Annotated in this window: 57 protein-coding genes, 1 tRNA gene and 1 pseudogene (2 of these 59 cut by a window edge); 28 read left to right on the top strand and 31 right to left on the bottom strand. The window is 70.6% G+C overall.

Features of this window, described 5'->3' with window-relative positions; translation table 11 throughout:
- The 3 genes in view from ACFYVR_RS12720 to ACFYVR_RS12710 are tightly spaced (at most 43 nt apart) and all read right to left on the bottom strand, a layout consistent with a single transcriptional unit that may run on beyond the window.
- Window positions 1-1,188, bottom strand: partial view of an arginine deiminase gene (locus tag ACFYVR_RS12720; RefSeq protein WP_387473362.1) — the 5' portion only. Its footprint begins 24 nt before the window's first position; 1,188 of the gene's 1,212 nt are visible here — the first part of the coding sequence; it begins with the start codon at window positions 1,186-1,188; its stop codon lies off the left edge, out of view.
- Between the two features lie 43 nt (window positions 1,189-1,231).
- Window positions 1,232-1,864 carry a response regulator gene (locus ACFYVR_RS12715; RefSeq protein ID WP_387473684.1) on the bottom strand — a complete coding sequence of 211 codons (633 nt, stop codon included), beginning with the start codon at window positions 1,862-1,864 and terminating at the stop codon, window positions 1,232-1,234.
- Between the two features lie 2 nt (window positions 1,865-1,866).
- Window positions 1,867-3,021, bottom strand: a complete 1,155-nt coding sequence (locus ACFYVR_RS12710) for a sensor histidine kinase (RefSeq protein WP_387473682.1) — start codon at window positions 3,019-3,021, stop codon at window positions 1,867-1,869.
- A gap of 204 nt (window positions 3,022-3,225) precedes the next feature.
- Here ACFYVR_RS12710 and ACFYVR_RS12705 point away from each other — a divergent pair, with 204 nt between their 5' ends.
- Window positions 3,226-4,323 (top strand): ABC transporter permease, encoded by a 1,098-nt coding sequence (locus ACFYVR_RS12705; protein WP_387473680.1) that lies wholly within the window; start codon window positions 3,226-3,228, stop codon window positions 4,321-4,323.
- Between the two features lie 42 nt (window positions 4,324-4,365).
- Window positions 4,366-5,103, top strand: coding sequence for an ABC transporter ATP-binding protein (locus ACFYVR_RS12700; RefSeq protein ID WP_387473360.1), 738 nt, complete (start codon window positions 4,366-4,368; stop codon window positions 5,101-5,103).
- Here ACFYVR_RS12700 and ACFYVR_RS12695 read toward each other — a convergent pair.
- Window positions 5,100-5,255 carry a hypothetical protein gene (locus ACFYVR_RS12695; RefSeq protein WP_387473358.1) on the bottom strand — a complete coding sequence of 52 codons (156 nt, stop codon included), beginning with the start codon at window positions 5,253-5,255 and terminating at the stop codon, window positions 5,100-5,102. The genes ACFYVR_RS12700 and ACFYVR_RS12695 overlap by 4 nt on opposite strands.
- Before the next feature lie 134 nt (window positions 5,256-5,389).
- Between ACFYVR_RS12695 and ACFYVR_RS12690 the strand changes: the two genes are divergently transcribed.
- Window positions 5,390-5,833 (top strand): hypothetical protein, encoded by a 444-nt coding sequence (locus tag ACFYVR_RS12690; RefSeq protein WP_387473356.1) that lies wholly within the window; start codon window positions 5,390-5,392, stop codon window positions 5,831-5,833.
- A gap of 72 nt (window positions 5,834-5,905) precedes the next feature.
- Here ACFYVR_RS12690 and ACFYVR_RS12685 read toward each other — a convergent pair whose 3' ends face one another.
- Window positions 5,906-6,742, bottom strand: coding sequence for an SDR family oxidoreductase (locus tag ACFYVR_RS12685; protein ID WP_387473354.1), 837 nt, complete (start codon window positions 6,740-6,742; stop codon window positions 5,906-5,908).
- Window positions 6,743-6,853: 111 nt separating this feature from the next.
- Window positions 6,854-7,009, bottom strand: a complete 156-nt coding sequence (locus ACFYVR_RS12680) for a hypothetical protein (protein ID WP_387473352.1) — start codon at window positions 7,007-7,009, stop codon at window positions 6,854-6,856.
- A 107-nt stretch (window positions 7,010-7,116) separates the two neighbouring features.
- On the opposite strand from ACFYVR_RS12680, the gene ACFYVR_RS12675 reads away from it, so the two are divergent.
- On the top strand, window positions 7,117-8,880 hold the full coding sequence (locus ACFYVR_RS12675) for an AMP-dependent synthetase/ligase (RefSeq protein ID WP_387473350.1): 1,764 nt from the start codon (window positions 7,117-7,119) through the stop codon (window positions 8,878-8,880).
- Between the two features lie 9 nt (window positions 8,881-8,889).
- Here ACFYVR_RS12675 and ACFYVR_RS12670 read toward each other — a convergent pair whose 3' ends face one another.
- The 7 genes from ACFYVR_RS12670 to ACFYVR_RS12640 all read right to left on the bottom strand — a co-directional run bounded on the left by ACFYVR_RS12670 (window position 8,890) and on the right by ACFYVR_RS12640 (window position 14,605).
- Window positions 8,890-9,957 (bottom strand): Ig-like domain-containing protein, encoded by a 1,068-nt coding sequence (locus ACFYVR_RS12670; RefSeq protein ID WP_387473348.1) that lies wholly within the window; start codon window positions 9,955-9,957, stop codon window positions 8,890-8,892.
- The gene (locus tag ACFYVR_RS12665; protein WP_387473346.1) at window positions 9,954-10,304 is read right to left on the bottom strand and encodes a hypothetical protein; all 351 of its coding nucleotides are present in this window, start codon (window positions 10,302-10,304) and stop codon (window positions 9,954-9,956) included. The genes ACFYVR_RS12670 and ACFYVR_RS12665 overlap by 4 nt, the downstream gene beginning before the upstream one ends.
- A 256-nt stretch (window positions 10,305-10,560) precedes the next feature.
- Window positions 10,561-10,636 (bottom strand) — tRNA-Ala (locus tag ACFYVR_RS12660).
- A gap of 90 nt (window positions 10,637-10,726) precedes the next feature.
- Window positions 10,727-11,539 (bottom strand): gephyrin-like molybdotransferase receptor GlpR, encoded by an 813-nt coding sequence (gene glpR / locus ACFYVR_RS12655; RefSeq protein WP_387473344.1) that lies wholly within the window; start codon window positions 11,537-11,539, stop codon window positions 10,727-10,729.
- 201 nt (window positions 11,540-11,740) lie between these two features.
- Window positions 11,741-12,397, bottom strand: a complete 657-nt coding sequence (locus ACFYVR_RS12650; protein ID WP_387473341.1) for a GNAT family N-acetyltransferase — start codon at window positions 12,395-12,397, stop codon at window positions 11,741-11,743.
- 4 nt (window positions 12,398-12,401) lie between these two features.
- A complete protein-coding gene (glp, locus tag ACFYVR_RS12645) occupies window positions 12,402-13,661 on the bottom strand; it encodes a gephyrin-like molybdotransferase Glp (protein WP_387473339.1) in 1,260 nt (419 codons plus the stop codon).
- Window positions 13,662-13,684: 23 nt separating this feature from the next.
- A complete protein-coding gene (locus tag ACFYVR_RS12640) occupies window positions 13,685-14,605 on the bottom strand; it encodes a UTP--glucose-1-phosphate uridylyltransferase (RefSeq protein ID WP_387473337.1) in 921 nt (306 codons plus the stop codon).
- A gap of 53 nt (window positions 14,606-14,658) precedes the next feature.
- Between ACFYVR_RS12640 and ACFYVR_RS12635 the strand changes: the two genes are divergently transcribed.
- The 4 genes from ACFYVR_RS12635 (at window position 14,659) to mscL (ending at window position 16,945) form a co-directional block, all read left to right on the top strand.
- Window positions 14,659-15,285: a 5-formyltetrahydrofolate cyclo-ligase gene (locus ACFYVR_RS12635; protein ID WP_387473335.1), complete on the top strand. Its 627-nt coding sequence runs from the start codon at window positions 14,659-14,661 to the stop codon at window positions 15,283-15,285.
- Between the two features lie 109 nt (window positions 15,286-15,394).
- Window positions 15,395-15,679, top strand: a complete 285-nt coding sequence (locus ACFYVR_RS12630; RefSeq protein ID WP_387473333.1) for an FmdB family zinc ribbon protein — start codon at window positions 15,395-15,397, stop codon at window positions 15,677-15,679.
- An 87-nt stretch (window positions 15,680-15,766) separates the two neighbouring features.
- On the top strand, window positions 15,767-16,435 hold the full coding sequence (locus ACFYVR_RS12625) for an SAF domain-containing protein (RefSeq protein ID WP_387473331.1): 669 nt from the start codon (window positions 15,767-15,769) through the stop codon (window positions 16,433-16,435).
- A gap of 120 nt (window positions 16,436-16,555) precedes the next feature.
- Window positions 16,556-16,945 carry a large conductance mechanosensitive channel protein MscL gene (gene mscL, locus ACFYVR_RS12620; protein ID WP_387473329.1) on the top strand — a complete coding sequence of 130 codons (390 nt, stop codon included), beginning with the start codon at window positions 16,556-16,558 and terminating at the stop codon, window positions 16,943-16,945.
- Window positions 16,946-17,199: 254 nt separating this feature from the next.
- On the opposite strand, the gene ACFYVR_RS12615 is transcribed toward mscL, so the two are convergent.
- From ACFYVR_RS12615 to ACFYVR_RS12590, 6 genes and pseudogenes are all read right to left on the bottom strand, one after another.
- Window positions 17,200-17,697 (bottom strand): molybdenum cofactor biosynthesis protein B, encoded by a 498-nt coding sequence (locus tag ACFYVR_RS12615; RefSeq protein ID WP_387473327.1) that lies wholly within the window; start codon window positions 17,695-17,697, stop codon window positions 17,200-17,202.
- A 92-nt stretch (window positions 17,698-17,789) separates the two neighbouring features.
- Window positions 17,790-19,355 carry a trypsin-like peptidase domain-containing protein gene (locus tag ACFYVR_RS12610; protein WP_387473324.1) on the bottom strand — a complete coding sequence of 522 codons (1,566 nt, stop codon included), beginning with the start codon at window positions 19,353-19,355 and terminating at the stop codon, window positions 17,790-17,792.
- Between the two features lie 109 nt (window positions 19,356-19,464).
- Window positions 19,465-20,934, bottom strand: a complete 1,470-nt coding sequence (locus ACFYVR_RS12605; protein ID WP_387473678.1) for an ATP-binding protein — start codon at window positions 20,932-20,934, stop codon at window positions 19,465-19,467.
- Window positions 20,934-21,620, bottom strand: coding sequence for a response regulator transcription factor (locus tag ACFYVR_RS12600; protein WP_387473322.1), 687 nt, complete (start codon window positions 21,618-21,620; stop codon window positions 20,934-20,936). The genes ACFYVR_RS12605 and ACFYVR_RS12600 overlap by 1 nt, the downstream gene beginning before the upstream one ends.
- Window positions 21,621-21,693: 73 nt before the next feature.
- Complete coding sequence (locus ACFYVR_RS12595) at window positions 21,694-22,305, bottom strand: trimeric intracellular cation channel family protein (RefSeq protein WP_387473320.1); 612 nt, start codon at window positions 22,303-22,305, stop codon at window positions 21,694-21,696.
- Between the two features lie 124 nt (window positions 22,306-22,429).
- Window positions 22,430-22,873, bottom strand: a pseudogene (locus tag ACFYVR_RS12590) (GTP-binding protein); the annotation flags it as partial.
- Window positions 22,874-22,978: 105 nt separating this feature from the next.
- On the opposite strand from ACFYVR_RS12590, the gene rpmB reads away from it, so the two are divergent.
- The 4 genes from rpmB to rpsR are packed head-to-tail and all read left to right on the top strand — an operon-like array spanning window position 22,979 to window position 23,963.
- A complete protein-coding gene (rpmB, locus tag ACFYVR_RS12585; RefSeq protein WP_387473318.1) occupies window positions 22,979-23,215 on the top strand; it encodes a 50S ribosomal protein L28 in 237 nt (78 codons plus the stop codon).
- Window positions 23,212-23,382 (top strand): 50S ribosomal protein L33, encoded by a 171-nt coding sequence (rpmG, locus tag ACFYVR_RS12580; RefSeq protein WP_387473675.1) that lies wholly within the window; start codon window positions 23,212-23,214, stop codon window positions 23,380-23,382. The genes rpmB and rpmG overlap by 4 nt, the downstream gene beginning before the upstream one ends.
- Complete coding sequence (rpsN, locus tag ACFYVR_RS12575; RefSeq protein ID WP_387473315.1) at window positions 23,383-23,688, top strand: 30S ribosomal protein S14; 306 nt, start codon at window positions 23,383-23,385, stop codon at window positions 23,686-23,688.
- Between the two features lie 17 nt (window positions 23,689-23,705).
- On the top strand, window positions 23,706-23,963 hold the full coding sequence (gene rpsR / locus ACFYVR_RS12570) for a 30S ribosomal protein S18 (protein ID WP_387473312.1): 258 nt from the start codon (window positions 23,706-23,708) through the stop codon (window positions 23,961-23,963).
- A gap of 139 nt (window positions 23,964-24,102) precedes the next feature.
- Here rpsR and ACFYVR_RS12565 read toward each other — a convergent pair whose 3' ends face one another.
- Entirely contained in the window at window positions 24,103-24,912 is an 810-nt protein-coding gene (locus ACFYVR_RS12565) for an RsiV family protein (protein WP_387473309.1), read from the bottom strand.
- A 183-nt stretch (window positions 24,913-25,095) separates the two neighbouring features.
- Between ACFYVR_RS12565 and ACFYVR_RS12560 the strand changes: the two genes are divergently transcribed.
- From ACFYVR_RS12560 to ACFYVR_RS12520, 9 genes are all read left to right on the top strand, one after another.
- Complete coding sequence (locus tag ACFYVR_RS12560) at window positions 25,096-25,824, top strand: IclR family transcriptional regulator (protein ID WP_387473307.1); 729 nt, start codon at window positions 25,096-25,098, stop codon at window positions 25,822-25,824.
- Between the two features lie 108 nt (window positions 25,825-25,932).
- Window positions 25,933-26,871: a TauD/TfdA dioxygenase family protein gene (locus tag ACFYVR_RS12555; RefSeq protein WP_387473305.1), complete on the top strand. Its 939-nt coding sequence runs from the start codon at window positions 25,933-25,935 to the stop codon at window positions 26,869-26,871.
- A 1-nt stretch (window position 26,872) separates the two neighbouring features.
- Complete coding sequence (locus tag ACFYVR_RS12550) at window positions 26,873-27,805, top strand: TauD/TfdA dioxygenase family protein (protein WP_387473302.1); 933 nt, start codon at window positions 26,873-26,875, stop codon at window positions 27,803-27,805.
- A 12-nt stretch (window positions 27,806-27,817) separates the two neighbouring features.
- Window positions 27,818-28,903 carry an ABC transporter substrate-binding protein gene (locus ACFYVR_RS12545; protein ID WP_387473673.1) on the top strand — a complete coding sequence of 362 codons (1,086 nt, stop codon included), beginning with the start codon at window positions 27,818-27,820 and terminating at the stop codon, window positions 28,901-28,903.
- A 281-nt stretch (window positions 28,904-29,184) separates the two neighbouring features.
- Window positions 29,185-29,985 carry a DUF5602 domain-containing protein gene (locus ACFYVR_RS12540; RefSeq protein ID WP_387473299.1) on the top strand — a complete coding sequence of 267 codons (801 nt, stop codon included), beginning with the start codon at window positions 29,185-29,187 and terminating at the stop codon, window positions 29,983-29,985.
- 73 nt (window positions 29,986-30,058) lie between these two features.
- On the top strand, window positions 30,059-30,331 hold the full coding sequence (locus tag ACFYVR_RS12535) for an SRPBCC family protein (RefSeq protein WP_387473297.1): 273 nt from the start codon (window positions 30,059-30,061) through the stop codon (window positions 30,329-30,331).
- Entirely contained in the window at window positions 30,328-32,079 is a 1,752-nt protein-coding gene (locus tag ACFYVR_RS12530) for a thiamine pyrophosphate-binding protein (protein ID WP_387473295.1), read from the top strand. Before ACFYVR_RS12535 ends, ACFYVR_RS12530 begins: the two co-directional genes overlap by 4 nt.
- On the top strand, window positions 32,051-32,707 hold the full coding sequence (locus ACFYVR_RS12525) for an SRPBCC family protein (RefSeq protein ID WP_387473292.1): 657 nt from the start codon (window positions 32,051-32,053) through the stop codon (window positions 32,705-32,707). The genes ACFYVR_RS12530 and ACFYVR_RS12525 overlap by 29 nt, the downstream gene beginning before the upstream one ends.
- A gap of 9 nt (window positions 32,708-32,716) precedes the next feature.
- Window positions 32,717-33,772 carry a 3-oxoacyl-ACP synthase III family protein gene (locus ACFYVR_RS12520; protein WP_387473290.1) on the top strand — a complete coding sequence of 352 codons (1,056 nt, stop codon included), beginning with the start codon at window positions 32,717-32,719 and terminating at the stop codon, window positions 33,770-33,772.
- 52 nt (window positions 33,773-33,824) lie between these two features.
- On the opposite strand, the gene ACFYVR_RS12515 is transcribed toward ACFYVR_RS12520, so the two are convergent.
- On the bottom strand, window positions 33,825-34,928 hold the full coding sequence (locus ACFYVR_RS12515; RefSeq protein ID WP_387473288.1) for a glycosyltransferase: 1,104 nt from the start codon (window positions 34,926-34,928) through the stop codon (window positions 33,825-33,827).
- Between the two features lie 100 nt (window positions 34,929-35,028).
- A complete protein-coding gene (locus ACFYVR_RS12510) occupies window positions 35,029-36,174 on the bottom strand; it encodes a helix-turn-helix transcriptional regulator (RefSeq protein ID WP_387473286.1) in 1,146 nt (381 codons plus the stop codon).
- A gap of 238 nt (window positions 36,175-36,412) precedes the next feature.
- Here ACFYVR_RS12510 and ACFYVR_RS12505 point away from each other — a divergent pair, with 238 nt between their 5' ends.
- A complete protein-coding gene (locus tag ACFYVR_RS12505; protein ID WP_387473284.1) occupies window positions 36,413-37,339 on the top strand; it encodes an AEC family transporter in 927 nt (308 codons plus the stop codon).
- A 24-nt stretch (window positions 37,340-37,363) separates the two neighbouring features.
- Window positions 37,364-37,816: a hypothetical protein gene (locus ACFYVR_RS12500; RefSeq protein WP_387473281.1), complete on the top strand. Its 453-nt coding sequence runs from the start codon at window positions 37,364-37,366 to the stop codon at window positions 37,814-37,816.
- Window positions 37,817-37,837: 21 nt separating this feature from the next.
- Here ACFYVR_RS12500 and ACFYVR_RS12495 read toward each other — a convergent pair whose 3' ends face one another.
- Together ACFYVR_RS12495 and ACFYVR_RS12490 are read right to left on the bottom strand one after the other, a co-directional pair.
- Entirely contained in the window at window positions 37,838-39,787 is a 1,950-nt protein-coding gene (locus ACFYVR_RS12495) for a VWA domain-containing protein (RefSeq protein ID WP_387473278.1), read from the bottom strand.
- Window positions 39,787-41,196 (bottom strand): sigma 54-interacting transcriptional regulator, encoded by a 1,410-nt coding sequence (locus ACFYVR_RS12490; protein ID WP_387473276.1) that lies wholly within the window; start codon window positions 41,194-41,196, stop codon window positions 39,787-39,789. The genes ACFYVR_RS12495 and ACFYVR_RS12490 overlap by 1 nt, the downstream gene beginning before the upstream one ends.
- Window positions 41,197-41,332: 136 nt before the next feature.
- Here ACFYVR_RS12490 and ACFYVR_RS12485 point away from each other — a divergent pair, with 136 nt between their 5' ends.
- The 5 genes from ACFYVR_RS12485 to ACFYVR_RS12465 all read left to right on the top strand — a co-directional run bounded on the left by ACFYVR_RS12485 (window position 41,333) and on the right by ACFYVR_RS12465 (window position 45,649).
- Window positions 41,333-41,635, top strand: a complete 303-nt coding sequence (locus tag ACFYVR_RS12485; RefSeq protein WP_387473274.1) for a DUF3311 domain-containing protein — start codon at window positions 41,333-41,335, stop codon at window positions 41,633-41,635.
- Window positions 41,632-43,278: a monocarboxylate uptake permease MctP gene (mctP, locus tag ACFYVR_RS12480; RefSeq protein ID WP_387473271.1), complete on the top strand. Its 1,647-nt coding sequence runs from the start codon at window positions 41,632-41,634 to the stop codon at window positions 43,276-43,278. Before ACFYVR_RS12485 ends, mctP begins: the two co-directional genes overlap by 4 nt.
- A gap of 34 nt (window positions 43,279-43,312) precedes the next feature.
- Window positions 43,313-44,287 (top strand): alpha/beta hydrolase, encoded by a 975-nt coding sequence (locus ACFYVR_RS12475; protein ID WP_387473268.1) that lies wholly within the window; start codon window positions 43,313-43,315, stop codon window positions 44,285-44,287.
- 171 nt (window positions 44,288-44,458) lie between these two features.
- A complete protein-coding gene (locus tag ACFYVR_RS12470; protein ID WP_387473265.1) occupies window positions 44,459-44,866 on the top strand; it encodes a hypothetical protein in 408 nt (135 codons plus the stop codon).
- A gap of 591 nt (window positions 44,867-45,457) precedes the next feature.
- Window positions 45,458-45,649, top strand: a complete 192-nt coding sequence (locus ACFYVR_RS12465; protein WP_387473263.1) for a hypothetical protein — start codon at window positions 45,458-45,460, stop codon at window positions 45,647-45,649.
- A 94-nt stretch (window positions 45,650-45,743) separates the two neighbouring features.
- On the opposite strand, the gene purH is transcribed toward ACFYVR_RS12465, so the two are convergent.
- The 7 genes from purH to ACFYVR_RS12430 form a co-directional block, all read right to left on the bottom strand.
- The gene (purH, locus tag ACFYVR_RS12460; RefSeq protein ID WP_387473260.1) at window positions 45,744-47,297 is read right to left on the bottom strand and encodes a bifunctional phosphoribosylaminoimidazolecarboxamide formyltransferase/IMP cyclohydrolase; all 1,554 of its coding nucleotides are present in this window, start codon (window positions 47,295-47,297) and stop codon (window positions 45,744-45,746) included.
- The gene (purN, locus tag ACFYVR_RS12455; protein ID WP_387473258.1) at window positions 47,294-47,917 is read right to left on the bottom strand and encodes a phosphoribosylglycinamide formyltransferase; all 624 of its coding nucleotides are present in this window, start codon (window positions 47,915-47,917) and stop codon (window positions 47,294-47,296) included. The genes purH and purN overlap by 4 nt, the downstream gene beginning before the upstream one ends.
- 114 nt (window positions 47,918-48,031) lie before the next feature.
- The gene (locus tag ACFYVR_RS12450; protein ID WP_387473256.1) at window positions 48,032-49,612 is read right to left on the bottom strand and encodes a DUF6350 family protein; all 1,581 of its coding nucleotides are present in this window, start codon (window positions 49,610-49,612) and stop codon (window positions 48,032-48,034) included.
- A gap of 21 nt (window positions 49,613-49,633) precedes the next feature.
- Window positions 49,634-50,560: a DUF5336 domain-containing protein gene (locus ACFYVR_RS12445; protein WP_387473253.1), complete on the bottom strand. Its 927-nt coding sequence runs from the start codon at window positions 50,558-50,560 to the stop codon at window positions 49,634-49,636.
- Window positions 50,561-50,782: 222 nt separating this feature from the next.
- Window positions 50,783-51,697, bottom strand: a complete 915-nt coding sequence (gene sucD / locus ACFYVR_RS12440) for a succinate--CoA ligase subunit alpha (protein WP_387473251.1) — start codon at window positions 51,695-51,697, stop codon at window positions 50,783-50,785.
- A gap of 13 nt (window positions 51,698-51,710) precedes the next feature.
- A complete protein-coding gene (gene sucC, locus ACFYVR_RS12435) occupies window positions 51,711-52,880 on the bottom strand; it encodes an ADP-forming succinate--CoA ligase subunit beta (protein WP_387473248.1) in 1,170 nt (389 codons plus the stop codon).
- 145 nt (window positions 52,881-53,025) lie between these two features.
- On the bottom strand, window positions 53,026-54,868 hold the 3' portion of the coding sequence (locus tag ACFYVR_RS12430; RefSeq protein ID WP_387473246.1) for a hypothetical protein. 5 nt of this gene lie beyond the right edge of the window; 1,843 of the gene's 1,848 nt are visible here — the last part of the coding sequence; the start codon falls outside the window, past its right edge — the gene reads right to left on this strand; it ends in the stop codon at window positions 53,026-53,028.

The following is a 54,868-nucleotide window of genomic DNA, read 5'->3' as shown; positions in this document are numbered from 1 at the left end:
CATGCACCGAGGACCGCCGCGACCGGAGCCGAGTTCGGAGCCGGCGATGCGGAGTACCTCGATGCCGGAGTCCTCGAGCCTGGCGTTGGTCTCGACGTTGCGTTCGTAGGCGACGACGACTCCGGGTGCCAGCGCCAGGGTGTTGTTGCCGTCGTCCCACTGCTCGCGTTCGGCGGTGACGTGGTCGAGCCCGGTGTCGATCACGCGCAGCTTCTCGATTCCCATCGCCGCGGCGGCCGCGTCGAGGAACGGCTCGGCGCCGCGGATCGTGACGTGTCCGTCCACCCGGCGCAGGGTGAACGCGGTCAGGGTGTGCGCGATCGCCGGGTACATCACGACCGCGTCCACGTCGACCATCGTGCACACCGTGTCCAGATGCATCGACGCGCGCCGCTGCTCGATCGGGACCGCCAACACGGTGTGTGCCAGGCCGTCGTCGAACACGCTGCGCGCCAGTGCTTCCGCCCCTGCGGGCGTGGTGCGTTCGCCGACCCCGACCGCGACGACACCGGGTGCGAGCAGCAGCACGTCGCCTCCCTCGATCGGCGCGGTGTGCGACTCGTACGCACGCCGGACCCCGCGGAAGCGGGGGTGATGCGCATAGATCAGGTCCGTCAGTGAGGCCTCCCTGACCCGCGCGGGCAGTGCCAGCGACGTGATGGCGACCCGGTTCCCGATCCAGAACGACGAGTCCCGGGTGAACAGCAGGTTCGGGAGCGGTTCGATGACGAAGTCGCCACCGTGGTGCATGCGCCGCACCAACGACGGCCCACCCGGCCCGATGGGCAGTTCGTCGAACGTCATCCCCGACGTGAGAACCGTGGTGAGCGTCGCCGGGTCCACCGTCCGCAGGTGAGCCGAGAGTTCCTGGGCGAGTGCGTGTCCGAGCCTGCGCGGGTCGACGGCCGCGGCGATGCCCTGGATCCGGGCGGCGCCGCTGTCGGTGAGCGCCTCGGTCAGGACGTCGGCGAGCAGCAGCACCTCCACGTCCCGCGAACGCAGCAGGTCAGCGAAGGCATCGTGCTCCTCCTGGGCCCGCCCGACCCACGGCAGCCCGTCGAACAGCAGCTGGTCGTTGTTGCGTGGCGTGAGCCGCTTGAGTTCGTCCCCCGGACGGTGCAGCAGCACGGTGCGCAGGCGCCCCACCTCGGAATCGACCCCCAGCCCGGTGTCGTGCTCGCTCGTCATGAGTAGACGGTAGTGCTCACGGCTCCGGGCCGCGAGCGCACCGTCACCGGCGGTCGCCGCGGTCGATCACCCCGCGCTCGCGGGCAACGGCCACCGCGGCGGTCCGGCTGTCCACTCCGAGCTTCGAGAACACGTGCACGAGGTGCGATTTCACGGTGGCCTCGGTGACGAACAACTCCTTCGCGATCGCACGGTTGGACAGGCCCTTCGCGACGAGCCCGACGATCTCCGTCTCGCGGGCGCTCAACTCCGCACGGGGCGCGCGCATTCGGCGGTACAACCTCTGCGCCACATCGGGGTCGAGCACCGTCTCGCCTCGGGCCGCGGCCCACACCGCGTCCACCAGTACCTGTGGATCGCTGTCCTTGAGCAGGTAACCGGACGCACCGGCCTCCACCGCCCGCAGGATGTCGGTGTCGGTGTCGTAGGTGGTCAGCACCACGACCCGCGGCGGGTCCGGATGTCCGGCGATCGCCGCGGTCGCGTGCACGCCGTCCATCCCCTCCCCGAGCCGCAGATCCATCAGGACGACGTCGGGACGCAGCGCGGCGACCACGTCCACGGCCTCGGCTCCCGACGACGCCTCGCCGATCACCTCGACTCCCTCGTGCGACGACAGCAGGGCACGCATCCCCGCCCGCACCACGGGGTGGTCGTCGACGAGCACCACTCGCAATGTCACGACGGCACCGGAAGCGTTGCAGCCAGGGCAGTTCCGTCACCGGGCGCCGACTCCACGACAAGCGTCCCCCCGAGCGAGTGCAACCGATCCCGCATCGCCTGCAGCCCGAACGACGGCGGCGAGTCGACCGGATCGAAACCGACCCCGTCGTCGACGACGTCGAGGCGGACCTCCTCGGGCGTGTACGTCAGCGTCAGCCGGCAGTGACCGGCGTCCGCATGCAGGCGCACGTTCGCCAGTGCGCTCTGGGCGACCCGCAACAGGGTCACGTCGTACTCCATCGGCAGCGCCCCCGTGTCCCCGTCGACGACGAGTTCGCCGGAGATGCCGGTGTGCTCACGCAGCTGCGTCACCAGCCGGCCGAGCGCCGAGGCCAGTGACGCGTCCTCCAACGCGGACGGGGTGAGCGCCCCCACGACCCGCCGGGCCTCGGCGAGGTTGTCCTGCGCGGTCTCCGCGATCTGTGCGAGGACCCCGGACGGATCCGGCGCGCGCTGTCCGGCGCGGGCCAGCAGCACGATCGACGAGAAGCCCTGGGCGAGGGTGTCGTGAATGTCGCGGGCCAGCCGCGCCCGCTCCGTGACGGCACCTGCCTCACGCTGCAGCGCCGCCAGTTCGTCCTGCGCGCTGAGCAATTCGTGGTGCGAGCGGGTCAGCTCGTCGTACAGCCGGCGACGCTGGCGTGCGTCGCGTACCAACTGCTGGTAGACCACCGACATCCCGGCGGCGGCTCCCGCACCGAAGATCGGTCCCAGGATCGAGGCGACCGTGTTCGTGCCCCCGTGCCAGAGGGTGGCGGCGATCGCGACCGCGGTGACGGCGACCGTCGACGCCAGCGCCGCCGCAATCGGCAACAGGTGGAAACACAGGAAGAACAGCGGAAACGCCATCCACACGAAGTTCGCACTGAGGACCGACAGCCCGAGCCAGCCGAGCACGAGAACCCCCAGCCACAGCACGCCCCAACCGGGCCGCCCAGTGGCGGCGGATCGCCGGGCGAACCAGATCCCGGCCAGGTACCAGCCGAGCACGAGGGCCGCGAGCGTCACTGCCGGAACGGGATTCGAGTCGCCGACGAGGACGCGGGCGACCCCGACGGCCAGCATGAGCACGAACAGTGCGTGTGCGCCGAGCGCCATGACGCGCAGCATCGAGGCGGGGCCGCGCTCGTGTTCCACCGAGTCGGGGCCGCGCTCGTGGGGTGCCGAGGCGGCATCTCGGTCACCGGGCACTGGGTGTCGCATTTCGTCCACGCTAACACCGGCCGCGACGACGCCGAATCCAACTTTCGATGGACCACCCACCCCAACCGTTGCGCGATGCCGCCACCCGCATCCCTCGGCGACGCTGGACGCATGTTCCTCGGTGTTCGTGACCTCCGATTCGCCAAGGGCCGCTTCGCACTGACGATCGCGGTCGTGTTCCTCCTCTCCCTGATGGTGGTGATGCTGTCGGGGCTGACCGCGGGGCTGGGCAACCGGTCCGTCGCGGCGGTCCAGGGCATGGGCGCGGACCGCTTCGCGTTCGCCCCGCCCCCGGACGGGCAGTCACTGTCGTTCTCCGATTCGCGGGTGACCGCGGCGCACCGCGACGCGGTGGCCGCGCAGCCCGGCGTGGCCCAGGCCGCGATCGTCGGGATCGCCCCGACCCGGCTGACTGTGGTGGGAGCGGAGCCCACGGAGGGACGGACGTCCCGCCGCGAGGTCGGTGCCAGTGCGTTCGGCGTCGACGGTTCCTCCTTCGCCGCGCCGGTCCCGCTGCGCGCGGGCACGATCGCCGTCGAACGGACGCTCGCCGAGTCCAACGGCTTGACCGTGGGGCAGCGCGTCGAGGCGGGCGGGCGCACCTTCACCGTGACCGCGCTGGTCGACGACTCCTTCCACAGTCACCAGCCCGTCGTCTGGTTCGACCGCGGCGACTGGTCGGCCCTGCCCGCGTCCGGTGACAGCGACGGCACCGTTCTCGCGCTGCGCACCTCGACCGGGTTCGACGCCGCCGCGACCGCCGCGGCCACCGGAACCGTGATCACCGACGTCTCCGGCGCATTCGACGCGATCGGCGGGTACCGTTCCGAGCGCGGATCACTGCTGCTCGTGCAGGCCCTGCTGCTGATCGTCAGCGCCCTCGTGGTCGGCACCTTCTTCACGGTCTGGACCGTCCAGCGCGCCCGGGACGTCGCGGTGCTCAAGGCCGTCGGCGCCTCGACCGGCTACCTGCTCCGCGACGCGCTGGGGCAGGTCCTGGTGGTCCTCGTCCTCGGCGCCGGACTCGGTACCCTCACGGCCGTAGCGCTGGGAACCGTTGCTGCCCAGGCTGTCCCGTTCACCCTGACGGTCACCGGTACCCTGCTTCCGTTCCTCGCGGTCATCGCGCTGGGCCTGCTCGGCACCGCCGCGGCGCTGGTTCGCGTCGTCTCCGTCGCCCCCCTCACCGCGCTCGGCGCGACCCACTGACACAGTCGGACCCACCGACACCTTCGAAGGAAGGAGCATTCGATGATCTCGCTTCAGGACACCGTGCTGACCTACCCCGACGGGCCGACCCGACTGCGCGCACTCGACGACGTGACCGTGACCGTCGATCGCAACGAGTTCGTCGCGGTGACGGGGCCGTCGGGGTCCGGCAAGTCCAGTCTGCTCGCGGTCGCCGGTCTGCTGATCGCCCCCGACTCCGGCACCGTCACCGTCGGCGGCGTCGACGTCGGGGAGCTCAGCCGGTCCGAACGGACGGCCGTGCGCCGGGAGCACGTCGGTTTCGTGTTCCAGCAGTCCAACCTGCTCGCCTCGCTCACCGCCACCGAGCAGCTGCTGATGGTGGCGCATCTGGGCGGCAGGCGGATTCGTCGCGAGCGTGACCGGGCCCGGGAACTCCTGGCCGACCTCGGGCTCGGCGCCCACCTCGACCGACGACCCCACCAGTTGTCGGGCGGGCAGCGGCAACGGGTGGCGATCGCCCGGAGTCTGATGAACTCACCGTCGGTGCTGCTGGTCGACGAACCGACGTCCGCGTTGGACCAGGCTCGCAGCCGGGAGATCGTCACGCTGCTGACGTCGCTGTCCCGGGAGCGCGACGTCGCCGTCGTCATGGTCACCCACGACCTCGGTCAGCTCGATCTGGTCGACGAGGTGTACGAGATGCGCAGCGGCACCCTGTCCCGAGCGGCTCCGCCGCAGTGGTGCACTTTCGGACGCCCGGGCGTCCGTAAGTGCACCACTGCGCGAAGCGCATCCTAGGACCCGAAGATGCTCGTCAGGTCCACACTGCCGGCACCGCCGGGTACCGGCTCGTCGGTGACGGTGACCGTCGTCGCGGTCTCGGAACCGAGGCAGCCGGGGGCGCCGCTGTAGACGGCGCGGACGTCGAAGGTGCCGCCGGCGGTGAACATGGTAGCTCTGCGTGGCCGCGCCGTCCTTGACGTTCACGGGGTTGCCGAGGGGTTCCGATCCGCTGACCGCGGTGGCCTTCGGGGACAGGCTCGACCGCAGGAAGACGTACTGCCCCTTCTGCGCCTGAGCCGGGATGTCGAGGGTCAACGTGGTCGCGACGTCGGTGGCGCCGGGCTCGCCGACCGTCGCGGTACCGAGTTCGGTGGCACCGTTCCTGAAGGTGACGGTGCCGGCACCCGGGTACGGGGAGGCCTGCGCCTCGAGCACCACGTCGGTGGCGACCAGCGCGGTGGCCGGGATCGACAGGGTGGTCTGCATGTCCGTCCACGTCACCGTGGCGGGAGCGGCTGCGGCGAGCGGCGCTCCCGTCGCCGCCGCGACACCCGCGGTGACGGCGAGGGCGCTCGCCGTCGCGATCAGGCGCCTCGTGGATCTCACCGACAGCCCAGACATCCCCGACATGGTCGTTCCTTCCAGCCCGACCGCGCCGACGATCGGTCGGCGGGCGCACGTGACGGTTGTGGTCGCGACGCCGGTCCGGCCGTGGGCGTCGTGCTGCGAAAAGCGCGAGCAGTAGATCACGGCCCGGTCACCGGCGGGGCTGGATTCGGCAAAGAGATGGACGCTCGACCGAGTCGGAAATCCGGTCCTAGCGGAGGAATTTGGCGAACCGGTTGTTGGCGAGCCGCATCACGAACTCGTAGGGTGGCGCGAACTTGCGCGCCCACCAGTAGCCGAAGCGGACGTCGCCGGAGGTGTAGACGAGGAACCGCTTCCTCTTCACCCCGCGGACGATGCACTCGGCGACCTTCTCCGGGGACACCGCCCGCTTCTCGAACCGGTGCACGAACTTCTGCACACGCGGATCGTCACGATCGACACCGGCGATCTGCACGGTCCCGACGAGCGGCGTCTTCACGGCACCCGGCACCACCAGGGACACGCCGATGTCGTGGCGCGCCAGATCGAATCGCAGCACCTCCGACACCCCGCGCAACCCGAATTTGCTTGCGCTGTACGCGGCGTGCCACGGCAGGGCGAGCAGACCCGCCGCCGAGGACACGTTCACGAGATGACCGCCGCGACCCGCCCGCACCATCGGCGGCAGAAAGTTCTCGATGACGTGAATCGGGCCCATCAGATTGACGTCCACCATGGACCGCCAGTGCCGATGCTCGAGGTTCTCGACGGTGCCCCACGCCGAGATCCCCGCCACGTTCATCACCACGTCGAGCGCGCCGAACCGCGCGTCGACGTCCTTCGCCCACGCGGTGACGGCGTCGTAGTCGGAGATGTCGAGCGCCCGGGAGTCCGTCACGACCCCGCCGGCGTGACCGACCAGGGCCACGGTCTCGGCGAGGCCGGTCTCGTTGACGTCGGTCAGGAACAGTTCGGCGCCCTCCGCCGCGCAAGCCAGTGCCGTCGCCCGGCCGATTCCGCTGCCCGCGCCGGTGATCAGGCACTTCCTGCCGCGTAGATCCTTCACCCTGCCCCCTGCCGTCCGCCCGAACCGAGTCAGGCGGAGTCTACGCGCGAGGGCGGCACAATCATCCCCACGTTCGGCGGTGTCGCGGCCGAACGTGCAGGTCAGCGACCACTACAGACGGGTCGCCATCTCATCCTGGTACGCGCGGATGGTTCGCTCGATGTCCTCGGCGGCACTCTCGTCGTGGCGGCCGTGGGCAGCGTCGGCGCGTTCCCGCAACGTCCGGATCGCCTTGCGCAACTCGTTGTCCGACATCCTGTGATCCATGCCACTCAGTGTGCCTCGTTCGACCTCCGCCGCCAACCACCGGTGCCGTCGCTTCCGGGGCGCTATCCTGAATATGACGTGGGTCACTCCTACCCGGAGGAAGCACGATGAGTACCACTCTGTGCGCAGCGTTCCAGGACACCGTCGCCCGGTACCCGGCCAAGGTGGCACTGCGCACCCACGACGACTCGGTGGTGATCACCTGGCGTCAGTACGGCGAACGGGTCCGCCGCATCGCCGCCGGGCTCGCGAAACTCGGTGTCCACCACGGCGACACGGTCGGACTGATGCTCACCAACCGACCGGAGTTCCACCTGACCGACACCGCGGCACTGCACGCCGGCGCCACCCCGTTCTCGGTGTACAGCACCCTCGCCGCCGAGCAGCTGCACTACGTCCTGACCAACGCGGGGAACCGGATCATGGTGTGCGAGAAGCAGTTTCTCCCGGTGATCCGGGAGGCCCTGCCGGACACCGCGGTCGAGCACGTCGTGTGCGTCGACGACGCCCCGGACGGCACCCTCGGATTGGCCGACCTCGAGTCGGATCCGGATCCCCTCTTCGACTTCGACACCGCCTGGCGGGCGGTCACCCCCCACGACGTCGCCACCGTCATCTACACGTCCGGGACGACCGGGCCGCCGAAGGGCGTCGAGCTCACCCACGAGAACCTGCTGTCGGCTCGCGAGGTGCTCGCGGAACTCGCCCACGCCAACTCCGACGACCGGGTCGTGTCGTACCTGCCGGACGCGCACATCGCGAACCGGGCCGCCGCGCACTACGGAGCGATGACCTTCGCGATGGAGGTGACCACCGTCGCCGACCTCAAGCTGGCCGTCCCGACGCTGCCTTCGGTGCGGCCGACGTTGTTCTTCGCGGTCCCCCAGGTCTGGTACAAGATCAAGGCCGCGATCGAGCAGGCGGTCGACGAGGACAAGAGCCCCCTCAAGCAGCGGATGGCGAGGTGGGCGATCGACGTCGGCCGCCGCACCGCACGGATGCACTCGGACCGCACTCCCGTCCCCCACCGCCTCGAGCTCCAACACGCGGTAGCCGATCGGCTGGTGCTGGCCCCGATCCGCCGGAAGCTGGGTCTCGACGAGGTACGCCTGGCCCTGACGGGTGCCTCCGCGATCGCCCCCGACGTCCTGGAGTTCATTCTGGGACTGGGCATTCCGTGTTGCGAAGTGTGGGGAATGTCCGAGTCGGCCGCGATGGGCACCGTCAACCGGCCCCACAGCATCCGGATCGGGACGGTCGGCCAGGCCGCACCCGGCGTCACACTGCGCCTGGCCGGCGACGGGGAACTCCTGCTCTCCGGTCCGTGCGTGATGCGCGGGTACCGCGGCGACCCGGCCAAGACCGCCGAGGCGATCGACCCCGAGGGATGGCTGCACACCGGCGACATCGCGACCATCGACGCCGACGGCTACGTCCGCATCGTGGACCGCAAGAAGGAACTGATCGTCAACGCGGCGGGCAAGAACATGTCCCCGACGAACATCGAGGGCGCGCTGCGGGCCGCCAGCCCGCTCATCGGTGGGGCCGCCGCGATCGGCAACGACCGGCCGTACGTCGTCGCGCTGCTGACACTCGACGCCGACGCCGCGACGGCGTTCGCCGCACGCGCAGGACTGTCGAACGGCTCACCGGACCGTCTCGCGACCGATCCGGCGGTCCTGGCCGAGATCGAGAGCGCGGTGGCGGAAGCCAACAGCCACCTGTCCCGGGCCGAGCAGATCAAGAAGTTCAGGCTGCTCCCGGTGATCTGGGAGCCAGGCGGCGAGGAGTTCACGCCGACGATGAAGCTGCGGCGCAAACCGATCGACACCAAGTACGCGCGGGAAATCGAGCAGTTGTACGCCGGCTGACCGGCGACGTCAGGAACCGAAGATCGAGTCGGCGCTGCCGGTGCCGCCGCCGGTGCCGGCGGCCACGACCTGGACCGACTCCTGGTCGGACGACGGGTTCACGGTGCCCGCACCCGAGTACTCCGCCCGGATCACCCGCTGGCCCTCGGTCTCCGGGGTCCACGCGAGGCGCGCAGCGCCGGTGGCGTCGACGGCCGCGGTGCCGATCACGGTGTCACCGTCCCTGAATGTGACGGTGCCGCCCGCGTCGCCGGGGGTCACCTGCGCCGACAGTGTGCCCGCCACCCCGACCTGTGGGTTCGCACCGACCACCAGCGCGGTGCTCGACGCCACGCTGTCGACGGGCGCCTCGGCGACCTGGACGGTCGCGTTGGCGATCGACCCGGTCACGCCCGAACGCCCGGAGAAGATCGCGGTGACGGCGTGGCTGCCCGCCGCCGACGGCACCCAGCTGTAGGTGGCCTCCCCGTTCGCGGGGACCGGAACCTCGGCCAGCGTCGCCGCGCCGTCCCGGAACTCCACGGTGCCGCCCGCGGCGGCCGGGGTGACCGTCGCCTTCAGCACGGACGCGCGCCCGACCTGGGCGCCGGGGACCGGGGCAAGCGTGGTGGTGGAGGCGACGTCCGCCTGCGCGACCTGGACGGACTGCGCGGCGGACTCGGAACCGTCGGCCCGCAGGGTGGCCGGGAACGTCGCGACCAGCGAGTGGGCGCCGCGGGTGTCCGGTGTCCAGGCGAAGGTCGCGACCCCTCCCGTGAGCGTGCCGGTGCCGATCTTCGTGCACCCGTCGTAGAACTCGACTGTGTCGCCGTTCGCTCCGCCGGTGACCGACGCGGACAGTGTCAGCGCCTGGCCGACCATCGCACCCGACGCCGGCGCCAGGGTCGTGGTGGAGACGTTCTTGCGGACCGTCGCGGCCGGCCCCCTGCCCGGGTAAGTGCCGGACCCGAGTGAGCCGTCGTAGGCCATACCGGTCGTCAACGGGGTGCCGCGCTGGCAGTCGGCGCCGACCCGGTAGGTGAACTCGAACGTCCGCGACCTCGGGTCGATGTTCGGGTACACGGGCCAGTCGATCACCGATCCCTTGACCGGGCCCAGTCCGCGCCCTGCCCGTCGAGCGCCCGGGCCTTCCCGTCGACCTCGGCCCCGACGAACGTCCAGCACGCCGGGTGCTGGTCGGTGACCTCGTAGATGTACTCGACCGGGATGCCGGTGCGTTCGAACGTCGTCGAGCTCGTCACCAGGTCGCCCTCCCCCAGGTCCGCCTCGCCGAGGGTGCGCGTGAACTTGCTGTTGCCGTCGTTCCAGGTGACCGTGGCGGGCGCGGCCGCGACCGTGCCCAGACCGGTGGTCACCGCGAACCCGGCCGCCACCGCGAACGCACTGACGCCACCGACGACGCGACGAAGGTTGTTCCGAGGCATCGATCTCCTCTCGAATCCGGACCGGAGGCCACGGCGCATCTGAGCCTCGGCATGTGCCCGCAGGGGCAGGAAGCGCCCAGGAGTAGATCACAGCGACGGAGGGCTCGACGGGGTTTTCGCCGGGAACATGGACGGACGTCCGCCTTGCTCGCGTGGCCCCGCGGAACCACCGGCGCGATTGGCATCCGGAACACCGCACGACGCGTGAAATGCAGAACAGGCCCCTCCCGTGCGGGAGGAGCCTGTCCTGTCGTGATGGTGGAGCTGAGGGGAATCGAACCCCTGACCTCTTCGATGCGAACGAAGCGCGCTACCAACTGCGCCACAGCCCCGAACCGTGCCCTCCGAAGGAGTGCCCGGCAACTCTAACAGGCCGATCCTGCAACCATGAAATCGGCTGCTCAGAGCCGGTTTCTGGGGTTCTACTGCCCGACCACGCGACGGACGTCGGACGGTCCGCCGTCCCGGCCGGCGTGCTCGTCGTAGTAGTCGAGGTGATCGAACACCGGGTCCTCGTCGTCGACCTCGAGCACCACTGCACCGCGCCGCCGCAGGCGCGGCGGCACCAGCCGCAGCTCCTCGTCCTCACGGGACTCCACGCCGAGACGCGACCGCGAGAGCCGGGCCATCCGACGCCGCCGGATCTCCTGCTCGATCTGGACCTGCCGACGCAGGTACGCCAGGTATCCGACCAGGCTCAGCACCGCGGCCGCACAGGCCCACCACAGCGTCGACGACACGATCAGGGCCACCGCGCCCGCCATGATCGACACGAGGACCAGACCCAGCACCACACGCTGCCGGAACGCGTAACGGGCCGCGCGAGCGATCGCGTCGGCCTCGGGATCGAATCCGCCCCGGCCGCGCCGGTGCGGCGGCATGCCCTCGCGGTCGTACCGCGGGACGGGGGCGTCGTCGCCGTACTCGTCGTAGTCCCGGTCGTCGTACGCCGGATCGTCGTGGTCGGGGTCGGCGTGGGCCGAGCCTGCTCGGGCTTCCATCCAGTCCTCCGCGTGCATCGGGCGATTGGGATCCGGGCGCCAGTTCGGGTCGCTGCGGTGGCCGGTTGCCGGGCCGCGCCGGTTCTGACGGGCATGCTGCTCGCGGTCGAGCACGCGGGTGGCGAGAGCCACGTCGGTGGTCTGACGGATGCGGGGACGGCGCTTGGCCTGCATCGGGAGCAGCACGAACAGCCACATCACCACCAGCGCTATCCAGATCAGCGAGTTCGGCATGCCGGGCGACCTCCCTCCCACTCGTCAACCAACACAGCCGTCACCTGCGTATATGACCCTGTTGGCCTACCCAGGCTAGTTGTCCCGACCCGCTGTTCCCCGCAGACGCGCCGACTCATCTTTCCCACATGCCACATTAGTCACTACCGACGCATCCCCGCACCCCGGGTAACCGAAATGTAGCCACCGCCATCCGGGCGTTCAGCCCCAGCTGGCCCGACCCGCCCGGACCAGCCGATCCGCGACCGACGCCTCGACTTCCTCGACGGTCATCGCGACCAGCAGGTGGTCGCGGAACTGTCCGTCCACGTCCAGGTAGCGTTCGAGCAACCCCTCCTCGCGGAACCCGACGTGGCTCAGCACCGCCCGGCTGGCCAGGTTCTCGGGACGCACGGTGGCCTCGATTCGGTGCAGCCCCATCTCCCCGAACCCGTGATCGAGCCCGAGAGCCAGCGCCGCGGTCGCCACCCCGCGACCGCCGTCCTCCTTCGCCACCCAGTACCCGATCCAGGCGGAGCGCAGCGCGCCGCGCACGATGTTGCCGATCGTCAGTTGCCCGCAGAAGCGGCCGTCGAGCTCGATGACCATCGGCAACATCCGACCCTTCCGGGCCTCCGACCGCAACGACGAGCACAGCCCCGGCCAGTTCCCGATGTGGTGCCGCGCCTCCCAGGGCCCCTCCCCGGTGGGCTCCCACGGTCGCAGGTGTTCCTCGTTCCGGATCCGCAGCCGGCTCCAGGTGGCCGCGTCGCGCAGCCGGATCGGTCGCAGCGTCACCTGCCCGCCGGGCGCGACGAGCGGCCCGAGTCGCGCCGGCCACCCCGGATGAACGGTGTACCGGCGCAGGCCGGTGGTCACCTCGTCAGCCTCGCTGCGCGAGAAAGGCCACGTCCACCCGCTCACCCGTACCGACCTCCGTCACCTCGGGATCCACGAGCACCAGGCAGTTGGCCTCGGCCAGTGTCGCCAGCAGGTGCGAGGACGCACCGGGTGCACCGCCGAGCGCCTGGACCAGGTACTCACCGGTCGCCTCGTCCCGCATCAACTGGCCGCGCAGGAAGCCCTTGCGGTCCTCGATGGAGGTGATCGGGGCGACGGTGCGGGCACTGACGATCCGGCGCATGGGCTGCCTGCGACCCAGCGCGATCCGGATCAGCGGACGAACCATCACCTCGAACACCACCAGCGCGCTCACCGGATTCGACGGGAGCAGGAAGGTCGGGACCTCGTCCCGACCCAGCTGCCCGAAGCCCTGCACCGAACCGGGATGCATCGCGACCCGCTCGACCTCGAGGTCGCCGAGTTCGCGCAGTGCCTCCCGGACCTGGTCGGACGCGCCCCCGCCGACGGCGCCCGCGATGACCACGATCTCCGACCGGATCAGCTGACCCTCGACCACTTCGCGCAGTCGGCGCAGATCGGTGCCCGCGATCCCCACCCGGTTCACGTCGGCACCCGCGTCGCGGGCCGCGGCCGCGAGGGCGTAGGAGTTCACGTCGTACACCTGACCCGGACCGGGCGTGCGGTCGATGTCGACGAGCTCACCGCCGACCGTGATCACGGACAGCCGGGGCCGCGGATGCACGAGCACCTTGTCGCGGCCCACCGCCGCGAGCAGACCCACCTGGGCGGCGCCGATGATCGTGCCCGCCCGCACCGCGACATCGCCGGGTTGCACGTCGTCGCCGATCCGGCGCACGTAGTCGCCCGAACGGACCGGCCGCAGCACACGCACCCGGTTGCGGCCACCGTCGGTGCGGTCCAGCGGGAGCACCGCGTCGGCGAGGGTCGGCAGCGGCGCGCCGGTGTCCACCCGGACCGCCTGCCGCGGCTGCAGTCGTGTCGGCTGCCGGGAGCCGGCGACCACCTCACCGACCACGGGAAGCACGACGTCGATCGGTTCGCCGTCCTCGCCGAGCTGCCCCGAGCCGGCGGCCGCGACATCCACACTGCGAACCGCGTAACCGTCGATGGCCGCCTGGTCGAAACCGGGGAGCGGACGCTCGGTGATCACTTCCTCCGCGCACAGCAGTCCCTGCGCCTCGGAAATCGCGACCCGCACCGGCCGGGGCGCGACCGCGGCTGCGGTGACCCTGGCCTGCTGCTCCTCAACCGAGCGCATGTAGTCGCTGCCTCCCGACCCCACTACCGGCCCGTCTGCTGCAGTCTCTCGAGGAGCCACTCACGCAGCGACGGACCGTACTCTTCACTGTCGAGCGCAAAGTCAACCGCAGCGCGCAGGTACCCGCCGGGATTTCCGAGGTCGTGTCTTCCGCCGCGGTGCACCACCACGTGAACGGGGTGACCCTCGTCGATCAGCAGCGCGATCGCATCGGTCAGCTGCAGCTCGCCGCCCTGTCCGGGTGTGATCCGCCGCAGCGCGTCGAAGATCGCCCGATCGAGCAGGTACCGGCCCGCCGCCGCGAACGTGGACGGTGCGTCCTCCGGCTTCGGCTTCTCGACCATGCCGGTGACCTTGAGCACGTCGGGGTTGACCGCGTCCGGGACCTCCTCGACCTCGAACACGCCGTACGCGCTGACCTCCTCCTTCGGGACGTCGATCGCGCACAGCACGCTGCCGCCGCGCTTGGCGCGCACCCGTGCCATCGTCTCGAGCACGCCCCGCGGCATCACCAGGTCGTCGGGCAGCAGCACGGCGATCGCGTCCTCGTCGTCGTCGAGGACCGATTCGACACACCCGACGGCGTGCCCGAGCCCGAGCGGTTCGTCCTGCACGACGGACTCGACCTGGAGCAGGCCCTGGGCCTTGCGCACCTTCTCGAGCAGGTGCGACTTGCCGCTGGCCTCGAGCTTGCTCTCGAGCACCAGATCCTCGACGAAGTGCGCGACGACACCGTCCTTGCCCTCGGAGGTGACGATGACGAGCCGGTTCGCGCCGGAGTCGGCAGCTTCACCGGCGACCAATTCGATGCCCGGCGTGTCGACCACCGGCAGCAGTTCCTTCGGCACCGTCTTGGTCGCGGGGAGGAACCGGGTACCCAGTCCCGCCGCGGGCACGACCGCAGTGCGGAATGCCTTGGAGATGTTGGTGCCGGAGTCTGTCATGGGCCACACCATATAGGCCGTGCCTGTGAAGACGGGATCCTAGGGTTGTCGGTATGAGAAGGCCGACCCCTGCGCCGCAGCCCTCACCCGACACGGCCGGAGCTGCGACGAAGACACAGTGGCGTGAGGAGATTCTGGCTCGGCGCCGCGAGGTGACCGCCGCCGTCCGGGACGCCGAGACCGCGGCGCTGACGACGGCGGTCACCGCTCTCGGGCGCGAGCTCGGGCGCGGGGCGACGGTGTGCGCGTACGTCCCGGTCGGCGGCGAGCCCGGTGGGACGGCGATGCTCGACGCCCTGGCCGCCTCCGTCGGCCGGGTGCTGCTGCCGGTCGCGCGGGAGCCGGGCCCCCTCCGGTGGGCGACGTACGACGGGGTGGACGCGCTGGTCCGTGCACCGTTCGGCCTGCGTGAGCCGGCACCGCCCTTCCTGCCCCCCGAGAGCGTCGCCGAGGCGACGATGCTGCTCGTGCCCGCCCTCGCGGTGGACCGCCGCGGCGTCCGGCTCGGCCGCGGCGCCGGGTTCTACGACCGCACTCTCGGGCTGGCCGCGGGCGCCCGGCTGGTCGCGGTCGTCCGCGACGACGAGCTGGTCGCGCGACTGCCGGAGGATGCGCACGACGTCCGGATGCACGAGGCACTCACCCCGGGCGGTGGCCTGCAGGTGCTCGGGCAGGAATAGGTGGCAGGAATAGGTGTCGGATTACCGGTGTTGGCACTCGAGACGGTAAAGTGCCAATGCCTGCTGTATCCCCGACGCAGGCCCGAGTATCCGCGCGGAGGAACCTGCAGTGCCCACCTACTCCTATGCCTGCACCGAATGCGACAACCGCTTCGACATCGTGCAGTCGTTCAGCGACGACACCCTGACGGTGTGCCCCGAGTGCAGCGGAAAGCTTCGCAAGCTGTTCAACTCGGTCGGCATCGTGTTCAAGGGCAGCGGGTTCTACCGCACCGACAGCCGCGGCGGCGGCAGCACGGCCAGCGAGCCGGCGAAGTCGGATTCGAGCTCCTCCACCAAGTCGGACTCCTCGTCGTCGACGAGCACCCCGGCTCCGGCCGCAGCCGCCGGCTAGTTCGAGAATTCCACAGCCCGCCGGATCCATCCACAGGACGGGTCCGCGGGCCCCTGGCCACGCTCGTTCGCGTCCTACCGTGTCCGCATGGACCACGACACCGAGCGTCGCCGTGACGACCTGTCCCCGACACCGGTCGAGCGACTTGCCCGCCTGACCCGGCCCGACTGGGTCCACACGGCCGCCGCGCGGCGGGTGGCCGCCGGTGTCCTGTGCGTGCTTGCGTTGATTCTCGCCGTGCGGGGTGATCCCGACTCCGATCAGGTCGCGATCGTCACCGCCGCCCGCGACCTCGCGCCCGGCTCCGCCGTCACCGAGGCCGACGTGCGGCTCGCCACCGTTGCCGCGGACACCGTCCCCGACGGTTCCCTCCGGACGGTCGACGACGCGATCGGGCACACGCTCGCCGGCCCCGCCCGCTCGGGCGAACCGCTCACCGACGTGCGACTGCTCGGCCCCCGACTGGCCGCGGCGACGGCGGGTGCGGACGCCCGCATCGTGCCGCTGCGCATCGACGACACCGAGATAGCGGGACTGTTGCGGGCCGGCGACCGGGTCGACATCCTCACGGTCGACGTCGAAGAATCGACCCAGCCGCGTCTGCTCGCCTCCGATGCCGCGGTGGTACTGGTCACGCCCGGCGAGGCCGGCCGCGCGGCCCGCGAACCGGTCGTCCTCGTGGCGCTTCCCGCCGACGTCGCGACCACCGTCGCGGCGGCCGCCCTCGGTAGCGCCGTGACCGTCACCCTGCACTGACCGTCCAGATCACATTCCGCGCGCGTCCCGCGTGTGCGGTTGCCGACCTTCGGAGGCGGTCCTTAGCATGCTGAATGTCCACGCCCCGTCACAGATACGATCGAAACGAGGACCAGGCCAATGCTCAAAGGCTTCAAGGACTTCCTGCTCAAAGGCAATGTGCTCGATCTCGCGGTCGCGGTCGTGGTCGGGGCCGCGTTCACCGCGATCGTCACGGCGTTCACCGAGAACATCATCAACCCGCTGATCGCCAGCTTGGGCGGCGCCGACGAGATGGGCTTCGGCTTCCAGATCACCGACAGCCCGGAGACGTTCGTCAACATCGGCGCGGTCATCTCCGCCGGGATCAACTTCGTGATCATCGCGGCGGTGGTCTACTTCATCCTCATCGTTCCGTACAACCACGCCAAGGAGCGTTTCCTCACCACGGAGGAGGCCAAGGCCACCGACATCGAACTGCTCACCGAGATCCGCGATCTCCTCGCCGATCGGCCGCTCGCCCGCGAGTGAGCCACCACGCACCCCCGAAGGGCCCGTACCGAAACCGGTACGGGCCCTTCGGGTGTGCGTGGTCAGCGCGGTCAGCCGTGGTGCGGGGGCACCTGCCGACGCAGCCATTCGTCACCGTCCGGTTCGCCGCGGCGGTCGTCGCCGCGTTCGTCGCGGGTCGTCTCCGGAAGCACGTCGCCGAAGATGCGCGCCAGCTTCGCCCGGTCGACCGGGTCGGGGCCGGGGCGGCTGCTGGACGCGTCGTCGGTGATGGCCTACTCCTCGATCCCGGAGAGCTCGCCGATGACGAGGCTCGCGAGCGGCGTCAGGGTCGCCATGCCGTCGCGGACCGCCGCCCGCGAGGAGGCGAGGTTGACGACGAGGGTGCTGCCCGAAACCCCGGCCAGCCCTCGCGAGAGCCCGGCGTCGACCGCACCCGCCGCGAGTCCCGACGACCGCAGCGCCTCGCCGATGCCCGGGATCTCCCGGTCCAGCACGGCCGCGGTCGCGTCGGGGGTGACATCGCGCGGCGAGACGCCGGTACCGCCGACGGAGATGACCAGGTCGACTCCGCCGATGACGGCGGTGTTGAGCGCGTTGCGGACCTCGACCTCGTCCGCCGCGACCGCGACCACCGCGTCGACGAGGAAACCGGCCTCGGCGAGCAACTCGGTGACGAGCGGCCCGGTGGAGTCCACCTCGTCGCCGTGGGCGGTTCGGTCGTCGACGATGACCACGAGCGCGCGGCCTGCCAGCGGGGCTTCGATGTCCATGGTCCCTACCGTAGTGGCACCGGCGTCGACCGACCCGGATCGGCCGCCAATCCATCGGATCGGGCCGGGTCGGGATGCGTCAGCACGCGGCATCAGCGACCACCCTGGGTCGGCGCCTCCGCGAGAGTGACCTCGACGGTCTTCGCGTTCGCACCGTTGGCGTCGGTGTAGGTGATCTGGACCTTGTCGCCGGGGGCGTGCGAGCGGATCGCCGCGATCAGCGCGTCGCCGCTGTCGATGACCCGGTCGTCGACCTTGGTGATGACCGACCCCTTCGGGATGCCGGCCTGCTGGGCCGGTCCCCCCGCGGTGACGTCCTGGACGCCCGCGCCGTGCGAGGTGTCCTGCGAGGACACGGACACCCCGATGATCGCCTGGGAGGCCTTGCCGGTCTGGACCAGCTCGTCGGCGACCCGCCGCGCCTGGTCGACGGGGATCGCGAACCCGAGACCGATCGAGCCGCCCTGCTGGCCGGTCGCGTCGCCGCCGAGGGTGGCGATGGCGGTGTTGATGCCGATCAGCTGCCCGTCCATGTTCACCAGCGCACCACCCGAGTTGCCGGGGTTGATGGCGGCATCGGTCTGGATGGCGTCGATCACGGAGTTCTGGTTGCCCGACTCGCCGCTGGTGGAGACGGGCCGGTTCAGAGCGGAGACGATGCCGCTGGTCACGGTTCCGGCCAGGCCGAGGGGCGAACCGATCGCGACGACCGGCTGCCCGACCTGCAGGTCGTCCGAGTTGCCGAGTTCGATCGGCGTCAGGTCGGTGCGGCCCTCGACCTTGATGACCGCGATGTCCGACATCGGGTCGGCGCCGACGAGTGTCGCCGCGGCGGTGGTGCCGTCGGAGAACGCCACCGTGAGCTTGCCGTCGGCGCCCGCACCGGTCGCGACGTGGTTGTTGGTCAGGATCAGACCGTCGGAGGACAACACGATGCCCGACCCCTCGCCCTCCGCCCGCGCGCCGGTCACCTGGATCTGCACCACGCTCGGGAGCACCTTCTGAGCGACCGCCTGAACGGTGCCCGCCGGCGCGTTCGCGGTCTGGGTGGCGGTGGCGCGGGGGGCGGACAGCGCGTTGGTCACCGGGCCGGAGGCGCCGCCGTCCGCGCTCCAGGCACCGACCGCGCCACCGATGCCGCCGCTGACCAGGGCGAGCGCGACAGCACCCGCGACGAGGGCGGTGCGGCCCTTCTTCGGCTTGGTCTCGGTGCTCGCCGGGTACTGGCTCGACGTCGGCGCCCCGGCACCCGGGTACGCCCCGGCCGCGGGCGGCGCGTCCTGCTGCTGGTAGTTCCCGTACGGCGCCTGCTGCCCGTACCCGGGCTGCTGGTAGTGCTGCGCCGCAGTCGGGTACTGCGCAGTCGGATGATCCGAGTGCGGGTACTGCGCGGTCGGCTGCTGGGCGGTCGGCTGCTGGGCGGTCGGCTGCTGGGCGGTCGGCTGCTGGGCGGTCGGCTGCTGCGCGGTCGGCTGCTGCGCGGTCGGCTGCTGCGCGGTCGGCTGCTGCGCGGTCGGCTGGTTCGGCGCCCAGGGTGACCCCTGCTGGCCTGCCGGGTTGTGACCGGGAACGCTCTGGCCGGCCGGGTTGTGACCGGGAACGCTCTGGCCGGTCGGGTTCTGGCCGGGGTGGTTCCGGCCGCTGTGATCGTCGGTCATGACTGTGTGTGGTCCGTTCTCCCCTGCGCACCCGCCGGGTGCGACCTTCGTCGATCTCGTTGCCATTCAGACTGACCGGTCGGGCTGAGAGGGTGCTGAGATCGTCCTTTCAGTTTGCCGAGACCTTGCTCTCGTCCCTGTCCCCAGCTGTGACCCCCGACTCACCGGGCAGCACCATCGTGATCAGCGCGCCGCCTCGTTCGGAGACGCCGGCCTCCACCGTGCCACCGTGCTTGACGACGACCTGCCGGACGATGGCCAGGCCGAGGCCGGAGCCTGGCATCGATCGCGCATCCATCGACCGGTAGAACCGCTCGAACACCAGTTGCCGGTCCTCCTCGGGAATCCCGGGGCCCGCGTCGTCGACGGTCAGCGCCAGGTGACCGGAGTCGAGCGGACGCATCCGGACGCGGACCTCGACGCCCGGCGGGCTCCACTTCGCCGCGTTGTCGAGCACGTTGAGCACGGCACGCGACAGACCGGCACCGTCTCCGTGGACGAACCACGGCGACATCTCGGCCTCGAAGTCCACCTCGTTCCGCCGCCGACGCACCCGTTCGAGGGACCGTTCCACGGTGTCCGCCAGGTCGATTCGCTCGTGCACCGTCTCCGGCGCGTCCTCGCGGGCCAGATCGACCAGATCGCCGACGAGAGTGGACATCTCCTCGATCTGCGCGATGACGTCGGCCTGAAGTTCCGCCATGTCCTCGTCCGGGATCTGCGGCGCGCCGGGACGGCGGGAGGCGATCAGCAGTTCCATGTTGGTGCGCAACGAGGTCAGCGGGGTCCGCAGCTCGTGCCCCGCGTCGGCGACCAGCCTGCTCTGCCGGTCCCGGGACTCCGCCAGGGCACGCAACATCGTGTTGAACGAGACCGTCAGCCGGGCGAGTTCGTCGTTGCCGGTGACCGGGATCGGCGTCAGCTCGTCGGTGCGCGCGATCCGCTCGGTCGCCGCCGTGAGCCGCGCGACGGGCCGCAACCCGGTGCGCCCCACCGTCATTCCGGCGAGCGCGGCCAACCCGACACCGCAACCGCCGACCACGAACAGCACCCAGGCGAGCCGCTCGAGCACCTCCTTCGTGGGGGCGAGGCGCTGGGCGATCACCAGGGTCGACCCGAGGTTGGTCCGCTGCGCCAACACCCGCTGCCCCGACAGGGTCCGCAACGTCGACTCGTGGACGCCCTCGGCGACGGACATCTCGGCCTCGCCGATCGGGGTGTTCGACCCGGGCGGCATGTACACCGTCCGGTCCGGGAAGATCAGCGCCACGCTGATGTCGTTCGAGTAGACCGTCGCCATCGACACCGACCGGATGTCGAGGGCGTCGAAGTTGTTGTCGATCAACGTCGTTGCGCGACTGCGCAGCTGCGAATCGACGTCGTTGTACAGCGCGCGCGAGACCACGACGTAGGCGGCGATCGCCATCACCGCCACCGCGATGGCCACGACGGACGCCGCGAGCAGCGTCACCCGCCACCGCAGGGACACCGACCGGGTCAGCGGCATCGGTGGACGCATCTCGGGAATCGCATGGGGCGCCGCGGAATCCGCGGCCGAACGGGAGAACGGGGCAACCATCACGGAGGCGTCTCCCGCAGCACGTAGCCGACCCCGCGCACGGTGTGGATCAGGCGGGGCTCGCCGTCCGCCTCGGTCTTGCGGCGCAGGTACCCGACGTACACCTCGAGCGCGTTGCCGGACGTCGGGAAGTCGTAGCCCCACACCTCCTCGAGGATGCGACTACGGGAGAGCACCCGACGAGGATTGGCCATCAGCATCTCGAGCAGCGAGAACTCGGTGCGGGTGAGGCTGATCGACCGGCCCTTGCGGTTCACCTCGCGGGTGACGGGATCGAGGGTCAGGTCCTCGAAGGTCAGCATCTCCGAATCCTCCCCGCCGCCGGGCGCGGCGCGGCGCAGCAGCGCGCGCAGACGCGCGAGGAGTTCCTCGAGGGCGAACGGCTTCGGAAGGTAGTCGTCGGCGCCCGCATCGAGGCCGGCGACCCGCTCGGACACCGAGTCCCGCGCGGTGAGCACCAGGATCGGCAGGTCGTCGCCTGCACTGCGCAACCGGCGGCACACCTCGAGTCCGTCGAGGCGGGGCATCATCACGTCGAGCACCACGGCGTCGGGACGCGAGGCGGCCACCTTCTCGAGTGCATCGAGACCGTCGACGGCGAGGTCGACGGTGTACCCGTTGAAGGTCAGGGAACGGCGGAGTGACTCCCGCACGGCTCGGTCGTCGTCGACCACCAGGATGCGCATGCTGACCAGTTTCCACCCGGCGACTGAGATCGTGCTGAGAGGTCGCTGAACCGTGTCGCGCAAAATCCGGTGCTCACACGTCCACGTGCCGGGGGCCGGGCAGGTTCCACTTCCGCCACAGGGCCAGCAGCCGAAGCACCGACGCCGAGATCGTCCCGACCAGCAGGCCGGTGTTGGCGCCGAGGCCCGCCGCCGCACACGCCACGACCACCGTCGACCCGACGAGCGCCGGGATGGCGTAGAGGTCGCGGTGCAGCAGCAGCGGCAGTTCGTTGACCAGGATGTCGCGGAGCACGCCGCCGCCGATGGCGGTGGTCGCGCCGATCAGCATCGCCGCCTGACTACTCGCCCCGACATCGAGTGCGATGGTCGCCCCACTGCTCGCGAACAGGCCCATGCCGACGGCGTCGAGGACGAGGATCTCGCGGCGCAGCCGACGGACCGCGGCGTGCGCGAAGAACACCACCACCGACGTGACCAGCGCGGTCGTGAAGTACCTCCACGTGTTCAGCGACGTCGGCGGCGTGATGCCCAGCAGCACGTCACGCAGCACGCCGCCACCGATCGCGGTGAACACCCCGATCAGCGCGACGCCGAAGAAGTCGAGCCGCTTGGTGACCGCCACCAGGGCGCCCGACGCGGCGAACGCGACCACGCCGACCAGTTCGAGGACGTTGAGCAGCACGATGTCACATCATCCCTGCCGGACGGGCGTGGCGGCGTCAGCGGTCCCGTGTCACCGCGTGGGCGCTGCGCGACTGTGAGTCCTTTTGGTCCGCGGGCGGGCCGGAAGGACTCACGGGCGCTGAACCGGTGGCGTCGGCGAGCCAGGTGGCGGCGTCGATGCAAGTGAGAACGGCGTCGATGCGGACGTCGCGGGACGCGGGACCGTCGAGTTGCCCGACCACGCCGGTGACGTGGACCTCCTCGATCGCCCGGCAGACCGTCTCCGGGTCGAGGGTGCGGTCGAGGTGCAGCGCGATGCGCCGGACGGAGTCGCGGGCGTGCAGGCGTCGCAGCAGGGGCAGCAGGTCCTCCCGGAGTGTGCAGCTCACGCAGCCGTGGGCGAGTTCGAGGACGGCGGTGTCGGTCGTCCCGGCCGCGGTGGTGACGGTGCGGCGGACCACTCCCTCACGCAGGTGGTCGAGGTCGTGGTGGACGAGGACGGTGCCCTCGGTGAGCAGGTCCGCCGCGACGGCAGCGGTGTGGTGCCAGCCCGAGACGAGGACGACCGGTGTTCGTCGGTCGGTCACGACGACTCCTTTCGACAACGATTGTCATTACTTGTTTCGTGACGCTACAGTGCAAACCGGTCATTGTCGAAAACCGTTTTCACTATCACTTCGAAGGAGGCACTCGTGTCGGCGCACTGCCAGGTGACCGGACGCTCCCCCGGATTCGGGAAGTCCGTGTCGCACTCCCACGTCCGAACCAACCGCCGCTGGGACCCGAACATCCAGCGCAAGACCTACTACCTGCCCAGCGAGGGCCGCCGGATCACCCTCACCGTCTCGGCCAAGGGCATCAAGACCATCGACCGGGACGGCATCGAAGCCGTCGTCGCCCGGATCCGGGCCCGAGGGGAGCGCGTCTGATGGCCAAGAGCACCGACATCCGGCCGGTCGTGAAACTGAAGTCCACAGCGGGCACCGGATTCACCTACGTCACCCGCAAGAACCGGCGCAACGACCCCGACCGGCTGATGCTGCGCAAGTACGACCCCGTCGTCCGGCGCCACGTCGACTTCCGTGAGGAGCGCTGAATGGCGAAGAAGTCGAAGGTGGTTCGGAACGAGCAGCGGGCACTGGTCGTCGCGCGGTACGCGGAACGCCACGCCGAGCTGAAGGAGATCGTGCGGCGGCCATCGACCAGCGACGCAGAGCGTGCCGCGGCCCGGAGTGCGCTGCAGCGTCTACCCCGTGATGCCAGTCCGGTACGATTGCGTAATCGTGACGCTGCGGACGGTCGTCCGCGCGGCCACCTGCGAAAGTTCGGGCTCTCCCGCGTGCGCGTGCGCGAGCTGGCCCATCGCGGGGAACTGCCCGGCGTGCGCAAGTCCAGCTGGTAAGACTCGAGAGGGAAGCAATGGCAGTCAAGAGGAGCCCGTCGAAGAAGCCCCGCGGTGCGGAGGCCGGCCGTAAGCCCAAGAAGAACCCGCTGTTCGCGGCCAAGATCGAGCACGTCGACTACAAGGACGTGAACCTGCTCCGCACGTTCATCTCCGACCGCGGCAAGATCCGCAGCCGTCGCGTCACCGGTCTGACCCCGCAGCAGCAGCGGCAGGTTGCCGTCGCGGTGAAGAACGCCCGCGAGATGGCCCTGCTGCCGTTCACCAGCCGGTAGGCACAGTTTCTCCGAGAGGCCGCACAGTCCGACGACTGTGCGGCCTCTCGCATGTCCGCCCCTTCCGCCGAGTGTGCGACTGCTCGGGGGGGACCGTCGCATCGCCCGAGTGCGCGCGCGGGAGGGTGCACACTCGGCGTCAGCTGGAGACGACCCCGACCATCGCCGGCGCCATCACGTCCTGCAGCCGCTCCCACGGCACCGTCACCTCGACCAGCCCGACGGCGTGCGGCCCGACCTGGTAGTCCTGGAAGTGGATCTCCATGCCCTCCGGGGTGGCGAGCCAGTTCGCGAAATTCCGATGGGTCGGTTCGATTCCGGTACGGTCGAACTCCGCGCCCGCCGCGGTCGCGGGCAGCAGCCGTGCCGACTCCTCCGAGAGTCGGTCGAGGCCGGCCTGCAGATCGGGGAACAGGGTGTTGAGGGTGACCGGCTGCGCACTGTCTGCGTCGATCACCACCGTCGCGACCAGTGGTGTCGGATGCGCACCCGGCGGGTCGGCGTTCCAGGACGTCACGAGGAGCCCACTGAGCACCCGCGACCCGATGTGCGCGACCCGGGACTCGTCGCGGCCTCCGAGGGTGAAGCTCTCCCCCGCCGCCCCGTCGATCTGGTCCTGCAGCGCGGCCCGGATCGACTCGTTGAACTCCGCCGCCACCGCCGGGTCGCCACCCTCGACCTGGGGCACCTCGACGTCGTAGCGGACGCGGCCGGTGTCCCCGGTGACCTGCACCGACGTTGCCGAGTACCCGTCCTCGGACGGCGCCGGCGGCACCGGGAGGGCGGGTGGGGCACTCGACGCGGCCGGCTGGGCACTGGTCGCGGGTGCGGTCGCGACACCGTTCGTCTCGCTCGAACACGCGGCGGCGCCGACGACGAATGCAGCGGCCACGGGCACCGCGACAACCCGAGCGAATGACATCGGCCGAGGCCCCGAATTGATCACCATGCGCTCATCCTCGCGATCGGCCGGGGCACGGACAAGCGGACGCGCGGCAGCGACGCGAGCCGGGCGACGATCGGGTTCGACGACCCCGCGCGCGAAATTGTTGACCACCGTCGCCGGGCGCGTGATAGTCACGCTGACCGACGGCCCCGACCGAGTGCGGGGGCGACAACCGTGCGAGGTGCCATGACGACATCACCGGATCCAGCGAGGACCGGCTCGCGTGCGATCGAACGCGCCGCCCTGGTCCTCGCGTGTTTCGACGACGGCGCGCTCGAGCTGACGGTCAGTTCCCTGGCGGCTCGGACCGGCCTGCCCGTGAGCAGTGCGCACCGCATCGCGCAGGCGCTCGTGCGGGGCGGGCTTCTCGAGCGGGCATCCGGCAGGGACGGGTACCGCATCGGGCCGGGCCTGATCGCACTCGCGGTGCCACCTCTCGTCCGGATGGGTGTGGACGCCTGCGCGCCGCAGTTGTACGCACTGGCGGCCGGCATCAGCATCACCGCGAGCCTCGGCGTGGTCCGCGGCGACGAGGCGCTCACCGTCTTCTCGGCGCGACCGCCGGAAAGCTTCTGTGATGCCCAGATTCCGCGCGCCCGCCAACCCGTCGGCAGCAGCGTCATGGGCCGTGCGATGCTGGCCTTCGAACCGCACCGCCGTCCGGGGTCGGTGTCCGGGGCGGACCTGGACCGGATTCGCCGACGCGGATTCGCGGTCGACGTCGATGCCGACGACCCCACCGTCCTCGCGGTGGCGGTTCCGGTCTTCGACGACGCCCGCCGCCCCTGGGGCGCAGTGGGTGTCCAGGCGCAGCGTCACCGCCTCACCGATCCGGTGGTGCGCAGGATCGTTCCCGCGATGCAGCACGCCGCCAGTCGCATCACCGCAGCTCACGGCGAAATAGACTCACGCTGAGTGTTTTTCGCATGGTGGAAACCGCCTTCCGCGACCTCGCCAGCTGGGTCAGGGTGATGGAGACGGCCCGCACGAGGCCGAGAAGCGCACAGCCCGAGGGGGATTCACATGACGATTGCACCGGACCTGCCCACCGCGACCGACGTGACGGTTCGACCCGTCGCCGGCCACATCGGCGCCGACATCACCGGGGTCGACCTCCGGGAGCCGCTCTCCGAGCACGATGCCGAGAAGCTGCGGAGGAAGCTGCACAGGTACAAGGTGCTGTTCTTCCGCGACCAGCACATCGACCACGCCCAGCAGATCGCGTTCTCCCGCACCTTCGGCACTGTCACTCCGTCGCACCCGTACGACGACGAGGCCCCCGAGGGGTACCCGGAGATCCTGGCGGTGGACAGCCGCAAGTACGAAAAGCGTTTCGGTCGAACGAAGTACAGCTACGACAACCAGTGGCACACCGACGTCACCGCGGTCGTCAACCCGCCCGCTGTGAGCCTGCTGCGCGCCCACGAGGTACCCGAGCGTGGCGGCGACACGAGCTGGACCAACCTCGTCGCCGCGTACGAGGGTCTTCCGGAATCTCTGCAGCGCCTGGTGGAGGGGCTGCGCGCCGAGCACCGCTTCGGCGGACGCCGGCCGCAGTGGTCCGCGGACAGCGAGTACGGCCGCCGGGTGCGGGAGAACCCGTTCGTCACCGAACATTCCGTTGTCCGCGTGCATCCGGTGACCGGAGAGAAGGCACTGTTCGTCCAACCGGGGTTCACCGCCCGTATCGTCGGTTTGTCGCCGTCGCAGAGTGACCGCCTGCTCGACCTGCTGTTCGAGGAGGTCACCAATCCCGCTTACACCGTGCGGTTCCGGTGGCAGCCGGGGTCGCTGGCCGTGTGGGACAACCGCGCGACCGCGCACCTGGCCCCGACCGACCTCGACCACCTCGACGTCACCCGGGTGCTGTACCGCACCACCATCGAGGGCGACGTGCCGGTCGGGCCGGACGGCCGCGAATCGGTGTCGCTGTCCGGTGCGGCCTTCCGCGGGGAGAAGTGAGATGACCGCCGTCACCGAACCCACGACCACGGTGCGGGTCGCACCCATCGCCGGACACCTCGGGGCCGAGGTGGAGGGGGTCGACCTGCGCGCCGATCTCGACGCCGCCACCGTCGCGCGACTGCGCGCGGCGCTGCTCGAGTACAAGGTGCTGTTCTTCCGCAATCAGCCGCTGACCCACGAGGACCAGATCCGGTTCACCCGCTACTTCGGTCGTATCACCGACTCGCACCCGTACAAGTACGACCCGGATGCCGCGCACCGGGAGATCCTCGAGGTCGACAGCCGCAAGTACGCGGCCCGCGCGGGCACCAAGAAGTACTCGTACGCGAACTTCTGGCACTCGGACATCTCGGCGCTGGTCAATCCACCGGCCATCACGTTCCTGCGGTCCGAGCTGGTACCCGACGTCGGCGGCGACACGACGTGGACGGATCTCGGGGCGGCGTACGCGAATCTGCCGGAGTCGCTGAAGCGTTTCGTCGACGGCCTGCGGGCCGAGCACCGTTTCGGCGGCCGGACGCCGCGCTGGGCGTCCGGCAGTCAGTCGGAACAGCACGTCGTCGACGAGCCGTACGTCACCGAACATCCCGTCGTCCGGGTGCATCCCGAGACCGGGGAGCGAGGGCTGTTCGTCACACCCGGCTTCACCAGCCGAATCCTCGGAGTGTCACCGTCGCAGAGCGACAGGCTGCTGGACCTGCTGTTCGAGGAGATCACCAACCCCGCGTACACGGTGCGGGTGCGGTGGGAGGACGACAGCATCGGCGTGTGGGACAACCGCATCACCGCGCACCAGGCCCCGACCGACCTCGATCACCTCGACGTGGTGCGGGTGCTGCACCGCACCACCGTCGAGGGCGACGTTCCGGTGGGCCCGGACGGGCGGAAGTCGGTGTCGGTCGTCGGCGATCCCTTCCACGGCAAGGACTGAGCGATGATCTCGTTGACGAGGTCGAGGTCGCGCGGACGGTTCGTCGCGGCGGTACTGCTCGTGGCGGTCGCGCTCGTGTCGACGGCGTGCGGCGGCTCGTCCGCGGACTCGGAGGAGGTGTCCGCGGACGGGAAGACGGTACTGCGCTACGAGGGCAGCGCGAGCACGGTCACCTACCCCGAACTCGCCGAGGACCTCGGATACTTCGACACGGTGACGCTGAAGTGGTTGGGTGACAACACGAGCGGCCCGTCGAGCATCCAGAACACGGCGACCGGCCAGACCGAGTTCGGGTCGGCGTTCTACGGGGCGACAGCCAAACTCGTCGACGCCGGCGCGCCGGTGACCACGGTGCTGGCCACCTACGGTTCGGACGGCGACACCGAGGAGGACACCTTCAACGGGTACTACGTCCTCGACGGGAGCCCGCTGACCTCGGCCCGCGACCTGCTCGGCAAGAAGGTCGGGATCAACACCCTCGGCGCCTACCACGAGTACGTGATCAAGGAGTGGCTGTTCCGGGCGGGTCTGTCAGACGACGAGATCAAGCAGGTCGAACTGGTCGTGGTGCCTCCGCTCAACACCGAACAGGCACTGCGCCAGGGCCAGATCGACGTCGGCAACCTGGGAGGGGTGGTCAAGGACGCCGCACTCGTGCGGGGTGGACTGCGGCCGCTGTTCACCGACGTCGATCTGACCGGGCCGCTCGGGATCGGAGGATTCGCGTTCCGGGACGACTACATCGCCGAACACCGGGAGGCGGTCGCCGACTTCGTCCAGGGCACGGCGCGCGCACTGCGTTGGGCACAGACCGCGCCGCGTCAGGAGGTGATCGACCGTTTCGTCACGATCATCGAGGGGCGTGGACGCAACGAGAACACCGAGTTCGTGAAGCAGTGGAAGAGTTCGGGGGTGCCGACACCGGGTGGGGTGATCAGCGCCGAGGAGTTCCAGATCTGGATCGACCAGAGTGTGCGGCAGGGCCTCCTCGAGGCCGGCGCCGTCAAGGCCGACGCACTGTTCACCAACGAGTTCAACCCGTACGCGAACGGGACGTACCCGCCCGACAGCGGACCCGACGGAGAGCCCGTGACGTAGCCGCTGTCGCGTGACCGTGTCCCCGTGCCGACACCTGTTCGGCGCGGGGCACCGTCGCGCCCGGGACGTGTACCCCACCACGCCACCGTCCCGATATCCCCCGCGTATGGGATGGTTCCCGGCCCGGTCCCGGGCCCACACTGGCGGTGATCACAAGTCTGGCCAGTGTGTCGGGCACCGGAATCGCCGTCACGCCGAATCGCCCACGCCGACATGGTGAGGGCCAGGTGCACGGCTCGGCGTGTCAGGCCCGGCACCGACTCGGAGAAGGGGGCCCCGTCATGCGAGAGCATCGATTGCTCCGCGCCGTGAGTCTGGTGCTCGCTGCCTGCGTGACCGTGGGCGGGTGCAGCGCTGCCGCTGCTGGACCGGAGGACGGTCGTACGTACTTCAGCGCCTCCGAACGAGTCGGCGACGGGTCGGTGCGGACGTACGCCACCGTGGACACGAAAGGTGACCCGACCGGGGTCGGTGTCCGGATGTCGGTGACCGCGCTGGAGGGGCTGCCCGAAACCGGTGCGATGTTCATGCTGGACCTCCCCGAGCAGGCGTCAGCGACGGTGTTCGACCACGTCATGCTCAACTGGAACCCGCACGGACACGAACCGGAGATCTTGTTCGGAAAACCGCATTTCGACATGCACTTCTACATGACGGACATGTCCTCGATCGAGCAGATCGATCCTGCTGCACCGGAGTACGCGGCCCGCGCCGCACACCTGCCCGACGGAAGGTACATGCCCCGCGATTACGTCACCCCGCCCGGCCTGCTCGCATCCGAACTGGCGGTGCCCTTCATGGGGGTGCACTGGATGGACGCGACCGCCGGCATGATCCCGGGCGTCTACGACTTCACGCACACCTTCGTCAACGGGTCCTGGGACGGGAACTACACCTTCATGGAGCCGATGATGACCCGTGCATGGCTGCTCACCAAGCCGACGATTCGTGACGACATCAAGTTGCCGGCGGCCTACCAGCACACCGCCTACTACCCCACCGTCCACAGCGTCCGATTCGACCACCGGACACAGGAATTCGACGTCGCCCTCGCAGAAATGACCCTGCGCCGGCAATCGTGACACCCACAGGCCGTCCTGGCGCGCCGAACCACCGCGGATTGCGGCACCCACCCGACCCCGTCGAGGAGTCATCGTGATCGTCACCGAGGAATCCGTCGTCATCGACTGCCCCATCGGCGAGGTGTCCGCCTTCTTCACGGACCCGGACAACATGAGACTGTTCATGACCAATGTGATTGCGTACAACCTGATCTCGGGTGAGGCCGGCGAAGTGGGCTCGATCTTCCACGCGGTGGTCAAGGTCGCCGGCAGGCGACTCGAGATCATCGAGGAACTGACCGGTGTCGATCAGGGCAGGTACCAGCGCCGCCGCGGCACCGACAGCCCGAGTAGGGGAGCTTCATGAACACCGGATCCCAGCACCCGGTCCAGCGCGGCAGGCGGGTTGTCGACGCCGTGGTCGACGCCGTCGCCGACCTGGGGGTGCACCACATCTTCGGGGTGGACGGCGCCAACATCGAAGACCTCTACGACGCGCTGTTCGCCACCGGCCGCCGCGTGCGGGGGGTGGTGGCCAAGCACGAGTTCGCCGCGGCCACCATGGCCGACGGGTACGCCCGCACCACCGGCGGCCTCGGGGTGGTTGCCACAACCTCGGGCGGTGGCGCGATGAACCTGGTGGCCGGGCTCGCCGAGTCCTACACCTCCCGGGTGCCGGTGCTGGCCCTGGTCGGGCAACCACCCACCACGCTCGAAGGAACGGGGGCGTTCCAGGACTCGAGCGGCACAGCCGGGACAATCCACGCTGTCCGGTTGTTCGCCGAGATCTCCCGCTACTGCGCCCGGGTGCAGCGACCCGACGACCTCGCCGGCCACCTGGAGCGGGCGGTCGCCGCGGCCCGGTCCGGTGGCCCGGCGGTGTTGTTGCTACCCAAGGACATCCAGCAGTCCACCGTCGACGGGGCTTTCACCCTCCGCCCCTTGCCCCACCGATCCGGCCACGACCCGGCCGGCCTCGCTCGGATCCGGGACCGGCTCGCGGCGGCCCGCCGGACCGGGAAGATCGTGCTCGTCGCCGGCGACCAGGTGGCGCGCGACGACGCGCGGCAACCGCTGCACGCCCTCGCCGCCGCGGTGGACGCCGCCGTCGGGGTCGCCCCGGACGCCAAGGACGTCTACCCCGCCGACCAGCCCGGCTTCTGCGGTGTCGCCGGAATCATGGGGCACACCGAACTGATCGAGGCGGTGCGACACAGCGCGCTGTGCCTGCTGATCGGCACCCGGATGCCGGCCACCGCCCGCACGGGCCTCGACACTGCCCTTGCCGCCGTCCCGGTCGCCAGCATCGGCGCCGAACCACCGTATGTACCCGCCGTACACGCGGCCAGCCTCGACCTGTGTGAGGCGTTGGTCGAACTCGCCGACATGTTGTCGCCGGGCGGGGCACCCGATGCGGCCACTCACGGTGGGTTGTCTCCGCTGCGGGTCCCGGTGTCCGTGGGCCCCGGGGTGCGCTACCGCGAGGCCGTCGCGGCGATCGCCACAGTGATGCCCGCCGGATCCGACGTCTTCGCCGACGCCGGCAACACCGGGGCCGCGGTGGTGCACCACCTTCCCGTCCCCCACGGCGGCCGGTTCGTCGTCGCGCTCGGCATGGGCGGCATGGGCTACAGCTTCGGCGCCGCGATCGGATCCGCCTTCGCCCACGGCAGTGACGCCCCCGAAGCGACCCGAAATCCTCACCGGCGGACTTTCGTCGTCGCCGGCGATGGCGCCTTCTTCATGCACGGCATGGAGATCCACACCGCGATCGAACACCACCTACCGATCACCTTCCTCGTCTTCAACAACAACGCCCACGCCATGTGCCTCACCCGCGAGCAACTGTTCTACGGGGACCGCTACAGCTTCAATCGGTTTCAGCCGTCGATGCTCGCGGAAGGCGTCGCCGCCATGTTCCCCACGATGCCCTCCTACCCTGCCCGCACCCTCGACCAACTCCTCGATGCCCTCCAAGCCGCGACCACGACCAGCGGGCCGGTCTTCATCGCCGTGGACTGCGACCCCGACGAGATCCCCCCGTTCCTGCCCTTCCTGGAACCGCCCACGATCGAGGAGGAGCGCAGTGAGCACATCTCTGCCCGCCCTCAGTGACATTCCGGGTGGCGTGATCCCCGGGGTGCTGCGGATCGAGAATTCCGACCGGGAGGCGACCACCCCGATCATCCTCGACATGCTCCGGTCGGTGTACCCGCACCAGCAGGTCTTCGGCGAGTACTGCACCGTCCACGGCTACATCGACGCCCCACCACACGACGTCTTCACGTACTTGGCGGACACCCGCAGCCTCGAGGAATGGACCTACAGCCTGCGAGGATTCACCCCGACCGAACAACCCGGTCTGTGGTCGGCCCACGACCGACTCGGATCCGACACCACCATCTACACCCGCACCGTCACGAACGCCGAGGCGATGACCGTCGACTACCACTGCGCCTGGGACCAAGGCCGGCATCTGTGGATGATCTACCTGCTGCGGGTGGTCGATGCCCAGGTGGTGTTCGACAAACCCGGATCGGTGGTCCTGTGGACCAACTGCCACCACCCGTTCTACGACACCAACCCGTACCCGGACACCGCGCCCACGGAACGGGTGCCCTGGGTCGGCGACTTCTGGGACATGTTCGCCGCCGGTCACGAATTGGAGCTGAACAACCTCACCGCTCTGTGCGAATACCGGGCCCGCCGTGGCCTGCCGATCACACCCGCCTGGATGAGCTGAGCATCCCCCGTGGAGACCGTCAGCATGATCGACGTCGCCAGCTACCTGCCCGGCGACCCGGTCGGCACGGACTACTTCGCCCGGCACGCCCGCTCGGATCGGATGGCGCAGAACATCATGTTTCGCGCCCCCACCCACCGTCATCACGTGGCCGCCGGCGAATCCGCCGTCGACATGGCCGAGCACGCCCTCACCCCGCTGATCGATCGCCACGGAACCGCGGCGATCGAAGGAATCGACGTGCTGATCACCCACACCCAACTACCGGACCTACCGGTGCTCGGCTGCGGCGCCGACCTGGCCCGTCGCACCGGGATGCGCCCGCAGTGCATCCTCGATCTGCACAACGGTGGCTGCGCCGCATTCGTGTACATGATCGATCTCGCCCGCATCCTCCTGTCCACCAACGGCTCTGCACGGACGGCGCTGATCGTCACAGTGCAGAACACCGCCGGCCAGATCTTCACCCAGTCCGACGTCCGCCCGCTCGCGCAGGCGGCGGTGCCCGGTGACGGCTGCGGAGTCGGGCTACTGTGCAAGTCGGACCGGGCCCCGATCCTCGGTGTCGAGTGCCGCCATTACCCGCAGTACGCCGGGGACATGACTGCCGCGATCGCCCCGCCCCGCAAGTACTGGGAACCCGGCACCGGGCAGCTCCACATCTCCTTCACCGAATCGAAAATCACCACCGTCTTCGCCCGCGGCAACCGCCTCGTCCCCGAGGTAGCCCTCTCCGTGTGCGAACACATCGGCGTCGAATCCACCGACATCGACACCTTCGTCACCAACCAACCCAACCGGCTGTTCCTGCGAAACTGGCGCGACGCACTCGAACTCACGCCCGACCGACACCCCGACACCTTCGACGACTGCGGAAACCTCTTCGGCGCCGCCATCCCGGTCACCCTCGACACCGAGAACCGCGCCGGCCGGATCCCCGACGGGTCACTGGTGCTGCTCGCCGGATTCGCGCACGCCGGCGACTTCGCCGCCGCCGCGGCGATCCGCTGGGGCGCGGCACCCGACACCGACAACCAACGACGGTGGCACGTTCACGCCGGGTGACGATGGTGCCGGGCATCGCCGGCATCCCCGGCCGCACCGGAACACCGGGTGATCAGCGGTCGATCAGCGCCAGGAGCTCATCCACCGCGGCCGAGGCCCCGTCGGTGGCTCGGAGTCGGTCGCCGAGCGCGGCGGCCGCGGTCCGGTAGCTCTCCGCCGCGAGGAGTTCGTCGAGGGCGGCGCGAATCCGACTGGGGTGTGCCGTCTTCCGGAGCACTTTGCCGGCGCCGGCCGCGGCCACCGTCCTGCCTATCATCGGTTGGTCAGTCAGCGCGGACATCGGCAGGATCAGCATCGGCAGGCCGTGCGCGAGGGCACGAAACGTGGTTCCGTGCCCTCCGTGCCCGATCACGGCCGAGCACGTCGGCATCACGTCGTTGTGCGGAATGTACTGGTGGACGGTGGTATTGGCGGGCGCGCGCAAGCCCACGGGATCGACGGCGGGACCGGTCGTCACCACGAACTCGACGTCCATCCCCTCGGCGGCGTCGAGGACGTTCTGCAGCACCCGGCGCTGACCGGGGAACCCGCCCGTGCTGAGGCTGACCAGCACCCGTGGCGGAGTGCGGCCCACCGCCTGCCTCCTCGCATCGTGCACCGCACCGGTCCAGACCACCCGGTCTTGCGTGGTCCGACCGCCGGCGGGGTCGAGGCCCCGGTCCGAGCACACCAGCACCAGGTCGGCCTGCCGCCACAGGCGGCGCGGTCCCAGCCCCCCGAGCCGGGCGGCGATCCCGAAGGGACCGCGGCGGACCATCCCGTCCAGACACGCGTAGAACGAGGAGACCAGGACGACGTGGCGCAGGCCCTCCCGCGCCGCCGCGTCGAGCGCATTGAACAACATGCAGTCGACGAGCACCAGGTCGGCCGGGTCCTCCCGCACCGCGTCGAGCAGGTCCCGCCCGATCCCCGGGTTCGTCATCACCGCGAGCATCGTGGTGACGAGATCCCACGTGCCGTGGCCTTCGTGCGGGGTCCACGCGGGCGAGTGTCGGTAGACGCGGAATTCCAGCCCTGCCTCGTCGACGGACGTGCGCTGCGCCTCGTGGTCGAGAACGCGCACCCGGTTTCCGCGGCGGCGGAGTTCTCGCCCCAGCCTCAACGTGAGCGGCACGTTTCCGCCTGCGTCGAACGTGACGATCAGAATGTCGGGCACGGCACCAACCTCACGAGTCCGGGCAATGTGCATCGAGCACCTTCGAGCTGTGCAGCTTCCGACCACGCGCGCCCGGCGACCGGCGGAAAGCGTGCGACGACTACGGACTGTTCAACGGCCCGCGTTCATTTCGGCTTCCTGCACCGGCGAACCAGCCGTCCGGCCCGACCGGCGTGTCGCAACGCGGCAGGTAGTGGGTGAAGAACAGCTGTGCGACGAGTTCCTGGCGGCTGTTCACCCCGATCTTCGCGTAAATGCTTTTCAGGTGGTCCTGCACCGTGTACGGGCTGACGAAGAGCCGATGCGCGACCTCGACACCCGTCTTGCCGGCAAGGACGTGGCCCAGCACCTCCGCCTCGCGGGCCGTCAGGCCGTGGATGGCGGCCAGCAGGGAGACGATCTCCGCGGGTTCCGCCGGTTCCAGTGTGACGACCACCCGCCCCGCCGTGCCGCGGCCGTCGAGTTTCCCGGCCCGAATCACCAACCATTGACCGTCGATCGTGCGGGCCCTCGTGACCGCGGCCGCCGAGCCCGAGTTGCGCAGACGTTCCGCCGCGAACACGGCGGGAACCATCCGGGATCCGGGCTCGGCACCGATCCGGTCGAGGTACGCCACCGCTGGTGCGGTGGCCGATTCGACTTCGCCGTCCGGACCGACGATCGCCACGGCCGGCCCGCCGGTGACCTCTGCCGTCACCCGAGGTGCCTGCCGGAGCAGAGACAGGCGAAGACCCTCGCCGATCGCACGGGTAGCACCGGCGAGGAGCCGTACCTCGTCATCGCTGAACCTGTGGCCGGGACCGCGCATGACCACCCCGCCGCCCCAGCAGAGCCTGTCGCGCCCGCGGACGACGAACCGCATCTCATCGTCCATCCCCATCGGACCGAGGAGCTCGACGTAGGGCAACGCGTCACGGAGATCCCCGTCGATTGCGTCGCGGATCGTCTGGACCCCGACCGAAGTGCGGGCAAGCTTGCCGATGGCGTTCGCGTACGGCGACGGGCCGTATTCCAACCGGGCGGCAGTTTCAACGGCATGACTCGGCGGGGAGTCGACACCGACCGTCGTCTGTGACGTGGGCAGCAGTGTCGCGGGATCGACCATTGTCATGAGGGCGACGTCATAGGGGATCCGGGTGCGGATCGCGTCGAGAACCGCATGCCGGAACTCGACACTGTCGGTGGATCCGAGTGCCGCGTCCCGCACACACGAGCGCAGCGGTTCAACCTTCCGCGCCACGGTCATGTCCCCCAGTATGTGCTGGTCGAAACCACGAGCGGTACCCCATGCGCGGAGTGCATGCCCGCCGCACACCTGATCACGAAGGTCGCCCGACACGCCGCGAGGCCGGTGGGTTGTCGAGTTCGCGGACGGGATCGGGCCGGATCGGGGTCAGTTGAAGCTGCGACCGTTGCTGACGGTAAGGTTCTCCACGCGGACAAACCGCAGGTCAGAAGGCATTGAACGGGAGAGTGATACCAGCATGTCTGGCGTGCTCTCCGGTTTCGCCGTCATCTTCGTCGTCATCGCCATCGGCTTCGCGCTCGGACGTACCCGGGTGCTCGGCGAGCAGGGCGAGTTCGTCCTCAGCCGGCTGGTGTTCTTCGTCGCCACCCCGGCGCTGCTGTTCGACTCACTCGCGCACGCCGACCTGTCGGTGATCTTCTCCCCCACCCTCGCCGTCGCGTCGGCCACCGCGTTCGCGATCGGCGTCGTCTACTTCGTGATCGCCCGCACCGTGATGCCGCGGCCGGTGCCGGAGGCGACGATCGGGGCGTTGGCGGCGTCGTACGTGAACTCGGCGAACCTGGGCATCCCGATCGCGGTGTTCGTCCTCGGCGACGCGTCGTTCGTGGCGCCGCTGCTGCTGTTCCAGATCGTGGTGTACTCACCGATCGCGCTGACCACCCTGGACCTGACGACGGGGATCCGCAGCGGGTCGTGGGTCCAGACGGTGACCACGCCGTTCAAGAACCCCATCGTGCTCGCGGGCGTCGCGGGCCTGGCCGTCGCGATCGGCGGGTGGACGCTCCCCGCCGCGCTGACCGAACCGTTCCGCATCGTCGGCGGCGCGTCGGTGCCGGGCGCACTGCTGGCGTTCGGCATCTCGCTGTACGGGGTGCGGGTGCTGCAGCGCGGGGTGGCGCCGCGCCGCGAGATCGCCCTGGCGTCGGTGCTCAAGATCGTCGCCCAGCCGGTGCTGGCGTACCTGATGGGCCGCTTCGCGCTCGGACTGGACGGGCACGACCTGTTCGCGGTCGTGGTGATCGCGGCACTGCCGACCGCCCAGAACGTCTTCGTCTACGCCAGCCGCTACCAGCGCGGCATCGTCCTCGCCCGCGACACCGCACTGGTCACGACCCTCGCGTCGATCCCCGCGATCGGTCTCGTCGCGGCGCTGCTGGCCTGACGCTCGTCGGCTACCGTGACCCCCATGCGCACCCTCGTCGCCGCCGCCCTGCTGGTCCTGGCACTGACCGGCTGCTCCGAGAGCGACTCGTCGGACGCGGCGCCCTCGCCGAGCCCGCCCGCGGTCACCAGGCAGACACCGACCGTCGCGGCGCCCACTTCCGTCGCGATGCCCGACGACTCCTCGGAGCTGACCGCCGCGGAGGGCCTGGTCGACACGCACCCGATCACCTTCGAGTCGTACACCGTCACCGGCGACGCCGGTGATCGGGTGGCCGTGCACTTCGATGCCGGCGTCCCCGAGTGCTTCGGCGCCGAAGCCACCGTCACCGAAACGGACGCCTCCGTCACGATCGCGCTACGCACCGGCACCCTGCCCGCCGCGGTCGGGAAGGCCTGCACGATGCAGATCGTGCCTGCGACCCTCGAGGTCCCACTCGCGGCACCGCTCGGCGACAGGCAGGTCGTCAGCGGGTAGGTGCCTGGTCAGCGGTGCGTGTCAGCGGTGCCTGCGCATCCGCATGAAGTCACTGACCACCGCGGCGCCGAGCCCGTCGAGATCGGGCGCGACGACGCGACCCCCGACGCGCTGCGCCATCCGGTCCACCACCCGCGCCAGGCCGGGGTCGTCGCCGAGCCGGAAGATCGTCACCTGCGCGCCGAGCTTGGCCAGGTGGTCGAGTTCGCGGACGGTGAGCCCGAGCGTCTTCGGGTGCGGTGGATAGTCGAAGAAGGCGTGCCCGTCCGGCTCCAGGTGGGCGGTCGGTTCGCCGTCGGTGACGATCAGCACCACCGGTTGGGCGTTCGGGTTGCGGCGCAGGTGCCGTCCCGCCAGCATCAGCGCGTGGTGCAGGTTGGTGCCCTGGTCCCAGGCACCGTCGAGTCCGGCCAGCTCCTCGGGGGTGACGCTGCGGGCGTGCCTGCCGAACGCGATCAGCTGCAGGTCGTCGCCGCGGAACCGGGTGCGCACCAGATGGTTCAGCGCCAGCGCGGTCCGTTTCATCGGCACCCAGCGACCGTCCATCACCATCGAGAACGACGTGTCCACCAGCAGCGCGACCGCCGCCTGCGTCCGCTGCTCCGTCTCCGTGATCTCGACGTCGGTGACCTCCAGACGGACCGGCACCGGCGAGCGGCCCGACGCCGCCTCGCGCAGCACCGCGTTGGTGACGGTACGGGTGACGTCCCACGGCTCGGTGTCGCCGAACTCCCACGGCCGGCTCGCCCCGGTCGGCTCCCCCATCGCGCCGGCGCGGCGGGTGTCGCGCGCCCCGCTGCGCCCCGACAACCGGCTCGCGACGTCGCGCAGCGCCGACTCGCCGAGCTTGCGCATCGCCTTCGGCGACAACCGCCACTGACCGTCCGCGCCGCGGTCCAGGAAACCCTGTTGCTGCAGAGCCCGTTCCAGATCGGCGAGGGTGCGGGCGTCGGCGGCGGCCTCCGGCCCGAGCTGCCGCAGCAGCGCGTCGGCGTCGATGTCGTCGAGCTGCGCGCCCGCGTACTCCTGCGACAGCTGCTCGGCGAGCTGCTCGAGCTCCGCGATGTCCGCCAGCGCCGACGTCCCGTCGCCGAGACCCATGCCGTCGTCGCCGCGGAACCGGCGGCTGCCGTCCCAGTCCTCACCGGGCCGCGCCGCCCTCAGGTTCGCGTCCAGCCGGTCCAGCTGCTGCATCAGTGACGGACTCCCGAAGGCCTGCTGCGCCAACGCATCCAGTTCGGCGCGCTGCTCCGGCGTCAGCGAGTTCCGCAGCCGCTGCGCCGCGGCGGCACGGCTCGCCAGGGCGTCGAGCAGTTCCTCGACATCCTGCGGGTTCTCGGGGAAGAACTCGCCGTGCCGGTCCATGAACTCGGCGAAGTCCTCCGGGGTGTCCTCGCCGCGAGAGTGCTTGTCCAGCAGGTCGTTCAGATCGGTGAGCATCTCGTCGACGCGCTGCCGGTCCTCGTCGGTCGCGTTCTCGAGCGCCTGCTTCATCCCGGCGAACCGCTGGTCGAGCATCTCGCGGCCGAGCAGGTCGCGGATCTTCTCGTAGTCGGCGCGCGCCTGCGCATTCCGCCACTGGTACTCCGAGAGGTCCCGCACCGCCTGCGCCGTCGACGGCGGCAGCTCCGCGAGCTGCATCTCCGCGAACCGCGCCTCGTCGTCGAGCGAGCGTGCCAGCTCCTTGCGTTCGGCGAGCACGGCGCGGTCGAGGAGTTCGCGGACCTCGTCGAGGGTGCCGCCCAGGTTGTGCCGGTCCAGCAGCTCCCGACGACGGCGATTCGCCTGGGCCGCAAGCCGGTCCAGCCCGCGCGTCGACGACGTCCCGCGGCGCAGCAACTCCCGCAACGCCCGCCGCGGCGACGACCCCTCGAGCACGTCGTTGCCGATCGCGTCGAGCGCCTCGCGCAGATCCACCGGGGGCGCCAGTGGGTCCGGTCCCCCGTGGTAGCGGCCGTATCGCTGGTACATCAGCTGTACACCAGCTGCCCGTCGTCGTCGGCGTCCTTGGCGATCCGGCGGGCCAGGTACAGCCCCTCGAGCGCCAACTCCACGGCCGCCGCCCGCGCCCCCGTCGTCTGCGCGCCGAGCCGCTCCGCCAACTCGTCCACGACCTCGAGTTCCGGCAACTCGCCGAGCAGGTCCTTCGCGGTCACCCGATCTCCGGTGACGACCGGCGACCCGGCCTCGACCGCCGCGACCAGCTGCCCGAGGTCGAGGCCGCCGAGCAGTTCGCGGGCGGTGTCGGCGGTGGCCCGGCGCAGCAGGTGCTCGAGCACCTCGACCTCCCGGCCCTCCTCCCCCGACTCGAACTCGACCTTGCCGCGCAGCACCTCGATCACCGACCCGAGGTCCACCGCCCGCGCGGTCGGATCCGTCTCGCCGAGAATCGCGCCGCGGTGCACGGCGGCCGCCCCGACGGTCTCGGCCGCCGCGACCGCGAACCGCGCCGACACCCCGGACCGCTGGTCCACCGACGGCGACTCGCGCAGCAGCCGCGTGAACCTGGCCAGGATCTCGAGCAGGTGCGCGGGCACCTCGGCGCGCAGCTGCGCCTCCTGCTCGATGACCGCGACCTCGTCCTCCACCTCCAGCGGATAGTGGGTGCGGATCTCGGCCCCGAAGCGGTCCTTGAGCGGGGTGATGATGCGGCCGCGGTTCGTGTAATCCTCCGGGTTCGCGCTCGCCACCAGCAGCACGTCCAGCGGGAGCCGCAGGGTGTAGCCGCGGACCTGGATGTCGCGTTCCTCCATCACGTTCAGCAGCGACACCTGGATCCGCTCCGCGAGGTCGGGCAGCTCGTTGACCGCGACGATGCCGCGGTGCGCGCGGGGCACCAGGCCGAAGTGGATCGTCTCCGGGTCGCCGAGGCTGCGACCCTCCGCGACCTTGACCGGGTCGACGTCACCGACCAGGTCCGCCACCGAGGTGTCCGGGGTCGCGAGCTTCTCCGAGTACCGGTCGTCGCGGTGCCGCCACGCGACGGGCAGGTCGTCGCCGAGCTCGGCGGCCCGCCGGATCGACGCCGGCGTGATCGGTTCGTAGGGGTGCTCACCGAGCTCGGAGCCGTCGATGACGGGCGTCCACTCGTCGAGCAGCAGCGGCAGCGTCCGCAGCAGACGCGTCTTGCCCTGCCCGCGTTCACCGAGCAGGACGACGTCGTGGCCGGCGATCAGGGCCCGCTCGAGCTGCGGCAGCACGGTCTCCTCGAAGCCGACGATCCCCGGCCACGGGTCGCGGCCGTCGCGCAGGGCGGCGAGCAGGTTGTCGCGGATCTCGTCCTTGACCGGACGCTGGACGTGGCCGGTGGCACGCAACTCGCCCACCGTGCGGGCGGTGGGTCGCGGGGACCGGGACTCGGGAGTGGGCGCAGTCACCACTCCACGCTACGAGGGTTCGGCCGATTCGGCATCCGTGACGGCTTCGATCGGCGGACAGCGACGCTCCCGAGGAGTAGTTTTCGGCGGGTAGAGGCAGTCGCCGTGGCCGAAAAGCGTCGGGAAGTCGGAGGTCGCCATGCCCGCACCGGACGACGCAGTGCCGCACGACACCGAGCCGGACGACGCCACCGCCGCGCCCCCGGCCAACCGCGGCCTGCTGGCCCTGGCCGCGGTGCTGCTCCTGATCCCGATCGTCGCGATCCTGTGGGTGCCGCTGTATGCGCGCGACGAACCGGAACTGGGCGGCTTCCCGTTCTTCTTCTGGTACCAGTTCCTCTGGGTGTTCCTGTGCGCCGGAGCCACGTTCGCGGCCTACCGGGTCGTGCTCCGCGCCCGGCCGCACCGACCGCTGCGGGACCGGAACGGGGCGGACCGGTGAACGACGGCGTGGACGGCGTCGCCCTCGCCGTCCTGATCGCACTGTTCGCCGTCGTCACCGTCCTGGGGTTCCTGGCGGCGCGCTGGCGCCGCGCGGCCAGCCTGGCGAGCCTCGACGAGTGGGGCCTCGGCGGCCGCAGCTTCGGCACCTGGGTGACGTGGTTCCTGATCGGCGGCGACATCTACACCGCGTACACGTTCATCGCGGTGCCCGCCGCGATGTTCGCGCTCGGCTCCGTCAGCGGGTTCTTCGCGATCCCCTACACGATCATCCTGTACCCGATCATCTTCGTGTTCATGTCCCGGCTCTGGTCCGTCAGCCACCGGCACGGCTACGTCACGACCGCGGACTTCGTCGGTGGACGCTACGGGTCACGCTGGCTGTCGCTGGCGATCGCGTTGACCGGGATCCTCGCGACGATGCCGTACATCGCGTTGCAGCTGGTCGGCATCGAGGCGGTGCTCGAGGTGATCGGAATCGGCGGCTCCGACAACGTCGTCGCCCGGGACCTGCCGCTGTTCGTCGCGTTCGCGGTGCTGGCGGCGTACACCTACTCGTCCGGTCTGCGTGCCCCGGCGATCATCGCGTTCGTCAAGGACACCCTGATCTACCTGGTGATCGTCGTCGCGATCGTCTACCTGCCCGCCCGGTACGGCGGGTGGACGCACATCTTCGACGCCGCGCAGACCAAGATGGAGACGCCGAATCCGGCGACCGGCAGACCCACCGGCTCGTTCATCCCGAACAGCCAGCAGTACTGGGCGTACGCGACGTTGGCGCTCGGATCCGCCCTCGCCCTGTTCATGTACCCCCACTCGGTGACCGCGACACTGTCGTCGAAGTCCCGCAACACGATTCGACGCAACGCGACGATCCTGCCCGCGTACAGTTTCCTCCTCGGCATGCTGGCCCTGCTCGGCTGGGTCGCGATCGCCGCGGGCACCAAGCCGGTCGGGTTGGACGGAGAACCCAACGCGCAGTTGGTGATCCCGCAGCTGTTCGAGGACTCCTTCCCCTCCTGGTTCGCCGGCGTCGCCTTCTCCGCGATCGCGATCGGCGCCCTCGTCCCCGCCGCGATCATGTCCATCGCCGCGGCGAACCTGTTCACCCGCAACGTGTACCGGGAGTGGTTCCGTCCGCACGCCACTCCCGCGCAGGAGGCGAAGGTCAGCAAACTGATCTCGCTGTTCGTCAAGTTCGTGGCGTTGGTGTTCGTCCTCACCCTCGACAAACAGAACGCCATCAACTTCCAGCTCCTCGGCGGCATCTGGATCCTGCAGACCTTCCCCGCCATCGTGTTCGGCCTCTACACCCGGTGGTTCCACCGCTGGGCCCTGTTGGCCGGCTGGGCGGTCGGCATGGTCTACGGGACCGTCGTCGCCTACAACGTCTCCTCGCCGACCGTCGACCACTTCGCCGGCTCCCTCGCCTCCATCCCCGGCATCGCGCAGATGGGCTACATCGCCCTGACCGCGTTCGCGATCAACATCGCCGTCGCGGTCGTGCTCACCGTGGCGCTGCGCGCGCTGGACGCCCCCGACGGCACGGACACCACCGTCGCCGCCGACTACTTCGCCGACGCAGGCGATCCCCGCGTCCGTCCCCTGCCCACCCCGCCGACGGAGGCGACGCCGAGTCCCTGACCGGGTGTCCCACGGCACCTGGGAGACTGGCCGCATGCCCGACACCGAGATCACGTTCACCAGCGGCGACGTCACCGTCCACGGGAGCCTGCAGATTCCGGCCGCCGCGACGACGGCCCCGGCACCGGCCGCGTTGCTGCTGGCGGGCAGCGGCCCGACCGACCGCAACGGTGACAGCGCCGTGATGCCCGGCCCGATCGGCACGCTGCGGTTCCTCGCGGACACCCTCGCCGCGAGCGGCATCGTGAGCCTGCGCTACGACAAGCTCGGCAGCGGCGTCACCGGCCTCGGCCCGTACGAGGTCGACGACGTCGCCGGGCTCGGCTTCTCGGTGTTCGTCGACGCCGCCGCGGACGCGCTGCGCAACCTCGCCGCGCAACCCGACGTCGACGAGAACCGGCTGCTGGTGATCGGACACGGCGAGGGTGCGCTCGTCGCGCTGGCGCTGGCCGTCCGCGAGGACGCCCCCGCTCTCGTCGGACTCGGCCTGCTCGAGCCCCTCGCGGTGCGCCTGCTGGACCTGCTGACCAGGCAGATCACCGGCCAGGTCGACGCGGCCGTCGCCGCGGGGCAGCTGCCGCTCGAGCTCGCCGACGAGTTGCGCACCGGCCTCGCCGACGCGGTCGAGTCACTCCGCACCGACGGCACCGTCCCCGACGACCTGCCGGAGCCGCTGCGGCTCGCCGGGCTGGTGTCGGTGAACGCGAAGACCCTCGCCGAGGAGGACGCCCTCGACCCGCGCGCTCTCGCGGCCGCGCTGCCCGCCGGGCTCGCGGTGTTGACGAGCTGCTCCGCCCGCGACCTCCAGGTGGACTCCGCCGACGTCGACGCCCTCGACGCCGCCCTCGCCGGCGCCACCGTCACTCCGGTCCGGATGACCACCGCCAACCACGTCCTCAAGGAGATCGGCGAGCGGCAGTCCACCGGCGCGGACTACGTCGAGGACCTGCCGTGGTCCCACGAGTTCGCGTCCGCGTTCACCGCCTGGCTCGCCGCCCTCCCCCGCTGACGCCGAGTGTGCATGGGGGCACCTCCCTGCACGACGTGCTCGGGGGATGTCGTCACGTCCACCCGGGCGTTGCGACGGAGAATGCACACTCGCGGGGTGTGGATGGCGGCGCGAGTTGTCCACAGTTCCGCGGAGGGCCCTGGCGGACGGGTGACGGACGGGCCACCGTCGATGCATGGGGGATTTCGGCAGCCCGTTCCTGGGCACGGCGACACGCTCGAGCCGGACGAGATCTGCATCGCCGGCGACTGGTTGGCCTCGACCCCGGCCCGCACCGGCGACCTCGGTCGACGACTGCGATTCGTGCGCGCGGTCGAGACCCTGGACGCGCTGTGCAACGCCACCGGCATCACACCGCACGACATTCGGCATGTCACCGAAAAGCACTCCGGGACAAGGGGAATCGTACAGTTGCGGGAGGTTCTCTCACTCGTCGATGCCGGCGCCGAGTCGCCGCCCGAGACAACGACCAGGCTCGTGCTCCTCGACGGGCGGCTCCCGCGGCCCCGAACGCAGGTGAAGGTACGCGACGCCACCGGACACGTCGTCGCCCGTTGCCACATGGGCTGGCCGCGCTGAAAGGTCGTCGTCGAATACGACGGCGACCACCACTCGCTCGACGAGTCACAGCGTACCCGCGACATCGAGCGGCACGAGCTGCTGACCGCTCTCGGCTTGCGGATGGTGCGGGTCGGCTCCGCGCAGCTGCGTGAGCGTCCGCACACGATCGCGACGCGCGCCCGCCCTCAACTCCGGGAGGCCGGGGCGCCCCTCCGACCCGGCCGAGTGTGCACTTTCCGGCGCGTCCACCCGGGCGTTGCGACGGTGACTGCACACTCGGCGCGAGAAACCGAGATGCGCGCGACCGCGACCATGCTGTACCGTCCTCGGCTAACCACCTCTCCGGCGAGCAGAAAGGAACCCCGCCGAATGTTCACGAAGGCAGCAGCCGTACCCGCCGTACATGCGGCCATGTGGCGTTCCTGCATTTTCGCCAAGCGTGTACGCCGAGACGGAACCTGACGAGCACCGTTCGATTCCTCTCGGCACCCAGGGCGACGCGCCCGGGTGCCTTTTCTTTTTCCCCGAATCGTCGCCACGACGAAACCTGCCGAACACACAGCGCCGACACACTCGAAGGCGCACCACCGAAGCCGAGGAGCTTTGACCATGAAACTGCGGTTCAACCAACTGTCCCAGACGCGGCCACTCGCGGACCTGCCCGCGGACCTGACCGGCCACGCCGTCACGCTCGACCTCTCGCACACCGACGCCGCGCAACGCGCCGCCGCGACGGATCTCGCGCGTGAACTGCTCGATCGCGGCGCCGCGCGCATCGTCATCTCGGGCAGCGCCGCCTGACCCCCGGCGTGCCCCGGCACGTCACCCGGGAGAAACGACGAAAGGTGCACACTCGGCGGAAAGCCGAGGGTGCACCTCTCGTTCGTTGGGATCGTCAGTGCGCGAAGTGACGCGCCCCGGTCAGGTACATGGTGATGCCGGCTTCACGCGCGGCCTCGACGACCTCGTTGTCCCGGACGGAGCCGCCCGGCTGCACGACCGCCTTGACGCCGGCGTTCGCGAGCACCTGCAGGCCGTCGGGGAACGGGAAGAACGCGTCGGACGCGGCGACCGATCCGGCCACCCGGTCACCGGCACGGTTCACCGCGAGGTGCGCGGAATCGACCCGGTTGACCTGCCCCATACCGACACCCACCGAGGCGCCGCCGGACGCCAGCAGGATCGCGTTCGACTTCACCGAACGACAAGCGCGCCAGGCGAATTCGAGATCCTGAAGGGTCTTCTCGTCGGCCGGATCCCCCACCGCGAGGGTCCAGTTCTTCGGGTTGTCGCCCTCGGCGTCGAGGACGTCACGCTCCTGCAGCAGGGCGCCGCCGGAGATCGGCCGCCGCTCCACCCCGGACTCGGTCGGCGCGACCGCCTCGAGGACCCGCACGTTCTTCTTGCGGGCCAACACCTCGACGGCACCCGGTGCGTAGGACGGGGCGATGATCACCTCGGTGAAGATCTCCGCGACCTGCTCGGCCATCTCGACGGTGATCTCCCGGTTCGCGGCGATGACGCCGCCGAACGCGCTGACCGGATCGCAAGCGTGGGCCTTGCGGTGCGCCTCGGCGATGTCCGCGCCGACCGCGATACCGCACGGGTTCGCGTGCTTGATGATCGCGACCGCCGGGGCGTCGAAGTCGTGCGCGGCGCGCCAGGCGGCGTCACCGTCGGTGTAGTTGTTGTACGACATCTCCTTGCCGTGCAACTGCGTCGCCTGCGCCAGACCGGCCGGCGCGGCCGGGTTCACATACAGCGCCGCCGCCTGGTGCGGGTTCTCGCCGTAACGCAGGACGGCCGACCGATCCCAGCTCGCCCCGGTCCACTCGGGGAACTGCGAGTCGCTCTCGACGAGGGTCGACGTCATCCAGGACGCGACCGCGACGTCGTAGGACGCGGTGTGCTGGAACGCCTGCGCGGCCAGCGCGGTGCGCTCGGCGAGCGTGAACCCACCGGCCGCGACCGCGGCGAGGACGTCGGTGTACTTCGCCGGGTCGACGACCACCGCGACCGACGGGTGGTTCTTCGCGGCGGCGCGCACCATCGACGGGCCGCCGATGTCGATCTGCTCGACGCACTCGTCGGGGGTCGCGCCCGACGCGACGGTCTGCGTGAACGGGTACAGGTTGACGACGACGAGCTCGAACGTCTCGATGCCGAGCTCCTCGAGCTGGGCGAGGTGGTCCGGCTTGCGGGTGTCGGCGAGGACGCCGGCGTGCACGCGGGGGTGCAGGGTCTTGACGCGGCCCTCGAGGCATTCGGGGAACCCGGTCAGCGACTCGACCGGGGTGACGGGGATGCCCGCGTCCGCGATCTTCGCGGCGGTCGATCCGGTGGAGACCAGTTCGATGCCCGCCTCGTGCAGACCGGTGGCGAGCTCCACCAGGCCGGTCTTGTCGTACACGCTCACCAGTGCGCGGCGCAGTGCCTTACGTTCGGTCACTTCGGGATCACGGCCTTTCGTCCATCGGAAACAACTCCTCGCGTGGCGACGGCGGCGAGAACATCCACCAGCAGTCGCCGTTCCACGGTCTTGATGCGTTCGTGCAGCGTCGCCTCGTCGTCGTCGTCGAGGACGACAACCGGCTCCTGGGCCAGGATCGGCCCGGTGTCGACACCCGAATCCACCAGGTGCACAGTCGAACCCGTCACCTTGACGCCGTACGCGAGCGCCTCGGGGACGGCGTGCGCGCCGGGGAAGGACGGCAGCAGCGCGGGATGGGTGTTGATGATCCGGCCCCCGAAACGCGTCATGAACGCCGGGCCGAGGATCTTCATGAATCCAGCCGAGACGACGAGGTCGGGGGTGTGGGCGGCGACCGACTCGGTCAGCGCCTCGTCCCACGCGGCGCGGTCGGGGTGCGCGCCGAGCGCAACCTTGAAGGCGGGGATCCCGGCGGCCGCGGCATGCTTCGCGGCCGCGCACTCGCGGTCGACACCGACCGCGACGATCCGCGCCGGATAGTCGTCGACGGCGGCCGCGATCAGCGACTGCAGCAGGCTTCCGGTACCGGAAGCGAGGACCACGACCCGGACCGGTGCGTCGGTGTCGGGCCGGAACACGTGGGGGGCAGTCAGCGCTCTACTCCTCGGGGCGTCGGCCGGAGCGACCCGGCCGGGGAAACCGTCGACATCGCCGGCGGAAGGACCCGCCGACACCGCCGACCGTCGACAAGCCTAGTCGCTGCTGGTCGGAGTGCCGTCGGGCAGGTCCGACTCTGCACGCGGGTCGGTGACCCGCGCCACCCCGTGAACGCTCGCCTCGTCGGCGTCGTCGGCCCCGGTCGACTCGTCGACCACCTCCGCATCGACCACGGAGTCCACGTCGATGTCGGCGACGGGCGGTGCCGTCGCGGCGTCCTCGAGCAGTTCGGCGTCGAGGACGGTCGCACCCGGTCGCGGCGCCGCACCACCCGTGACGGCCGGATCCGGTTCCGGAGCCGTGGTGTCGGTGTTCGTCCCGGTGTCGTCCGTCCCGGCGTCGGGCAGCGCCGGTGCGTCCTCCCTCGGTTCGGGCCGGGGCCGGGGCGCAGGGCCGTCGGGCCTCTCACCAGCGGGCACCACCCGGGAGCGCCACCGCACGAGGGCCGCCGACACCGCACCGAACGGGGCGAGCCAGCCGAATGTGGCACCGGCGAACGTCGCCACCGTCACCCCGACCGACCCGAACGAGCCGAGGGCGCCGCCCGCGACGAAGCCGAGCACCGCGAACACCACCGCGACCACGAATGCGCCGACCAGCGCGGTCTGCGCGGCCCGCGCCGCGGAGGCAGCCCTGCGCGCGCAGTCGCGACCGAACATCACGCCGATCGCGGCGGGAATCACCAGCGCCACCAGCCAACCGTCACCGCCGGCCTGCTCCGGCAGCGCGCCGAGCACCGGTAGCGCGGGGACCGGGCCGCCGACGACGTCGAACAGGCTGATCGACGCCACGCCGACGTGGGCGGCCGACCCGACCAGCACGGCCGTCGCCGCGATCACGACGTTCGGCAGGTACAGGATCGACAGCACCGTCAGCCCGAGCCCGCCCATGAACCCGTCGCCGGCTTCCACGAGCATCCCGACGATCGACCAGGACGCGAGCAGCGACGCGACGGTGATCGCCGCGCCGGTTGCGAGCAGCGCCATCGCGGCGCGCAGTGCCGGTCGCGCCGCGGCCAGTACCCAGTCGGGGACGCCGAGATAGGTCACCGCGGGACGCCACAACCGGAGCCCGATACCGATCCCCGCGCCCACCAGGTGCACGGCGACCACCCAGGCGAGGGCGGCGAGACCGTTCGGCGGATCCAGGGCGATCACCGACGAGGCGTCCATCACCACGGCCAGCGCGATCAGCGTGACCACCACCGGTCCCGCGACCGCCGCACCGAGCACCCACCAGCACTCGTGGCGAGGGGTCGACGCGTGGACGACCCGAGCGCATCCCCGCGCCACCGCAGCGACCATCACCAGTGTCGGCAACAGCGGCAGCACACCGAGAGAGGCGCCGCCGATCGTCAGCTGCACCTGGTGGACGGCCAACCAACCGGCCGCGACCGCGCCGCTCGTCCCGGTGAGGTCGCTGTTCGCGGCGACAAGGGTGACGAGAACGCAGGTGGCGATGACGACGATGGCGAGCAGCGCAGGTCGCACCGCGATCGTGAGCAGTGCCCGCACCTGCTCCGGAGTCGGGCTCGGCCGCACCCGCGTCGCCGGCCTGCGGGTCGCGGTGGATGCACCCCGACCCCGGGTGCCGGGTCGGTCGGTGCGGCTGAGCACGGAATTCATCTCCTGGCTTGGTCAGTCGTCGGTGCGGTCGGGCTTGGCGGTGTGCTCGGGCCGGCCGGCGTCGTACGCCTGCGGGGGCTCGAACGCCTGCGTCGGTGCGGCCGGGGTGTCGTCGGTCGGGGTCTCGCCGGACGCGTCCGGACCGGTCGGCTGACCGTACGCGTGCTGCGGCTGCCCGTACCCCTGCCCGTACTGCGAGTAGGGCTCCTGCGGTGGCGTGTAGGGCTGTGGCTGTGGCTGCGGAGGCGCGTACGGGTTGGGGGTGGGACCGTATCCGGTCTGCGGCTGCTGGCTCCAGCTGCCCGGATACGGCTGGCCGTAGCCCTGACCGGGCGGCGCCTGGCCGTACGCGGCGGGGTACGACGGTCCGTAGCCGGGAGCGGGCGGGCCGAACTGCTGCGGGTAGCCGGACGGCCGCGGCGCCGGGGCACGCACCAGCCCCAGACCGAACAGCAGCACCGCGATCGCGATCGCCGCCTGGATGAAGGCGAGCACCAGGACCAGGATGCCGCCCCAGGCGAGGCTGACCCCCTCGGACAGGGTGAAGAGGAAGAACAGAGAGACGACGAAGCCGACCAGAGATGTCGCCGCGGCGGTCGGCTGATGAGCCTGGCCGGGAAACAGCGACAGCCCGGCGAGGAGGCCGCCGAGCAGCAGCATGGCGAGCGCGACCACCGGGTAGCCGCCTTCGAAAGCGTTCTGCGACAAGCCTTCCTGACCGAACGCGCTGACCTTCGCGTAGGGCGCGAAGCCGAGCAGGAAGTTCAGGATGCCGAGCACGAGCACGGGAAGGCAGAGCAGGCGGGGCAGCGAGCCGCTGTCCGCCTGCGGGGACGCGGGCGGCGCCGGTGGCAGACTCGGCCCCGGCACTCCGGCCGGACCGGGCGCACCCGCCGGACCCGCCGACGGGTATCCGGGTCCTGTGGGCGGATAGGTCATCATCGGCTCCTCGACGGTAGGGCACGGCTGGTGGCAGCCCAGACCGGTGGACGGTCGGGTGCTGCCCGCAACGCTAGCGCACTCGGCGGTGGTCGAGCCTGTGACGGGTGTTCCCGGTGTGGCGCAACGGCACCCGCGCAAACGCCGACGGGCACCTGCGGATGCAGGTGCCCGTCGGTGAACCGGTACAGCGTGTACCGGTGCGGTGTGAACCGGGTGGTGTTACGCGCCCACGGTCAGGGTCTCGAGGATCTCGCGCGCGAGTGCAGCGGTCTCGGACGGCGTCTTGCCGACCTTGACGCCCGCCGCCTCGAGGGCGTCCTTCTTGGCCTGCGCGGTGCCCGAGGAGCCGGAGACGATGGCGCCGGCGTGGCCCATGGTCTTGCCCTCGGGAGCAGTGAAGCCCGCGACGTAGCCGACGACCGGCTTGGTGACGTTGGCCTTGATGTAGTCGGCCGCACGCTCCTCGGCGTCGCCGCCGATCTCGCCGATCATGACGATGACCTTGGTCTCCGGGTCCTTCTCGAACGCCTCGATGGCGTCGATGTGGGTGGTGCCGATGACCGGGTCGCCGCCGATGCCGATGGCGGTGGAGAAGCCGTACTCACGCAGCTCGAACATCATCTGGTAGGTCAGGGTGCCGGACTTCGACACGAGGCCGACCGGGCCCTTGCCCGCGATGTTCGCCGGGGTGATGCCGACCAGCGCCTCGCCGGGGGTGATGATGCCGGGGCAGTTGGGGCCGATGATCCGGGTCTTGTTGCCCTTCTCGACGTTGTAGGCCCACGCGTACGCGGAGTCCTGCACCGGGATGCCCTCGGTGATGACCACGAGCAGCGGGATCTCGGCGTCGATGGCCTCGACGATGGCGTCCTTCGAGAACGCCGGCGGGACGAACGCGATCGAGACGTCCGCGCCGGTCTCCTTGATGGCCTCGGCGACGGAGCCGAACACGGGCAGCTCGACCGGGTTGCCGTCCTTGTCGGTGTGCGACACGGTGGTGCCGGCCTTGCGCGCGTTGACGCCGCCGACGACCTGGGTGCCCGCCTTGAGCATCAGGGCGGTGTGCTTGGTGCCCTCGCCGCCGGTGATGCCCTGGACGATGACCTTGGAGTCCTTGGTGAGGAAGATTGCCATTGTTCTTGTCCCTTTACTTCGCGGCGAACGCGAGTTCGGCGGCCTTGTCGGCGGCCTCGTCCATGGTGGCGACGACCGTGACCAGCGGGTGGTTGGCCTCGGCGAGGATGCGGCGGCCCTCCTCGACGTTGTTGCCGTCGAGACGGACGACGAGCGGCTTGTTGGCCTCGTCACCCAGGGTCTGCAGGGCGCCGACGATGCCGTTGGCGACCGCGTCACAGGCGGTGATGCCGCCGAAGACGTTGACGAAGACGCTCTTGACCTGGGCGTCGTTCAGGATGACGTCGAGACCCGCGGCCATGACGGCAGCGGAGGCGCCGCCACCGATGTCGAGGAAGTTGGCGGGCTTGACGTTGCCGTGCTTCTCACCGGCGTACGCGACGACGTCGAGGGTCGACATGACCAGGCCCGCGCCGTTGCCGATGATGCCGACCTCGCCGTCGAGCTTGACGTAGTTGAGGTCGTTCTCCTTGGCCTTGAGCTCGAGCGGATCGGTGGCGTCCCGGTCCTCGAACTCGGCGTGGCCGGCCTGACGGAAGTCCGCGTTCGCGTCCAGGGTGACCTTGCCGTCGAGGGCGAGGATCTGGTCGTCGGGCGTACGGACGAGCGGGTTGACCTCGACCAGGAGAGCGTCCTCCTTGACGAAGACCTCCCACAGCTTCTGGATGGTCACGGCCGCGGCGTCGAGCACCTCGGCGGGCAGGTGGCCCTGCTCGGCGATGCTGCGCGCGAACGCGAGGTCGACACCCTTGACGGCGTCCACGGGAACCTTGGCGAGGCGCTCCGGCTTGGTGGCGGCGACCTCTTCGATCTCCATGCCACCCTCGACCGAGCACATGGCCAGGTAGGTGCGGTTGGTGCGGTCGAGCAGGAAGGAGATGTAGTACTCCTCCGCGATCTCGCTCGCCTCCGCGACGAGGAGCTTCTTGACGATGTGACCCTTGATGTCGAGGCCGAGGATGTTCTCGGCGTGGGTCTGAGCGTCGTCGGCGGTGGCCGCGTACTTGACGCCGCCGGCCTTGCCGCGCCCGCCGACCTTGACCTGTGCCTTGACCATCACGGGCTTGCCGATTTCCTCGGCGATCTCGCGGGCACCGGCGACAGTGTCGGTCACACGGCCGGCCGACGTCGGCACGTCGTGCTTGGCGAAGAGTTCCTTCGCCTGGTATTCGAAGAGATCCATCTGTTCACCGTCTCGTCTGCGATTGACGCCCGCTCGAGGGGTAGGAGCGGGTCCGTCCGGGACAATATCTAGTTGATTCCGCGACCCGACCCTCGCCTTGGTGCTATGTGGCATATGTCACGGGCTCGCACGGTGGCGCCGCAGGTCACGGCCGTCGCGGCCGAACCGCGACGACAGCGGTCGCCGCGAACAGCGCCACACCGAGGATCGCACCCCAGGCTCCGGGCCCGACCACCGGCTCGGAGATACGACCGCTGGTCAAGGGCCACCCGATCAGGTATACGCCCATCGCGATCGCGGCGCCCAACGACCCCACCGCAGCGCGGGCGGGGCGGGCTCGCGCGGCCACCACGACGGTCAGTACCACTGTCACCGCGAGAATCGCCCTGCCCCACTGGCCCCACCCCCACGGCCAGTGCGCGACCGTCTCCGCGCCGTCGCCGGCCCCGGTGTACAGCGGGAGCGCGAGCGCGATGGTGGAGACCAGGGCCGCGGGGACGCCGACTGCGAGCACCGCTGCGCGCGGCGCCGCGTCACCCGACATGTCCAGACCTTCCCTTTCCACGGAACCCGCGCACCAGGCGAGGAGGCCGGTCGCCGCCGCGGCGAGCGCCGACAGCGCCAGCAGTACCGCGCCCGGGCCGATCCCGACCGCGGGCAGGTCGGCCGCGACGACCCACGCCTGCAACACCTCGGCGACGGCGGCGACCAGCGCGGCCCACAGCACCCCGACCGCGGGCCGCACCACCGCCGCGAACTCGGAGAGCAGCAGCCAGACGCAGGCGAGCACCAGCACGACGCCGGCGACCAGCGTCACCCTGGTGGCGAGGATCTGCGGATGCCCGACGCCGTCGGGCAGGGTGAGCACCGGCAGCAGCGATCCCACGGCGGCGAGCAGACCGGCTCCGATGCCGGTCAGTCCGGCGGCAGCATGCCAGCGGCCGAGGCGTGTCCGGGCGCGTGCGTCCGCGGCCGCGGCGCGCGCCTTGGGCGTTCCGTCCTGTCGTGACGCGGGCGTGGGGACCGCGGGGGCGGGTCCGGTCGCCGGCCGACTCCTGCGGTCGACGACGAGCGGCAGCAGCAGACCGATCAGGATCAGCGTCACGGCTGCGGCCGCGGCGAGCACGGAACCCGCCCCCGTAGCCACTCCGTCGCCCGCGACCGCTCCCACGACCGCCCGGGATCCGAACACCGACAGCGCACCGAACCCGGCCCCGACCACGGCGGCCGCCGCGACCGCCGTGGCGCCGGCGGCGAGCGCCGACGCGACGACGACGAGCACGGCCAGCGCGACGAGCGCGACACCGATCGCCGTCGGCGCCGCGGACCCGAGCAGGGGCCGCACCACGAGGACCGGGTCGGTGCTGGTCCAGGGAACACCGAAGGACGCGCCGGCGACGAGCAGACCCGCACCGACCGCAACGACCGCGGCGGGCGCGCCGATCCGCCCACCGACCGGGGAACCGTCGAGGTCGGGGTGCTCCGATCCGTAACCGTCCTGCTGGGACGCCCGGGCGATCGCGACGGAACCGAGTACTCCGGCGATCACCGCGCACAGGTGCCCCGCGACGACCGCGACGGCGCCGGGTCCGGGGTCCAGGTGCGCGGCGGTCAGCGGCCGGAACAGTTCGAGTCGGTTCGCGTCGATCGCGTCGGTCCACAGCGCGAGGTCGAGGACGGTCGTTCCGACCGCGACGGCGCCCGCCCCGGCGAGGATCGCCCCTGCGGCAGCGGCCGCCTTCCGGACGAGCAGCGTGAGCGCGAGCACCGGCACGGCGACCGTGGCGCCGATCGCGAGCGCCGCGGCCGGGGCGACGGCGGGTCCGGCATCCGGCCGGACGACACCGAGGACCGGGCCGAGCGTGACGAGGATCGCGCCGAAGAGTCCGAAGCCGGCCGCGATCGTTGCGGGCCGGGACGCGGCCGGACCGCCGCCCCGCTCCGGACCGGGAGGGGCGGGGCGGGCAGGGGCCTGGTCGGGGCGGGTG

It is taken from the genome of Rhodococcus sp. NPDC003318 (assembly GCF_042879035.1).
In the GTDB taxonomy this organism is placed as follows: domain Bacteria; phylum Actinomycetota; class Actinomycetes; order Mycobacteriales; family Mycobacteriaceae; genus Rhodococcus_G.
This window is presented reverse-complemented; position numbering and strand designations above follow the sequence as displayed.

What these genes read in the sequence shown, in the direction of transcription:
- ACFYVR_RS12710 (WP_387473682.1), bottom strand. Translation starts at nt 3,021, where the DNA reads ATGCTGCGCGTCATGGCGCTCGGCGCACACGCACTGTTCGTGCTCATG.
- ACFYVR_RS12705 (WP_387473680.1), top strand. Translation starts at nt 3,226, where the DNA reads ATGTTCCTCGGTGTTCGTGACCTCCGATTCGCCAAGGGCCGCTTCGCA.
- ACFYVR_RS12700 (WP_387473360.1), top strand. Translation starts at nt 4,366, where the DNA reads ATGATCTCGCTTCAGGACACCGTGCTGACCTACCCCGACGGGCCGACC.
- ACFYVR_RS12695 (WP_387473358.1), bottom strand. Translation starts at nt 5,255, where the DNA reads ATGTTCACCGCCGGCGGCACCTTCGACGTCCGCGCCGTCTACAGCGGC.
- ACFYVR_RS12690 (WP_387473356.1), top strand. Translation starts at nt 5,390, where the DNA reads ATGTCGAGGGTCAACGTGGTCGCGACGTCGGTGGCGCCGGGCTCGCCG.
- ACFYVR_RS12680 (WP_387473352.1), bottom strand. Translation starts at nt 7,009, where the DNA reads ATGGATCACAGGATGTCGGACAACGAGTTGCGCAAGGCGATCCGGACG.
- ACFYVR_RS12675 (WP_387473350.1), top strand. Translation starts at nt 7,117, where the DNA reads ATGAGTACCACTCTGTGCGCAGCGTTCCAGGACACCGTCGCCCGGTAC.
- ACFYVR_RS12665 (WP_387473346.1), bottom strand. Translation starts at nt 10,304, where the DNA reads ATGCCTCGGAACAACCTTCGTCGCGTCGTCGGTGGCGTCAGTGCGTTC.
- glpR (WP_387473344.1), bottom strand. Translation starts at nt 11,539, where the DNA reads ATGCCGAACTCGCTGATCTGGATAGCGCTGGTGGTGATGTGGCTGTTC.
- glp (WP_387473339.1), bottom strand. Translation starts at nt 13,661, where the DNA reads ATGCGCTCGGTTGAGGAGCAGCAGGCCAGGGTCACCGCAGCCGCGGTC.
- ACFYVR_RS12640 (WP_387473337.1), bottom strand. Translation starts at nt 14,605, where the DNA reads ATGACAGACTCCGGCACCAACATCTCCAAGGCATTCCGCACTGCGGTC.
- ACFYVR_RS12635 (WP_387473335.1), top strand. Translation starts at nt 14,659, where the DNA reads ATGAGAAGGCCGACCCCTGCGCCGCAGCCCTCACCCGACACGGCCGGA.
- ACFYVR_RS12625 (WP_387473331.1), top strand. Translation starts at nt 15,767, where the DNA reads ATGGACCACGACACCGAGCGTCGCCGTGACGACCTGTCCCCGACACCG.
- mscL (WP_387473329.1), top strand. Translation starts at nt 16,556, where the DNA reads ATGCTCAAAGGCTTCAAGGACTTCCTGCTCAAAGGCAATGTGCTCGAT.
- ACFYVR_RS12615 (WP_387473327.1), bottom strand. Translation starts at nt 17,697, where the DNA reads ATGGACATCGAAGCCCCGCTGGCAGGCCGCGCGCTCGTGGTCATCGTC.
- ACFYVR_RS12610 (WP_387473324.1), bottom strand. Translation starts at nt 19,355, where the DNA reads ATGACCGACGATCACAGCGGCCGGAACCACCCCGGCCAGAACCCGACC.
- ACFYVR_RS12605 (WP_387473678.1), bottom strand. Translation starts at nt 20,934, where the DNA reads ATGGTTGCCCCGTTCTCCCGTTCGGCCGCGGATTCCGCGGCGCCCCAT.
- ACFYVR_RS12600 (WP_387473322.1), bottom strand. Translation starts at nt 21,620, where the DNA reads ATGCGCATCCTGGTGGTCGACGACGACCGAGCCGTGCGGGAGTCACTC.
- rpsN (WP_387473315.1), top strand. Translation starts at nt 23,383, where the DNA reads ATGGCGAAGAAGTCGAAGGTGGTTCGGAACGAGCAGCGGGCACTGGTC.
- rpsR (WP_387473312.1), top strand. Translation starts at nt 23,706, where the DNA reads ATGGCAGTCAAGAGGAGCCCGTCGAAGAAGCCCCGCGGTGCGGAGGCC.
- ACFYVR_RS12565 (WP_387473309.1), bottom strand. Translation starts at nt 24,912, where the DNA reads ATGGTGATCAATTCGGGGCCTCGGCCGATGTCATTCGCTCGGGTTGTC.
- ACFYVR_RS12560 (WP_387473307.1), top strand. Translation starts at nt 25,096, where the DNA reads ATGACGACATCACCGGATCCAGCGAGGACCGGCTCGCGTGCGATCGAA.
- ACFYVR_RS12555 (WP_387473305.1), top strand. Translation starts at nt 25,933, where the DNA reads ATGACGATTGCACCGGACCTGCCCACCGCGACCGACGTGACGGTTCGA.
- ACFYVR_RS12550 (WP_387473302.1), top strand. Translation starts at nt 26,873, where the DNA reads ATGACCGCCGTCACCGAACCCACGACCACGGTGCGGGTCGCACCCATC.
- ACFYVR_RS12540 (WP_387473299.1), top strand. Translation starts at nt 29,185, where the DNA reads ATGCGAGAGCATCGATTGCTCCGCGCCGTGAGTCTGGTGCTCGCTGCC.
- ACFYVR_RS12530 (WP_387473295.1), top strand. Translation starts at nt 30,328, where the DNA reads ATGAACACCGGATCCCAGCACCCGGTCCAGCGCGGCAGGCGGGTTGTC.
- ACFYVR_RS12510 (WP_387473286.1), bottom strand. Translation starts at nt 36,174, where the DNA reads ATGACCGTGGCGCGGAAGGTTGAACCGCTGCGCTCGTGTGTGCGGGAC.
- ACFYVR_RS12505 (WP_387473284.1), top strand. Translation starts at nt 36,413, where the DNA reads ATGTCTGGCGTGCTCTCCGGTTTCGCCGTCATCTTCGTCGTCATCGCC.
- ACFYVR_RS12500 (WP_387473281.1), top strand. Translation starts at nt 37,364, where the DNA reads ATGCGCACCCTCGTCGCCGCCGCCCTGCTGGTCCTGGCACTGACCGGC.
- ACFYVR_RS12495 (WP_387473278.1), bottom strand. Translation starts at nt 39,787, where the DNA reads ATGTACCAGCGATACGGCCGCTACCACGGGGGACCGGACCCACTGGCG.
- ACFYVR_RS12485 (WP_387473274.1), top strand. Translation starts at nt 41,333, where the DNA reads ATGCCCGCACCGGACGACGCAGTGCCGCACGACACCGAGCCGGACGAC.
- ACFYVR_RS12475 (WP_387473268.1), top strand. Translation starts at nt 43,313, where the DNA reads ATGCCCGACACCGAGATCACGTTCACCAGCGGCGACGTCACCGTCCAC.
- ACFYVR_RS12470 (WP_387473265.1), top strand. Translation starts at nt 44,459, where the DNA reads ATGCATGGGGGATTTCGGCAGCCCGTTCCTGGGCACGGCGACACGCTC.
- ACFYVR_RS12465 (WP_387473263.1), top strand. Translation starts at nt 45,458, where the DNA reads ATGAAACTGCGGTTCAACCAACTGTCCCAGACGCGGCCACTCGCGGAC.
- ACFYVR_RS12445 (WP_387473253.1), bottom strand. Translation starts at nt 50,560, where the DNA reads ATGACCTATCCGCCCACAGGACCCGGATACCCGTCGGCGGGTCCGGCG.
- sucD (WP_387473251.1), bottom strand. Translation starts at nt 51,697, where the DNA reads ATGGCAATCTTCCTCACCAAGGACTCCAAGGTCATCGTCCAGGGCATC.
- sucC (WP_387473248.1), bottom strand. Translation starts at nt 52,880, where the DNA reads ATGGATCTCTTCGAATACCAGGCGAAGGAACTCTTCGCCAAGCACGAC.